51 protein-coding genes and 3 tRNA genes (2 of these 54 only partly in view) are annotated in these 57671 nt (G+C 57.4%); 28 read left to right on the top strand and 26 right to left on the bottom strand.

Translation table 11 applies throughout. The features are described from left to right. The 3 genes from G5306_RS08045 to ald all read right to left on the bottom strand — a co-directional run. Window positions 1-1090 carry the 5' portion of a diguanylate cyclase gene (locus G5306_RS08045; protein WP_257697060.1) on the bottom strand. It extends 158 nt beyond the left edge of the window, so 1090 of the gene's 1248 nt are visible here — the first part of the coding sequence; its start codon is at window positions 1088-1090; its stop codon lies off the left edge, out of view. A 62-nt stretch (window positions 1091-1152) separates the two neighbouring features. Then, window positions 1153-2103 carry a thioredoxin-disulfide reductase gene (gene trxB / locus G5306_RS08040; RefSeq protein ID WP_421312696.1) on the bottom strand — a complete coding sequence of 317 codons (951 nt, stop codon included), beginning with the start codon at window positions 2101-2103 and terminating at the stop codon, window positions 1153-1155. Between the two features lie 196 nt (window positions 2104-2299). Next, window positions 2300-3415, bottom strand: coding sequence for an alanine dehydrogenase (gene ald / locus G5306_RS08035; RefSeq protein WP_421312695.1), 1116 nt, complete (start codon window positions 3413-3415; stop codon window positions 2300-2302). A 150-nt stretch (window positions 3416-3565) separates the two neighbouring features. On the opposite strand from ald, the gene lrp reads away from it, so the two are divergent. From lrp to G5306_RS07965, 14 genes are all read left to right on the top strand, one after another. Next, window positions 3566-4057 (top strand): leucine-responsive transcriptional regulator Lrp, encoded by a 492-nt coding sequence (gene lrp, locus G5306_RS08030; RefSeq protein WP_005300047.1) that lies wholly within the window; start codon window positions 3566-3568, stop codon window positions 4055-4057. Between the two features lie 202 nt (window positions 4058-4259). Next, complete coding sequence (locus G5306_RS08025; protein ID WP_421312694.1) at window positions 4260-6776, top strand: DNA translocase FtsK 4TM domain-containing protein; 2517 nt, start codon at window positions 4260-4262, stop codon at window positions 6774-6776. Window positions 6777-6856: 80 nt separating this feature from the next. Then, window positions 6857-7465 (top strand): outer membrane lipoprotein chaperone LolA, encoded by a 609-nt coding sequence (gene lolA / locus G5306_RS08020; RefSeq protein WP_421209180.1) that lies wholly within the window; start codon window positions 6857-6859, stop codon window positions 7463-7465. Beyond that, window positions 7465-8802, top strand: a complete 1338-nt coding sequence (locus G5306_RS08015) for a replication-associated recombination protein A (protein WP_421249486.1) — start codon at window positions 7465-7467, stop codon at window positions 8800-8802. Before lolA ends, G5306_RS08015 begins: the two co-directional genes overlap by 1 nt. Window positions 8803-9089: 287 nt before the next feature. Further along, the gene (serS, locus tag G5306_RS08010; protein ID WP_421312693.1) at window positions 9090-10385 is read left to right on the top strand and encodes a serine--tRNA ligase; all 1296 of its coding nucleotides are present in this window, start codon (window positions 9090-9092) and stop codon (window positions 10383-10385) included. Between the two features lie 188 nt (window positions 10386-10573). Further along, entirely contained in the window at window positions 10574-11062 is a 489-nt protein-coding gene (locus G5306_RS08005) for a CvpA family protein (RefSeq protein WP_005337086.1), read from the top strand. A 21-nt stretch (window positions 11063-11083) separates the two neighbouring features. Then, window positions 11084-12604 (top strand): amidophosphoribosyltransferase, encoded by a 1521-nt coding sequence (purF, locus tag G5306_RS08000; RefSeq protein ID WP_005351229.1) that lies wholly within the window; start codon window positions 11084-11086, stop codon window positions 12602-12604. A gap of 205 nt (window positions 12605-12809) precedes the next feature. Next, a complete protein-coding gene (miaE, locus tag G5306_RS07995) occupies window positions 12810-13568 on the top strand; it encodes a tRNA isopentenyl-2-thiomethyl-A-37 hydroxylase MiaE (protein ID WP_005346385.1) in 759 nt (252 codons plus the stop codon). Between the two features lie 303 nt (window positions 13569-13871). After that, the gene (gene adk / locus G5306_RS07990; RefSeq protein ID WP_005337083.1) at window positions 13872-14516 is read left to right on the top strand and encodes an adenylate kinase; all 645 of its coding nucleotides are present in this window, start codon (window positions 13872-13874) and stop codon (window positions 14514-14516) included. A 98-nt stretch (window positions 14517-14614) separates the two neighbouring features. Next, window positions 14615-15589 (top strand): ferrochelatase, encoded by a 975-nt coding sequence (gene hemH / locus G5306_RS07985; protein WP_201946924.1) that lies wholly within the window; start codon window positions 14615-14617, stop codon window positions 15587-15589. 34 nt (window positions 15590-15623) lie between these two features. Then, window positions 15624-16016, top strand: coding sequence for an MAPEG family protein (locus G5306_RS07980; protein WP_421312692.1), 393 nt, complete (start codon window positions 15624-15626; stop codon window positions 16014-16016). 186 nt (window positions 16017-16202) lie between these two features. Then, on the top strand, window positions 16203-17507 hold the full coding sequence (locus G5306_RS07975; protein ID WP_216953402.1) for an inosine/guanosine kinase: 1305 nt from the start codon (window positions 16203-16205) through the stop codon (window positions 17505-17507). Between the two features lie 179 nt (window positions 17508-17686). Next, window positions 17687-18049: a DUF2750 domain-containing protein gene (locus tag G5306_RS07970; protein WP_005337077.1), complete on the top strand. Its 363-nt coding sequence runs from the start codon at window positions 17687-17689 to the stop codon at window positions 18047-18049. A 175-nt stretch (window positions 18050-18224) separates the two neighbouring features. Beyond that, window positions 18225-18719 (top strand): hypothetical protein, encoded by a 495-nt coding sequence (locus tag G5306_RS07965; RefSeq protein ID WP_069553886.1) that lies wholly within the window; start codon window positions 18225-18227, stop codon window positions 18717-18719. Here G5306_RS07965 and G5306_RS07960 read toward each other — a convergent pair. Continuing rightward, window positions 18682-20322 carry an EAL domain-containing protein gene (locus tag G5306_RS07960; RefSeq protein WP_421312691.1) on the bottom strand — a complete coding sequence of 547 codons (1641 nt, stop codon included), beginning with the start codon at window positions 20320-20322 and terminating at the stop codon, window positions 18682-18684. The two genes, G5306_RS07965 and G5306_RS07960, sit on opposite strands and share 38 nt — an antisense overlap. 189 nt (window positions 20323-20511) lie before the next feature. Between G5306_RS07960 and glgC the strand changes: the two genes are divergently transcribed. Continuing rightward, on the top strand, window positions 20512-21786 hold the full coding sequence (glgC, locus tag G5306_RS07955; RefSeq protein ID WP_421221576.1) for a glucose-1-phosphate adenylyltransferase: 1275 nt from the start codon (window positions 20512-20514) through the stop codon (window positions 21784-21786). An 84-nt stretch (window positions 21787-21870) separates the two neighbouring features. On the opposite strand, the gene G5306_RS07950 is transcribed toward glgC, so the two are convergent. Together G5306_RS07950 and G5306_RS07945 are read right to left on the bottom strand one after the other, a co-directional pair. Next, a complete protein-coding gene (locus G5306_RS07950; RefSeq protein ID WP_421258177.1) occupies window positions 21871-23868 on the bottom strand; it encodes a hypothetical protein in 1998 nt (665 codons plus the stop codon). Window positions 23869-24067: 199 nt separating this feature from the next. Beyond that, entirely contained in the window at window positions 24068-24619 is a 552-nt protein-coding gene (locus G5306_RS07945) for a lipoprotein (protein ID WP_216953405.1), read from the bottom strand. Window positions 24620-24933: 314 nt separating this feature from the next. On the opposite strand from G5306_RS07945, the gene G5306_RS07940 reads away from it, so the two are divergent. Then, window positions 24934-25653 carry a hypothetical protein gene (locus G5306_RS07940; RefSeq protein WP_421312744.1) on the top strand — a complete coding sequence of 240 codons (720 nt, stop codon included), beginning with the start codon at window positions 24934-24936 and terminating at the stop codon, window positions 25651-25653. Between the two features lie 13 nt (window positions 25654-25666). On the opposite strand, the gene G5306_RS07935 is transcribed toward G5306_RS07940, so the two are convergent. Then, a complete protein-coding gene (locus G5306_RS07935) occupies window positions 25667-26551 on the bottom strand; it encodes a hypothetical protein (protein ID WP_421172588.1) in 885 nt (294 codons plus the stop codon). Between the two features lie 261 nt (window positions 26552-26812). On the opposite strand from G5306_RS07935, the gene G5306_RS07930 reads away from it, so the two are divergent. Both G5306_RS07930 and G5306_RS07925 read left to right on the top strand, forming a co-directional pair. Next, a complete protein-coding gene (locus G5306_RS07930) occupies window positions 26813-27439 on the top strand; it encodes a class I SAM-dependent methyltransferase (protein WP_421172587.1) in 627 nt (208 codons plus the stop codon). Further along, window positions 27423-28496 (top strand): HNH endonuclease, encoded by a 1074-nt coding sequence (locus G5306_RS07925; RefSeq protein ID WP_201936379.1) that lies wholly within the window; start codon window positions 27423-27425, stop codon window positions 28494-28496. The genes G5306_RS07930 and G5306_RS07925 overlap by 17 nt, the downstream gene beginning before the upstream one ends. Before the next feature lie 44 nt (window positions 28497-28540). On the opposite strand, the gene G5306_RS07920 is transcribed toward G5306_RS07925, so the two are convergent. After that, window positions 28541-28616, bottom strand: a tRNA-Asn gene (locus G5306_RS07920). A 4-nt stretch (window positions 28617-28620) separates the two neighbouring features. Next, window positions 28621-28696 (bottom strand) — tRNA-Asn (locus tag G5306_RS07915). Between the two features lie 488 nt (window positions 28697-29184). Here G5306_RS07915 and dauA point away from each other — a divergent pair. Continuing rightward, on the top strand, window positions 29185-30921 hold the full coding sequence (dauA, locus tag G5306_RS07910; protein ID WP_043819667.1) for a C4-dicarboxylic acid transporter DauA: 1737 nt from the start codon (window positions 29185-29187) through the stop codon (window positions 30919-30921). A 183-nt stretch (window positions 30922-31104) separates the two neighbouring features. Continuing rightward, window positions 31105-31192, top strand: a tRNA-Ser gene (locus tag G5306_RS07905). 360 nt (window positions 31193-31552) lie between these two features. Here G5306_RS07905 and G5306_RS07900 read toward each other — a convergent pair. The 9 genes from G5306_RS07900 to G5306_RS07860 all read right to left on the bottom strand — a co-directional run bounded on the left by G5306_RS07900 (window position 31553) and on the right by G5306_RS07860 (window position 41311). Continuing rightward, window positions 31553-32320, bottom strand: coding sequence for an SDR family NAD(P)-dependent oxidoreductase (locus tag G5306_RS07900; protein WP_216953421.1), 768 nt, complete (start codon window positions 32318-32320; stop codon window positions 31553-31555). A gap of 42 nt (window positions 32321-32362) precedes the next feature. Then, window positions 32363-33052, bottom strand: a complete 690-nt coding sequence (ompL, locus tag G5306_RS07895) for a porin OmpL (protein WP_216953422.1) — start codon at window positions 33050-33052, stop codon at window positions 32363-32365. 95 nt (window positions 33053-33147) lie between these two features. Next, complete coding sequence (locus tag G5306_RS07890) at window positions 33148-34014, bottom strand: NAD(P)-dependent oxidoreductase (protein ID WP_069556391.1); 867 nt, start codon at window positions 34012-34014, stop codon at window positions 33148-33150. Beyond that, window positions 34011-34898 carry an SMP-30/gluconolactonase/LRE family protein gene (locus G5306_RS07885; protein WP_421312690.1) on the bottom strand — a complete coding sequence of 296 codons (888 nt, stop codon included), beginning with the start codon at window positions 34896-34898 and terminating at the stop codon, window positions 34011-34013. The genes G5306_RS07890 and G5306_RS07885 overlap by 4 nt, the downstream gene beginning before the upstream one ends. Continuing rightward, on the bottom strand, window positions 34891-35784 hold the full coding sequence (locus tag G5306_RS07880; RefSeq protein WP_421296097.1) for an aldose 1-epimerase: 894 nt from the start codon (window positions 35782-35784) through the stop codon (window positions 34891-34893). The genes G5306_RS07885 and G5306_RS07880 overlap by 8 nt, the downstream gene beginning before the upstream one ends. After that, window positions 35784-36572 (bottom strand): HpcH/HpaI aldolase family protein, encoded by a 789-nt coding sequence (locus G5306_RS07875; protein ID WP_069556388.1) that lies wholly within the window; start codon window positions 36570-36572, stop codon window positions 35784-35786. The genes G5306_RS07880 and G5306_RS07875 overlap by 1 nt, the downstream gene beginning before the upstream one ends. An 11-nt stretch (window positions 36573-36583) precedes the next feature. Then, the gene (araD, locus tag G5306_RS07870; protein ID WP_216978944.1) at window positions 36584-38338 is read right to left on the bottom strand and encodes an L-arabinonate dehydratase; all 1755 of its coding nucleotides are present in this window, start codon (window positions 38336-38338) and stop codon (window positions 36584-36586) included. Between the two features lie 64 nt (window positions 38339-38402). Then, window positions 38403-39860: a glycoside-pentoside-hexuronide (GPH):cation symporter gene (locus G5306_RS07865; protein ID WP_421255451.1), complete on the bottom strand. Its 1458-nt coding sequence runs from the start codon at window positions 39858-39860 to the stop codon at window positions 38403-38405. A 62-nt stretch (window positions 39861-39922) separates the two neighbouring features. After that, window positions 39923-41311 (bottom strand): glycoside-pentoside-hexuronide (GPH):cation symporter, encoded by a 1389-nt coding sequence (locus G5306_RS07860; RefSeq protein WP_421207035.1) that lies wholly within the window; start codon window positions 41309-41311, stop codon window positions 39923-39925. A 289-nt stretch (window positions 41312-41600) separates the two neighbouring features. On the opposite strand from G5306_RS07860, the gene G5306_RS07855 reads away from it, so the two are divergent. Together G5306_RS07855 and G5306_RS07850 are read left to right on the top strand one after the other, a co-directional pair. Next, window positions 41601-43622, top strand: coding sequence for an alpha-glucosidase (locus tag G5306_RS07855; protein ID WP_421312689.1), 2022 nt, complete (start codon window positions 41601-41603; stop codon window positions 43620-43622). A gap of 96 nt (window positions 43623-43718) precedes the next feature. Further along, window positions 43719-44138, top strand: a complete 420-nt coding sequence (locus G5306_RS07850; protein ID WP_421207032.1) for a GNAT family N-acetyltransferase — start codon at window positions 43719-43721, stop codon at window positions 44136-44138. A gap of 145 nt (window positions 44139-44283) precedes the next feature. Here the strand turns inward: G5306_RS07850 and G5306_RS07845 are convergent, their stop codons facing one another. Together G5306_RS07845 and G5306_RS07840 are read right to left on the bottom strand one after the other, a co-directional pair. Then, window positions 44284-45315, bottom strand: coding sequence for a LacI family DNA-binding transcriptional regulator (locus G5306_RS07845; protein ID WP_421255449.1), 1032 nt, complete (start codon window positions 45313-45315; stop codon window positions 44284-44286). Window positions 45316-45783: 468 nt separating this feature from the next. Beyond that, window positions 45784-46353 (bottom strand): DUF2982 domain-containing protein, encoded by a 570-nt coding sequence (locus G5306_RS07840; protein WP_421312688.1) that lies wholly within the window; start codon window positions 46351-46353, stop codon window positions 45784-45786. Window positions 46354-46721: 368 nt separating this feature from the next. Here G5306_RS07840 and recR point away from each other — a divergent pair, with 368 nt between their 5' ends. Then, entirely contained in the window at window positions 46722-47324 is a 603-nt protein-coding gene (gene recR, locus G5306_RS07835; protein ID WP_128835526.1) for a recombination mediator RecR, read from the top strand. A 165-nt stretch (window positions 47325-47489) separates the two neighbouring features. After that, complete coding sequence (htpG, locus tag G5306_RS07830; protein WP_421263231.1) at window positions 47490-49403, top strand: molecular chaperone HtpG; 1914 nt, start codon at window positions 47490-47492, stop codon at window positions 49401-49403. 104 nt (window positions 49404-49507) lie between these two features. Here the strand turns inward: htpG and G5306_RS07825 are convergent, their stop codons facing one another. The 6 genes from G5306_RS07825 to pspF all read right to left on the bottom strand — a co-directional run bounded on the left by G5306_RS07825 (window position 49508) and on the right by pspF (window position 55949). Beyond that, entirely contained in the window at window positions 49508-50293 is a 786-nt protein-coding gene (locus tag G5306_RS07825; protein ID WP_005333681.1) for an ATP-binding cassette domain-containing protein, read from the bottom strand. 34 nt (window positions 50294-50327) lie between these two features. Continuing rightward, window positions 50328-51326: an oligopeptide/dipeptide ABC transporter ATP-binding protein gene (locus G5306_RS07820; protein ID WP_227342654.1), complete on the bottom strand. Its 999-nt coding sequence runs from the start codon at window positions 51324-51326 to the stop codon at window positions 50328-50330. Continuing rightward, a complete protein-coding gene (locus tag G5306_RS07815; RefSeq protein WP_421263232.1) occupies window positions 51326-52219 on the bottom strand; it encodes an ABC transporter permease subunit in 894 nt (297 codons plus the stop codon). Before G5306_RS07815 ends, G5306_RS07820 begins: the two co-directional genes overlap by 1 nt. A 35-nt stretch (window positions 52220-52254) precedes the next feature. Next, window positions 52255-53214: an ABC transporter permease gene (locus tag G5306_RS07810; RefSeq protein ID WP_158113400.1), complete on the bottom strand. Its 960-nt coding sequence runs from the start codon at window positions 53212-53214 to the stop codon at window positions 52255-52257. A gap of 2 nt (window positions 53215-53216) precedes the next feature. Then, window positions 53217-54812 carry an ABC transporter substrate-binding protein SapA gene (gene sapA / locus G5306_RS07805; RefSeq protein ID WP_041202111.1) on the bottom strand — a complete coding sequence of 532 codons (1596 nt, stop codon included), beginning with the start codon at window positions 54810-54812 and terminating at the stop codon, window positions 53217-53219. A 108-nt stretch (window positions 54813-54920) separates the two neighbouring features. Further along, complete coding sequence (pspF, locus tag G5306_RS07800) at window positions 54921-55949, bottom strand: phage shock protein operon transcriptional activator (protein WP_005333674.1); 1029 nt, start codon at window positions 55947-55949, stop codon at window positions 54921-54923. A gap of 196 nt (window positions 55950-56145) precedes the next feature. Between pspF and pspA the strand changes: the two genes are divergently transcribed. From pspA to G5306_RS07780, 4 genes are all read left to right on the top strand, one after another. Next, window positions 56146-56832 carry a phage shock protein PspA gene (gene pspA / locus G5306_RS07795; RefSeq protein ID WP_421312687.1) on the top strand — a complete coding sequence of 229 codons (687 nt, stop codon included), beginning with the start codon at window positions 56146-56148 and terminating at the stop codon, window positions 56830-56832. 3 nt (window positions 56833-56835) lie between these two features. Next, a complete protein-coding gene (gene pspB / locus G5306_RS07790) occupies window positions 56836-57072 on the top strand; it encodes an envelope stress response membrane protein PspB (RefSeq protein WP_005333672.1) in 237 nt (78 codons plus the stop codon). After that, entirely contained in the window at window positions 57069-57473 is a 405-nt protein-coding gene (gene pspC / locus G5306_RS07785; RefSeq protein ID WP_005333670.1) for an envelope stress response membrane protein PspC, read from the top strand. The genes pspB and pspC overlap by 4 nt, the downstream gene beginning before the upstream one ends. 145 nt (window positions 57474-57618) lie before the next feature. Next, window positions 57619-57671, top strand: the start of a protein-coding gene (locus G5306_RS07780) for a YcjX family protein (RefSeq protein ID WP_421312686.1). Its footprint extends 1354 nt past the window's final position; the window shows 53 of its 1407 coding nt (coding positions 1-53); it begins with the start codon at window positions 57619-57621; its stop codon lies off the right edge, out of view.

Genomic DNA, 57671 nt, shown 5'->3' with positions numbered 1-57671 from the left:
AGGGTTGCTGGCGCAGCTGCTGACGCAGCCCTTCAAGACGCTTGATCAACACGGGGACGGTACAGTGAGGCACCATCATGGCAAACTCCTCTCCACCAAACCGGGCGATCATGGCATCGGGGAAGAACTGGGTCAGTAGCCGGGTCAGATGGCAGAGCAGTTGATCGCCGATGGCATGGCCCCAGTGATCGTTGACCTGCTTGAAGTGATCCACATCGAGCACACAGAGTGCGAGAGGCGTCTGCTGGCGCTGATGTTCTTCAAACCATTTTTGCCCTTCGTTGAACCAGTAGCGCCGGTTGTAGAGACCGGTCAGGTAGTCACGATTGGCTGACTCCTGAATGCTGTTGAACTGCTCGAGCGCCTCCAGATTGTGGCTGACCCGACACTGCAGCTCTTCCGGCTCGAACGGCTGGTTGAGAAAGTCGTTGGCGCCTTGCTTGAGGTAGCGAGCAGAAAGACCGCGCTTGTCCGAGACCGAAATCCCGATAATCGCGAGCTGCTGCTTGCTGTAACGCTCTCTCAGCATCCGCACCAGACTGATGCCATCGATATCCGGCATATAGTAGTCGACCAGTGCCAGCCGGATGTCCGGGTGTTGCTCCAGCATCGCCATCGCTTCACGGGCATGGCTGGCCTCATGCACCTGCAACAACTGCTTGCGCAACTGGGCCATGGTGCGGTGACGGGAGGTGCGTGAGTCGTCGACTACCAGCACTTCGATGGACTGGTTGAGATAGAGGCGGTGCACCAGACTGACGGCATATTGCAGCGAGTGGCGCGAATCCTTCATCACATAGTCCAGCACGCCGGTTTCCAGCCAGGCGGCACGTTTATCCTCGCTGATGTCGGCAGTGAGGATCACCACCGGCAAACCCTGAGCCAGCAGCTCGTTGACCGCTTCGCCACGGGGCGCATCCGGCAAGGTCAGATCTACCAGCGCGACCACATACTCCTCTCCCCGACAGTGACGGGCGCCTTCGAGAGTATCAAAGGCATCGATCTCGAGACCAGTCTGCTGGGCAATGGCCTGAGTCAGCATACGGCGGATGGTCAGGCTATCTTCGACAATCAATATCTTCTGTTTCATTAGACTCCTTCAAATAAAAAAGGCATACCAATGGGTATGCCTTATATCACAACTGCGCTTATTTATTGCGCATCGAGGTAGCGTTCTGCATCGAGGGCTGCCATGCAGCCGGTACCGGCAGAGGTGATGGCCTGACGGTAGTTGTGGTCGGCCACATCGCCGGCAGCGAAAACACCTTCAATGCTGGTCTGGGTGGCAAAACCGTCGAGGCCGCCACGTACTTTCAGATAGCCGTTTTGCATCTCCAGCTGGCCATCAAAGATCTGGGTGTTGGGCTGGTGACCGATGGCGATGAAGACGCCCATCAGTGGCAGGTCGGTGGTGGTGTCGTTCTGGGTGTTGCGCAGGCGCACACCGGTAACCCCCATCTGATCGCCCAGTACTTCGTCCAGGGTCTGGTGAGTGTGCAGCACGATGTTGCCGCTCTCGACCTTGTCGTGCAGACGCTTGATCAGGATCTTCTCGGCGCGGAATTCGTCGCGACGGTGAATAAGGTGTACCTTCTTGGCGATGTTGGCCAGATAGAGCGCCTCTTCCACGGCGGTGTTGCCGCCGCCAACTACAGCCACTTCCTGATTGCGATAGAAGAAGCCGTCACAAGTGGCGCAGGCGGAGACGCCGCGGCCCTTGAAGGCTTCTTCGGAAGGGAGGCCCAGATACTTGGCGGAGGCACCGGTGGCGATGATCAGCGCATCACAGGTGTATTCGCCATTGTCACCCTTGAGGCGGAACGGGCGCTGGGTCAATTCGACACTGTTGATGTGATCGAACAGAATGCGGGTATCGAACTTCTCTGCATGGGCTTTCATGCGCTCCATCAGCGCCGGGCCGGTCAGCCCTTCCGGGTCGCCGGGCCAGTTCTCTACCTCTGTGGTGGTGGTCAGCTGGCCACCTTGCTGCATGCCGGTGATGAGCAGGGGATTGAGGTTGGCACGGGCGGCGTAGACGGCGGCAGTGTAACCGGCCGGGCCTGACCCCAGGATCAGCAATTTGCTGTGAGTGACTTGGCTCATGATGTGATTTCCGAGACGTGATGAGTTTGCGCGATTGTAGGTAATTCGTGATCCGGGGTCAAAGGCCAGTGAGTCGATTGTTTCAATCGGCTTCCTGCATCACTGCGCAGTCCGGTCGGGCATGAAAAAGAGATAAAAAAACCGCCCATCGCGGGCGGATTTTCACTTATCGTTGACTGGCTCAGGCCAGCGCAGATCAGTTCAGCAGGGTCAAGGGATCCGTGTAGGCAAGGCTATGAGCCACGGCGACTTCTTTGCAGGTGAGCTTGCCCTCCATCACGTTGAGGCCATGACGCAGGTGCACGTCTGACGACAGGGCGTCGCGGTAACCTTGTTGAGCCAGCTTGATGATAAAGGGGAGGGTAGCGTTGTTGAGTGCCACGGTCGAGGTGCGGGCTACCGCACCCGGCATGTTGGCGACACAGTAGTGCACCACCTCATCGACAATATAGGTCGGATCCTGGTGGGTGGTGGCGTGGGAGGTTTCCACACAGCCGCCCTGATCGATGGCGACATCGACGATAGCAGAACCCGGCTTCATGCGCGCAATGTGGTCACGGCGGACAAGTTTTGGCGCAGTGGCACCCGGCACCAGCACGCCGCCGATGACCAGATCGGCCGCCAGCAGATGACGCTCCAGCGTCTCGCTGTTGGAGTAAACCACCTTGGCCGCTCCCTGGAACTCGTTATCGAGACGGCGCAGGGTATCGACGTTGTTGTCGAGGATGGTCACATCCGCGCGCAGGCCAATGGCCATGCGGGCTGCATTGGAGCCGACCACGCCGCCGCCGATGATCACCACCTTGGCCGGTTCGACACCGGGTACGCCGCCGATCAGCACTCCGCTACCACCGCGCGATTTTTCCAGCGCCTGGGCACCCGCCTGAATAGACATGCGTCCGGCCACTTCTGACATGGGGGCCAGCAGGGGCAGGCCGCCACGGCCGTCGGTGACGGTTTCATAGGCGATACAGATGGCGCCGCTTTTCAGCAGGGCTTCGGTCTGGGGCAAGTCTGGCGCCAGATGCAGATAGGTGAACAGGGTTTGACCCGGACGCAGCATGGCACATTCGACAGGCTGAGGTTCCTTGACCTTGACGATCATCTCGGCTTTGGCGAAAACCTCTGCTGCAGAGGCCAAAATTTCGGCTCCAACAGCGATATAATCTGCATCGCTGAAGCCAATGCCGTTTCCGGCACCGCTTTGGACGAAAACAGTATGGTTTCGTGCTGTCAGTTCACGTACACTGGCCGGAACCATGCCTACGCGGTATTCATGGTTTTTTATCTCTTTAGGTACACCGATAATCATGCTATCCCTCGTCTATAGATTGGTGTTTCATGTTGCCAAAATGTTAACCAACATTTGCGCCTAGTATATTCAGGTATTGACAGGATTTGTGACCATAATTATAAAATGACTGGTGATTCTTACCAAAAAATAGCCAAAGGATGGAATAAAATGATGGAAGCTAAGAGTCGGCTAAAGGATTTGGACAGGATTGACCGCAACATTCTTAATGAACTGCAAAAGGATGGCAGGATTTCGAATGTTGAGTTGTCCAAGCGAGTTGGCCTGAGTCCTACACCGTGTCTGGAACGGGTTCGTCGCCTCGAGCGACAAGGGTATATCGAAGGATATGCTGCGATTCTGAACCCTCATTATCTGGATGCGTCGCTGCTGGTTTTTGTAGAGATAACCCTCAACCGCGGTGCTCCCGATGTGTTTGAACAGTTCAACAAGGCTGTTCAGGTACTCGAAGAGATCCAGGAGTGTCATCTGGTTTCCGGTGACTTCGACTATCTGCTCAAGACCCGAGTCAGCGACATGTCGGCTTACCGCCGTCTGTTGGGGGAAACCCTGCTGCGTCTGCCCGGTGTCAATGACACCCGCACCTACGTGGTGATGGAAGAGGTCAAGCAGAGCAGTCGTCTGGTGATCAGCACACGATAAAGCAGGTTATGCCGTGGTATCTTTTCCATATGAGACACCATGACAGTCAGAAACGAGCGGCCGGTCCGCTCGTTTCTTCTTGTAAAGATAATTGCAAATATGGCCCCGTCCCATCAGGCTCTGGCTGACAATCGATGGGCTTTTCGGGGATACTAGGCCCCCTTATTTCCTGCATTACATGTTTTCAGAAAGGAGCCGGAGTTTGGCCGATAAAAAGCTGTTTACTCCTTTATCAGGTACACAACGGATCTTCGAAGCCGTCTTGATCGCCATCACCCTGATGGCTGCTTATCTTCTGCTTGCCCTGTTGTCCTATCATCCCGCTGATCCCGGCTGGTCCCAGACCTCCTGGCAAGGGGAGGTGAAGAACCTCGCCGGTAGTGCCGGTGCCTGGCTCGCCGATATCACCATGTTTACCTTTGGTGCCTTCTCCTATCTGGTGCCGCCGCTGGTGGTGCTGCTGGGCTGGAGTCTGTTCTGGCGCCCGAGCCGTCTGCTCGATGTGGATTACCTCACCCTGGGGGTGCGGATCATCGGCTTTATCCTGACCGTGCTCGGCATGTCGGCCATTGCCAGCATGAACTTCAACGATCTGCAGAACTTCTCCGCCGGTGGTCTGGTGGGGGATGTGATCGCCTCCGCGGTGGTGCCGCTGTTTGGCGGCGTCGGAGCCAACCTGATGCTGCTCTGCTTCGTGGCAACCGGCATCACCCTGTTTACCGGCTGGTCCTGGCTCACCATCGTCGAGCAGATCGGCGCGGCCTGTACCGGTTCGGTCAGCGCTGTTTACCACTTCCCGACCACCCTTGGCCGCTGGTTGACCGGTGGCTGGCGTCAACCCCGCAACGAGGGGCCGGATCCCTTGCTGGAAGGCGGGGTAGGGGCCATCGCGTTTGATGACGAGGAAGATGAGCCGCATACCAGCTGGACTCGCAAGCCCAAGGCCAAGAATCAGAAGGCTGCCGCCGAAGAGTGGCTGCCGGAACTCGACGACGATACCTTCGAGTTCGATCCCCAGTTTGATGATGAAGATGACGAGCCGGCTCCGGCTGCCAAGCCGAAACGTGCGGTGGCGGCTGCCAATGGGCGCCGTCAGCCGGTACTGGCTGTGGCCGACGACGATGATGAGGAGGATCTGGATCTGCCGTGGGCCGAAGGGGACGATGAGATCGCCGCACCGGTAGCCGTCGCACCGACCAAGCCCAAGCGTCGTCCGCAGTCAACAATGCCGCCGTTGCCGAGTATCGAGCTGCTGGACAGACCGCCAGCCAAGACCCAGATGATGAGCAAGGATGAGCTGGATCGCATGGGCCGTCTGGTGGAGGCCAAGCTTGCCGACTACAACGTGCAGGCCAAGGTGGTCGGTGTCTATCCGGGCCCGGTTATTACCCGTTTCGAGCTGGATCTGGCGCCGGGCATGAAGGCGAGCAAGATCACCAACCTGTCCCGCGATCTGGCCCGCTCTTTGTCTGCCAGCAGCGTGCGGGTGGTTGAGGTGATCCCGGGCAAGACCTATGTGGGGATCGAGTTGCCCAACCGGGTGCGTCAGACCGTTTACCTGCGCGAAACCCTCGACTGCGATGCTTTCCGCGATAGCCGCAACCCGCTCACCATGGGCCTGGGTCAGGACATCGCCGGCGAGCCGGTGGTGGTGAACCTGGCCAAGATGCCGCACCTGCTGGTGGCCGGTACCACAGGTTCCGGTAAGTCGGTGGGGGTCAACACCATGATCATCTCGATGCTCTACAAGTCATCCCCCGATGACCTGCGCTTTATCATGATCGACCCCAAGATGCTGGAACTCTCGGTCTACGAAGGGATCCCGCACCTGCTGACCGAGGTGGTGACCGACATGAAGGACGCCGCCAACGCCCTGCGCTGGTGCGTGGGGGAGATGGAACGCCGTTACAAGCTGATGTCGGCGGTCGGGGTGCGTAACCTCAAGGGCTACAACGACAAGGTACTGGCTGCCATCGAGGAGGGGGAACCCCTGCTGGATCCGTTGTGGCGTCCGGGCGATTCCATGGATCAGATGCCGCCGGAGCTGGAGAAGCTGCCCCACATTGTGGTGGTAGTGGACGAGTTTGCCGACATGATGATGATCGTCGGCAAGAAGGTGGAAGAGCTGATTGCCCGTATCGCCCAGAAGGCGCGGGCGGCCGGTATTCACCTTATCCTTGCGACCCAGCGTCCGTCGGTGGATGTCATTACCGGTCTTATCAAGGCCAACATCCCGACCCGGATTTCGTTCCAGGTGTCGAGCAAGATTGACTCCCGGACCATCATCGATCAGGGCGGCGCCGAATCTCTGCTCGGCATGGGTGACATGCTCTACATGCCGGCCGGTACTTCCAACCCGACCCGGGTGCACGGCGCCTTTGTCGATGACCACGAGGTACACAAGGTGGTGGCGGACTGGAAACTGCGCGGCGAGCCGAACTACATCGATGAGATTCTTTCGGGCGAATCTGGTGGTGAAGGTGGCAGCGGCGAATATGGCGGTAGTGACGACGAAGAGCTCGACCCCCTGTTTGACGAAGCGGTTGCCTTCGTGGTGGAGTCCCGCCGTGGTTCGACCTCCAGCGTGCAGCGCAAGTTCAAGATTGGTTACAACCGGGCTGCTCGTCTCATCGAGCAGATGGAAAATCAGGGCATTGTGAGCGCCCCGGGTGGTAACGGTCAGCGCGATGTGCTCGCTCCGCCGCCGGTGCGGGACTAAGGCCCACCCTTTTACTGTTATCCTGGCCATGCCCCTCACGGGCGTGGCCTTTTATCGAGATGGTCGTTATGAAAAGCATGATGAAAAAACAGCTGTTGATCGGATCCATGCTGCTGGTTGCCAGCAGCCAGGTGTGGGCCGACGCGGCCAGCGATCTCAAGCAGAAGCTGGCCAGTGTCAGCCTCTTCTCCGCCAAGTTCTCCCAGACTGTCTACGACAGCAAGGGCAAGGAGCTGCAGCGCGCCAGCGGCGATCTGCTGGTGCAGCGCCCAAACCATTTCAATTGGCATACCACTGCGCCTGACGAGAGCCTGATCGTGGCTGATGGCAAGGATGTCTGGGTGTATGATCCCTTCGTCGAGCAGGTCACCGCCCTTAAAATGAAGGATGCGGTGCTCAATACCCCCTTCGTGCTTATCACCGGCAATGACGAAAAACTGTGGAAGCAGTACGACGTGACTCAGCAGGGTGATGTCTACACAGTCACCAGCCGTGATCCGAGCGAGCTTATCGCCTCCTTCCGTGTAACCTTCGATCGCGACAACAACATCAGCCGCTTCGATGTGAAAGAGGCGCAGGGGCAGTGGACCGAATTTACCCTCAATAACTTCAACCGCAAGCCGGTGCTCAAGGGTAACGAATTTGTCTTCAAGATCCCGAAGGGGGTCGAGCTGGATGATCAGCGCTGATGAGCAATCTGTCGCTGGATTTCTCCTCGGACTTTCGTCCGCTGGCGGCCCGGATGCGGCCGCAAAACCTCGACCAGTATATCGGTCAGCAGCATATCCTGGGGGCTGACAAGCCCCTGCGCAAAGCGATCCTGGCGGGTCACTGCCACTCCATGATCCTGTGGGGGCCACCCGGTACCGGTAAAACCACGCTGGCGGAGCTGGTGGCTCACTACTGTCAGGCGGAAGTGGAGCGACTCTCGGCAGTGACCTCAGGCATCAAGGAGATCCGCGCCGCCATCGACAAGGCCAAAGAGAACAGCTGGCGCGGGGTGCGCACCATCCTCTTCGTGGATGAAGTGCACCGCTTCAACAAGAGTCAGCAGGATGTGTTCCTGCCTCATATCGAAGATGGCACCATCACCTTTATCGGTGCCACCACCGAAAACCCCTCGTTCGAACTCAACAACGCGCTGCTCTCCCGTGCTCGGGTCTATCTGCTCAAGCGACTTGAGGAGAGCGACATCCTCGCCATGCTCGATCAGGCGATGACCGATCCCCGTGGTCTCAATGATCCGGTGCTCACCTTTGCCCCCGGGGTGAAGGAGGCGCTGGCCAAGGCGGTGGATGGGGACGGGCGTAAATCCCTCAACTATTTGGAGCTGTTGGCCGACATGGCCGAAACCGACAGCACAGGGGCGAGGGTGATCGACAGCGCGCTGCTTGCCGCCGTAGCGGGGGAACATGTGGCCCGCTTCGACAAGGGGGGGGATCACTTCTACGACCTCATCTCGGCGGTGCATAAATCTATCCGCGGCTCGGCACCGGATGCGGCACTCTACTGGTATGCCCGCATGGTGAGTGCCGGCTGCGATCCCCTCTACATTGCCCGCCGCTTGCTGGCCATCGCCTCGGAAGATGTGGGCAATGCCGATCCCCGTGCCATGCAGGTGGCTCTATCTGCCTGGGATTGTTTCCACCGCATCGGGCCGGCGGAAGGGGAGCGGGCTATCGCCCAGGCGATCGTCTATCTCGCCTGTGCCCCCAAGAGCAATGCGGTCTACACCGCCTGGAAGGCAGCGCTCAATGATGCCAAAAACCTCCCTGACTTCGAGGTGCCGGTGCACCTGCGCAATGCGCCGACCCGGCTGATGAGCGATCTGGGCTATGGCGCCGAGTATCGCTATGCCCATGACGAGCCGGGCGCCTATGCTGCGGGGGAGGAGTATTTCCCCCCCGAGCTTGCCGGCAAGCAGTACTATCAGCCTACCGATCGTGGCCTTGAAAAGCAGATCGGCCAGAAGCTCGATTATCTCCACGAGCTGGATCGACAGAGCTCGCAAAAACGGGGCCGATAGCCCCGCTTGTTTGTCAGCAGAATGAAAATTGGTCAAGTACCGGAATAATTGGGGTGTTTGACCGCACAAGTCGGCAAAAACGACCCAAATAGTCCCTGTTCGGGCAGGGGGGCGGTCTGCTACACTGCCCCTCTGACCCCGTTGGTTTCGGCCTGATACCATCTTCTTGATTTCGAAGGCCTGACTCTCAAGGCGACGGGGGCCAACCGATGTTAACTTCCGGATCTGTTTTTTAGCCCGTCATGATGACTCAGGCCCAGATCCCTTATTAAAAAAGTAGGTAACCCATGCTGGATCCCAAATATCTGCGCAGCGACATCGATGAAGCTGCCGCTCGTCTGGCGACACGTGGCTACGTTCTGGACGTAGCGGCTGTCAATGCTCTGGAAGAGAAGCGCAAGGATCTGCAGTCCCGTACCCAGGAGCTGCAGGCCGAGCGCAATGCCCGCTCCAAGTCCATCGGTGAGTCTGCCCGTCGCGGTGAAGATGTTGGCCCGCTCAAGGCCGAGGTGACCAAGATCAATGACGAGCTGGAAACCAGCAAAGTCGAGCTGGATGCGCTGCTGACCGAGCTGAAAACCATTGCCGACGCCATCCCCAACCTGCCGAGCGAAACCACCCCGGTGGGTTGTGACGAGAACGACAACGTGGAAGTGCGCCGTTGGGGTACCCCGCGTCACTTCGACTTCCCGGTACGGGATCACATCGATCTGGGCGAAGCGGCCAAGGGCGTTGATTTCAAGAACGGCGTCAAGCTCTCCGGTTCCCGTTTCGTGGTGATGAAGGGCCAGATTGCCCGTCTGCACCGCGCCCTGGCCCAGTTCATGCTGGATCTGCACACTCTGCAGCACGGTTACACCGAGTGCTACGTGCCCTATCTGGTCAACCCGGACAGCCTGTACGGTACCGGCCAGCTGCCGAAGTTCTCCCAGGATCTGTTCAATACCGGTATTGACGGCGAAGGGGAAGAAGAGGGCAAGGTGCGCAAGTTCTCCCTGATCCCGACTTCCGAAGTGCCGCTTACCAACATGGCGCGCGACGAGATCTTCGATGAGCAGGAGCTGCCGATCAAGATGACCGCTCACAGCCCCTGCTTCCGCTCCGAAGCGGGCTCCTACGGTCGTGATACCCGTGGTCTCATTCGTATGCACCAGTTCGACAAGGTCGAGATGGTACAGCTGGTTCACCCGGAGAAATCCTGGGAAGCGCTGGAAGAGATGGTGGGTCACGCCGAGAAGGTGCTGCAACTGCTGGAGCTGCCGTATCGCGTGATGGCGCTCTCTACCGGTGACATGGGCTTCTGCGCGGCCAAGACCTACGATCTGGAAGTGTGGCTGCCGGCCCAGAACACCTACCGCGAGATCTCCTCTGTCTCCAACTGCACCGACTTCCAGGCGCGCCGCATGCAGGCTCGCGTGCGTGTCGATGGCAAGCCGCAGCTCATTCACACCTTGAATGGCTCAGGTCTGGCTGTGGGTCGTACCTTGGTCGCTGTGCTTGAGAACTACCAGCAGGCAGATGGTCGTATCGCCATTCCGGCCGCGCTGCAATCCTACATGGGTGGCCTGACCCACATCGGGTAAGCTCACGCAGCTGACCACAACGCCATGGCATTGCCATGGCGTTGTGCATTCTGGCGCCGAACAATCGTTTTAGTGCTGAAAAAAATGCAGCTTTTCGGCGCCGCTTTGAACAGTTAACACATTTTTATCAAGCAATGCGCAATCGTTTTTGTTAGACTGCGCCGCAATTTCGCAGGACATCTTTTTCTATGGTCTGGATTGATTACGCCATCATCGGCATCGTCGGTTTCTCTGCTCTCATCAGTCTGGTGCGCGGCTTCGTCAAGGAGGCCATGTCTCTTGTCACCTGGTTCGTCGCCTTCTTTATTGCCAGCCATTTCTATCCTGATCTCGCCGTCTATTTCACCTCCTTCTCCGATGCGCTGGTTCGCAACGGTCTGGCCATCGCAGCCCTGTTTGTGGCGACCCTGATCCTCGGCAGCGTGGTCAACTATGTGGTGGGCCTGTTGGTGGACAAGACGGGTCTCTCCGGTACCGATCGGGTGCTGGGGGTCTGCTTCGGTGCAATTCGCGGGGTGCTGATCGTCAGTGCCCTGCTTTTTTTCATGGATACCTTCACCAGCCTCTCCCAGAGCGACTGGTGGGTGGCGTCCAAGCTGGTGCCGGAGTTCAAGCCGGTGATCCAGTGGTTTTTCGGGTTCATGTTGAACTCATCCAGTTTTCTTAAACAGGTATAGTGACTTCGAGGTAGCAAAGACATGTGTGGTATTGTCGGTATAGTTGGCACCACCCCCGTCAATCAGGCCCTCTACGACGCCTTGACGGTGTTGCAGCACAGGGGACAGGATGCCGCCGGGATCGTGACCATTGATAGTGGAAACTTCCGGCAACGCAAGGCCAATGGCCTGGTGAAGGACGTGTTTGAAGTGCGCCACATGCAGCGTTTGCAAGGGAACATCGGCATAGGTCATGTCAGATATCCCACCGCAGGCAGCTCAAGTGCCGCTGAAGCCCAACCTTTTTATGTGAACTCTCCCTACGGCATGGTGCTGGCCCATAACGGCAACCTCACCAACGCCAAGGAGCTCAAGGAGCAGCAGTTCAAGGTCGCCCGTCGTCACATCAACACCACCTCCGATTCGGAAGTGTTGCTGAACGTGCTGGCCCACGAGCTGGATCGCTGTGACAAGATGGCCCTGCGTCCCGAAGATATCTTCGCTGCGGTGCGCAGAACCCATCAGCAGATCCGCGGTGCTTATGCGGTGGTCTCGCTGGTGATTGGCCATGGTCTCATCGGTTTTCGCGATCCCAACGGCATTCGCCCGCTGATCCTCGGTCGTCGTCAGGACGAGCAGGGCCAGGTGGAGTACATGCTCGCCTCCGAGAGCGTGGCGCTCGACGCCATCGGTTTCGAGACGGTGCGGGATATTGCGCCGGGTGAAGCCATCTACATCACCGAGCAGGGCCAGCTCTTCTCCGAGCAGTGTGCGGAGAACCCGCAGATGAGCTCCTGTATCTTCGAATATGTCTATTTCGCCCGTCCCGATTCGTGCATCGACAAGGTCTCGGTCTACGCCGCCCGCCTCAACATGGGTCGCAAGCTGGGTCAGAAGATTGCCCGCGAGTGGGAAGATCTCGACGTCGATGTGGTTATCCCCATCCCCGAGACCTCCTGTGACGTGGCGCTGGAGATCGCCCACACCCTCGACCTGCCATACCGTCAGGGCTTCGTGAAGAACCGCTACATCGGCCGTACCTTCATCATGCCGGGCCAGACCCAGCGCAAGAAGTCGGTGCGCCGCAAGCTCAACGCCATCAGCTCCGAATTCAAGGGCAAGAAGGTGTTGCTGGTGGACGATTCCATCGTGCGTGGTACCACGTCCGAGCAGATCATCCAGATGGCCCGTGAAGCGGGGGCAGCCAAGGTCTACTTCGCCTCGGCGGCGCCGGAAATTCGCTTCCCCAACGTCTATGGCATCGATATGCCCACCGCCAACGAGCTGATCGCCCACGGCCGTGAAGTGGAAGAGGTGTGCAAGCTGATTGGCGCTGACGGTCTGATTTTCCAGGATTTGGAAGATCTGGAAGCTGCCGTACGGGAGATCAACCCGGATCTGCGTCACTTCGAGACCTCGGTGTTCAATGGCCACTACGTCACCTCCGACGTGGACCAGTCCTATCTGGATCACCTCAATGCCCTGCGCAACGATGACACCAAAGCGGTGCGTGAGTGGCAGGAAGGCACCAGCAATCTGGAAATTTTTAACGAAGGAAGTTAAACGTTTGCGGTTTTGCCGGATGGGATAGCGAGATGGGGGCCTGTTGCCCCCATTGTCGTTTTTGCCTCACACAGGCAGAAGGGGGAGGAGATATCTGTTTGAAAAACATCCGCTTATCTTGCCGGATATGGGCATGGCCAGCAGGATCCGCTAGCATAGGCGGCAACATATATGACCGATACGCTTTTAAGAGACGAGAGTTCAGATGGATGATCTGCTAGCCCCAGTGCGCCAGTTTTTGCAGTGCGAGACCCCGGATGAGTGGGTGGAGATGGCGCGAGATCCGGCCCGTTTGCCGACCCTGCTCATCGATCACGCCAACTGCGAGACCAAGGCCGCACTCACTGCCCACAGTCTGGTGCGCCGCTACTGCCTGCCCAAGGGCAAGCGCCATCTGCTGCCCAAGCTGGAGTTCTATCGCGAGCTGGATGCCATTCCGGAGAAGGCCGAGATCCTGGGCAAACGCAGCATGGGGGAGTCTGATCGCACCGTCTTTGCCGAGCTGGAGCGCAATCCACTGCTGTTTCCCATGGTGCGACTCATTCAGGAGGAGCTGCACCACTTCGAGCAGGTGCTGGAGATCATGCAGGCCCGCGGCATCGAATACGGGCCGGTGACGGCCTCCCGCTATGCCCGTCAGTTGATGCAGCATGTGCGCACCCATGAACCGGCCACCATAGTCGACAAGATGATCATCGGTGCCTATATCGAGGCCCGCTCCTGCGAGCGGTTTGCCAAGCTGGCGCCCCATCTGGACGAAGAGCTGAGCCGCTTCTATGTCTCTTTGCTGCGCTCCGAAGCGCGTCACTATCAGGATTACCTGAGCCTGGCCGAACAGTACGCAGGGGAGGATATCAGCGAGCGGGTGGCCTTCTTTGGCAAGCTGGAAGCCGAGCTAATCTGCTCGCCGGATCCCCAGTTCCGGTTTCATAGCGGCCTGCCTGTCACATCTGACAGTTGTTGACGCACAGGGGGCAAACTACTATTGCCCTGTTCCTACTACGAGCGACAAGTAGTTACTTTTGAGCGCAATTCCCGGCCCTGAGCCGGGATCTTTTTTTCTGTCGTACCTCCTTCCTGCTTTTGGCGCTCTATGCTGAATCCCTGGCTATTTTTGCGTCTTCCCCTTGCGATGAAATCCTGTTCGAACAGCCGGTTATTGTGGTGATAAAGTGCTCATTCAGGTGGCTCACCCTTGTAGAAACGGGCGAAACCGTGTACTTTTTTGCCTTCGCAAGATTTGAATAACCAATCAATAGGAGCGTGTATGCGCATTGTTCTGTTGGGGGCTCCGGGCGCCGGCAAAGGTACCCAGGCTCAGTTCATCATGGAAAAACACGGTATTCCCCAGATCTCCACCGGCGACATGCTGCGTGCGGCGATCAAAGCGGGCACCGAGCTCGGTCTGAAAGCCAAAGCTGTGATGGACGCAGGTCAGCTGGTCTCTGACGACATCATCATCGGTCTGGTCAAAGAGCGCATCGCTCAGCCGGACTGCGCCAAAGGCTTCCTGTTGGACGGTTTCCCGCGCACCATTCCCCAGGCGCAAGCCATGAAGGACGCCGGTGTCGTGGTTGATTTCGTGCTGGAGTTCGATGTGCCGGACGAAGAGATCGTCAAGCGCATGAGCGGCCGTCGCGTTCACTCCGGCTCCGGCCGTACCTACCACGTGGTGTTCAATCCGCCGAAAGTGGAAGGCAAGGATGACGTGACCGGTGAAGATCTGGTGATCCGCGCCGACGACGAAGAGACCACAGTACGCAAGCGTCTGGATGTATATCATCAGCAGACCGCGCCGCTGATCGGTTTCTACGGCAAAGAGGCGGAAGCGGGCCACACCCGTTACGTCAAGATCGACGGCACCCAGCCGGTTGATCTGGTCAGCAAGCAGCTTGCCACCATTCTGGGCTGATCTTTGCTGCCGGCACTGTTTCCCGTGCCATCAGATAAATAAAGAGAAGGGCCCTGTCGGGCCCTTTTTGCATAATGACAGATAGACAGGAAGCCAACGTGACCACGAAAACCGGAATATTGCTGGTCAATCTGGGTACCCCAGCCGCACCGACCACCGCTGCCGTCAAAGCGTTCCTCAGCCAGTTCCTGCACGATCCCCGTGTGGTGGACCTGCCCCGTTACCTCTGGTGTCCGCTGCTCCACTTCATCATCTTGCCGACGCGCTCGCCCAAAGTGGCCAAGCTCTATCAGCAGGTCTGGACCGAGCAGGGCTCGCCGCTGATGGTGATAAGCAAGCAGCAGCGCGCTGCGCTGGAGCAGGAGCTCAAGCGGGAGGGGGTCGATGTGCCGGTGGAGCTGGCGATGACCTATGGTTCCCCGTCAGTGAATGATGGCTGGCAGGCGCTCAAGGCCAAAGGGGTCAACCGGGTGATCCTGTTGCCGCTCTATCCGCAATATTCGGTCAGTACCACCGCCTCGGTCTTCGATGCCTGGAGCAAGGCGATGAAGAGAGAACGCAATCTGCCGGTGGTACGGCTCATTCGTGATTATCACGCCCATCCCGAATATATACAGGCGCTAGCCATGAGCGTGCGCCGTCACTGGGAGCAGCACGGTCAGGGTGATCACCTGCTGATGTCGTTCCACGGCATTCCCGAGCGCTACGAGAACGAAGGGGACCCCTATGGTCACCAGTGTCGCCACACCGCCACTCTGCTGGCCGAGGCGCTCGGGCTGGAGGCCGGGCAGTGGACGGCCAGTTTCCAGTCCCGCTTTGGCAAGGAGGAGTGGCTCAAGCCCTACACAGACGTGACCATTGGCGGTATGCCTGCTGCGGGCATCAAGCGGCTCGATGTGATTTGCCCTGCCTTTGCCGCCGACTGCCTCGAAACCCTTGAGGAAATTCAGGTACAGAATCGGGAGATCTTCATGGAGGCCGGTGGCGAGCGGTTTGAATATATTCCGGCCCTCAACAGCGATCAGGCCCACATCAGGATGATGGTCTCGCTCATCTGCCGCGAATTGGCATGAGTGACCGGCAGTCAGTCAAACAAGGAGTCGAGTCATGGTACATATCACGCTGATCTACGCAGGCCTGCTTGGGCTGCTGTTTCTAGGGCTCTCCTTCTGGGTGGTCAAACGCCGCGCCCAGTTCGGGGTGATGATAGGACAGGGGGAGGCCCCCGAGCTGCTGGCGGCGATCCGGGCCCACGGTAATTTTGCCGAGTATGTGCCGCTGACCCTGCTGCTGATGGCGCTGTGCGAGCTCTCCGGTGCCGGTGCGCTCTGGCTGCATGCCGGTGGCGCCATGCTACTGGTTGGCCGCCTCCTGCATGCCATCGGCATCCAGATCCCCAAAGCCCCCAATGTGCCCCGTTTTCTGGGCACCTTGCTGTTCTGGCTCGCCCTCGGCCTCTTCTCGCTGCTGGCTCTGTTGCAGGGCATGGCGGCCACCTGAAAACCGACGCTTTTGCATGCTATGGAACCACCCCGGGCAGGGTGGTTTTTTTATGGTGAAAAGGCAAACGTTTTTCCTTGCAAGCCTTGTCTATACTGACTCCATTATTTAAACAGGGCGACTTTTCGGGGCGGCGGATTGTGTTAAAATCCCGCCCCTCTTTCCCCCAGAGCACAGAACATTGCCATGAAATTTCCCGGTCAGCGCAAGTCCAAACACTACTTCCCTGTCGACAGACGCGATCCCCTGGTGCCGCAAAATCCCCTGTTAACCGAACTGGGCAAAGCCTACGTGGTCGGGATTGATCAGACCCTGGTTGATATTGAAGCCCATGTGGATGAAGACTTTCTGACCCGTTATGGTCTGAGCAAGGGGCACTCCGTTGTCATCAATGACGATGTAGCCGAACGGATTTATGACGAGCTCAAGGCCAACAACATGGTAGTGAGCGAGTTTGCCGGTGGCACCATTGGCAACACGGTACACAACTACTCGGTACTGGCCGACTCCCACTCCATCCTGCTGGGTGTGATGAGTCAGGATATTCGCATCGGCTGCTACGCCTACCGTTATCTGTGCAACACCTCTTCCCGCGTCAATCTGGACTATCTGCAGCCGGTGGATGGCCCCATCGGTCGTTGCTTCACCTTCATCACCGAGTGCGGCGAGCGCAGCTTCGGCATCAACGCCGGCAAGATGAACCAGCTGGATGTGCAGCACATCCCGGAGGATGTGATCAAAGGGGCATCTGCCCTGGTGATCACCGCCTATCTGGTGCGTGGTGACGATGGTGATCCGATGAAAGAGGCGGCCATGACCGCGGTGCGTTATGCCCGCGAGGCCGGTATTCCCGTGGTGCTGACCCTGGGCACCCGTTTCGTCATCGACGAAAACCCCCAGTGGTGGCGCGACTTCATTGCCGAGAACGTGACTGTGCTGGCGATGAACGAAGACGAAGGTGAAGCCCTGACCGGCATCGCAGATCCGCTCGGTGCGGCCGACAAGGCGCTCGATTGGGCCGACATGGTGCTCTGTACCGCAGGCCCCATCGGTCTTTACATGGCGAGCTACACCGACGAGGACTACAAGCGCGAGACCACTCATACCCTGTTGCCGGGCGTCATCCCCGAGTTCAACATGTATGAGTTCAGCCGTCCGATGGCCCGCGCCAAGTGCCGCAAACCGACCCGGATCTACTCCCACATCTCCCCGTACATGGGTGGCCCGGAGAAGATCAAGAACACCAACGGGGCAGGGGATGGCGCGCTTTCCGCCGTGCTGCACGACATGGTGGCCAACTCCTATCACCGGATGAATGTGCCCAACTCCGCCAAACACATCTCCGAGTTCCTGACTTACTCCTCACTGGCCCAGGTGTGCAAATACGCCAACCGCGTCAGCTACGAGGTGTTGGCCCAGAGCAGTCCCCGTCTCTCCCGCGGTTTGCCGGAGAAAGAGGACAGCCTGGAAGAGGTTTACTGGGAGCGTTGATCTCCTAATCTGCAAGGCGCCTCCATCGGGAGGCGTTTTTGCAGGCTAATGGGGGTTATCCCGGCTTTTTTGCCGGAATAACCCCAATATGCTTGAGTCCATGTCACTTTTGCGACACCATTTGGCCATCGTATTGTCGCCCGACAATGCCGCAGCACCCGAAAGAAAGAGAGAACCCCATGAGCATGCTTAACGACAATCTTGACGCCAATTTCCAACTGTTTATCGAACAAGTCCGCGAGTCGGGTCAGGTGTGGGGACTGCGCTATGGGGAAGACTGGGTTGTCTGCCGCTCAGCCGAATTTGAAGATGCCGACGTGATGCCGCTCTGGTCTGCCGAAGAGGACGCTCGTCTGCACTGTGTTGACGAGTGGGCCGATTACGAGCCGGAAGTGATCGATCTGGAAGAGTTTCTCGATATCTGGATCAACGATCTGGATGAAGATGATGTACTGGTTGGCCCGAACTGGAACGCCGACCTGGAAGGTCAGGAGCTCGAACCCATCGAGCTGGCCAAGGCACTGGTTGAACTGGACGCCTGAAAGCGCCTCCATTGATGGCATGAACGCACAGGCCATCGGGACAAAGACCGGCATCCGCGAAGGTGCCGGTCTTTTTTATGGTCGAATGGCCCGATTGATGAGTTAAAAGCCGATTTGCCTTTGCACCTGTCAGGGGGATGGTCCATCATCAACCTTTTGCCAAGGGAGGAGCGCCATGTTTGTATTCGACGTAACGGGAGCTGCGGGTGAGAAGGCCAGCATTCGGGTGCAGGCGCTGGATTGGGCGCAAGCCGGACCAGTGACCTTCCAGTGCGATGATGATCAGCTGGCGGTCGTGCTCCTGAGCGGTTGTCGTTGCGATGCGGTGGGCTTTTTCAACCTGTTGGCGGGGTGCAAACCGCTCTATATCGAGCAGTGGCTCAGCTATCTGCAGGAGAGTGGTCGCATTGGCAAGTGGAGCCACCAGACCGAGAGTCCCGCCGATGGGGACTATCTGGCCAGAGCCGGTCTGGAGCACGATGAGCTCAATAGCCTGCTTGGCCAGGTCTATCAGGTGGCGGGGTTCAACCGGTTGCAGATCAACCGTTACCTCAAAAACCGCCACAATCCTACTACACTGGCGACCCGTTACGATCAGAAGGAGTTGGAGCGTTACCGCCAGCTCAATGACATCATTCTGACCCTGTTGAAGCTGAAGCATCCTCAGTAAAGAGCCCCAGCTGGCTGATATCCGGTCGCAGCGGTTGCGGCCGGGCGATCAGATAGCCCTGCAAGCCATCCACGTACATCCCCTGCAGCAGCTGTTTCTGGCCAAGCTGTTCTACCCCCTCAGCAATCACCTGACATCCCATCCGATGTGATACATCGACGATCATCCGCACAAACTGCTGGTTGGTCTGATCCTGCTCCAGCCCGGTAATAAGGGCAGGGTCCAGCTTGATGTAGTCGGGCTTGAGCTCGCGAAACAGGGTAAAGGAGCCGATCCCCTTGCCGAAATTGGCGATCGCCGAGCGGCTGCCGTTGCGGCGCAGCAGTTCAAATACCCGCTTGGCACCGGTCAGATTGCGTTCCAGATGCTCTTCATCCAGCTCGAACACCAGATTGGCGCTGGTATTGGGATCTTTGAGCAACTGGCGGTCAAGCCAGATCAGGAAGGCGCTGTTTTGCAGCAGGTTGGGGGAGAGATTGACTCCCCAGCGACTCTGATTGGCACCAAAAGCCCGGTATTGACGCATTATATGAACAATCACCAGTTGCTCCAGCCGCATCACCATATCGAGCCGCTGGGCCATGGCAAACAGGGTGTCGGTGGGCAGGGCGGTACCATCGCTGCCGCTGAAACGGGTGTAGATTTCGTTGTAGGCCAGCATGCTGCGGTGCAGGGGCTGGATTGGCTGATAGGTGAAGCTGAGTCGCTCCTGTGCCAGCACTTCAGTCAGCACCTCGCGCCAGTGATGCTGTCCCTGCAGATCGGAGACGTTGTCATCCTGCTGGATGGCCCAGCCATTGATGGTTTCGGTCTGGGCGCGTGCCAGCGCCAAATCCGCCCTGGCCAGCACGGCTTCGATTTTCTGGCCGCTGCTGAGCTTGGTCAACCCCGAGTAACCTGTGCTCTCCAGCTCGTGTTGAGCCTGATAGTGATCGAAAGCCACTTTCAAATCCTGTCCCAGCAGATGGGGGGGAATATTGGCCACCGGTTGCACCAGCACGGCGAAATCAGCCCCCGAAATGCGATAGACCTGATTGCCCGGGAAGCGGCTCACCACCCGCTTGATAAGGGCCGCCATGTCCTTGATGTAGGCATCACCAGACTGGAAGCCGCGCTGGGCGTTGATCTTGCCAAGCTCGGTGGCGCGGATCAGCACCAGACTTGCGGTCTGGGTGTCCTGATCCCGCTGCAGCAACTCGGTCATGTCGCGGCGAAAGGCGTGGCGGTTGAGTAGTTGAGTCAGCTCGTCGGTGGTGGCCAGATTGCTCAGTTCGGTCAGCTGACGATGGGCACTCTGTTCGGCACTCTCGAACTGCTCCAGCAGCTGTTGCAGCACTTCCCGGGAGGCGGGCTCATTAAGCAGTGAGGGATCCCGGCTCCTGATGGCCTTGACCCAGGTGAGCTCCTGATGCTGGACCATGCCGTCCATGGTGCGCATGGCCAGCATTAACAACAGGATCATGCCGAGCAGTGTGGTGGCCAGAATAACTGTCAGAGTGAGCGGTGTGCTCTGAAGGGCCAACCAAACTGCTTGCAGGAGCAGCAGGGGTATGGTCACTATGGTGGCGATCATGAAGAGGGGGCGTCCAAGCTTGTGAACCATCTTTTTATCCTTGAAGTGGCTGCTTTATGAGGGAATTTTAACCAAGCTTGCGGTGCAAAGCATGCTATTCCTCGCAACTCGGTGAAAAGGGTCAATTGAAATCGGTTAAATGTGAGTGAAACCACTTTCACAGGTACCGAAACAGGCGAAGATGAGTTGAAAACAGATCAAACAAGGCAGAGGTAAATCATGTTGTTAGAGCCAGAAAATAGTGCCAAAGCACGACAATTGTTGAACCAGAGTATGGCACTGGTGCTGGCAGGTGGACGTGGCAGTCGCCTAAAGCAGTTGACTGACAACCGAGCCAAGCCTGCCGTCCATTTCGGTGGCAAATTCCGGATCATCGACTTTGTGCTCTCCAACTGTATCAACTCGGGGATCCGCCGGGTTGGTGTAGTCACCCAATACAAATCTCACAGCCTGCTGCGTCACCTGCAATCGGGCTGGTCCTTCCTGCGTTACCAGATGAACGAATTCATCGACCTGCTCCCTGCCCAGCAACGGGTGGACGAGGTGCACTGGTATCGTGGTACCGCCGATGCCATCTATCAGAACGTCGATATCATCCGTGACTATGGCCCCAAATACCTGGTGGTGCTGGCAGGGGATCACATCTACAAGATGGATTACGCCGCCATGCTGCTCGACCATGTGCGCCTTGGCGCCAAGGTGACGGTAGCCTGCATCGAAGTGCCGCGGGCCGAGGCCTCTGCTTTCGGCATCATGGATATTGACGAGCAGCGCAAGATCCGCGCCTTCGTCGAAAAACCGGCCAATCCGCCCGCCATGCCGGGTTGCGAAGATCGCTCGCTGGCCTCCATGGGGATCTATATCTTCGAGGCGGAGTACCTCTACCAACTGCTGGAGGAGGACATTCACAATCAGGACTCCAAACACGACTTCGGGATGGATGTGATTCCCCGCATCGTGGAGGAGGGGCTGGCATTTGCTCACCCCTTCAACATGTCCTGTGTCGGCGCGCGCGAGGGGCAAAAGCCCTACTGGCGTGACGTGGGTACGCTGGACTCGTTCTGGGAAGCGAACATGGATCTCGCTTCCGTGGTGCCCGAGCTCGATATCTACGATCAGAACTGGCCTATCTGGACCAGCCAGACCCTGACGCCTCCGGCCAAGTTTGTGCAGGACCGCAATGGCCAGCACGGCATGACCATCAACTCCATGTTTGCGGGCGGGACCATTGTCAGCGGGTCGTTCGTGCTCAACTCGGTGCTCTTTACCAATGTGCGGGTGCACTCTTTCTGTACCCTGGATCAGGCCATCATCTTCCCCGGGGTCGAGATCGGCGCCGGTTGCCGTCTGCGCCGGGTGGTGGTGGACAAGGGATGTGTGCTGCCAGATGGGTTGGTGGTGGGTGAAAACGCCGATGAGGATAGCCGCCGCTTCTACCGCTCCGAACAGGGAATTGTGCTGGTGACCAAAGAGATGCTGGACAAGCTGGTTTGAGGAAAGCCCTTGAAATTGTATCAGACGCTGTAATGCAAAGGGAGCCAATTTGGCTCCCTTTTTCATGCTGGTGAATGGCGAAGATTATTCGCTAACCACCGCTTTGGCGGCCATCACCATGGCGGTGCCGTGCTTGCCACCGGCGGCGGTCACTTGCGGTACGCCATCTTCATCGGTATCGCTGCCGGCACCTTCGATGATGTTCTCGCCGGAGTCGCCGATCCACTCGGCCATCTGCATGCCACCATTGACGGTGCCACGGAACCAGCTGACGTACTGACCGGTCAGTTTGGCCAGCTCCAGCTCGGGCGCCTTCTCGGCACCTTCGTTGCGCAGGTTCAGCATGGCAGAGCGCAGGGCGCCAGAGATGGCCGCCTGGGTCCAGGGAGTGTATTCACCCTGTTTACCCGCCAGCCAGGTGCCCGCCTTGGCATTGAAGTAGGCCTTGTCGGCAGCGACAAACAGCTCGCGGGCGGCGGTGCGGTACTTGGCATCGGAGGTAGCGAGGAAGGCGGCCGTCAGACCGCGGATAGCGGCGAACTGCGCATCGATGGAGTAGCCGGCATCGAGCTTGCCACCCAGGGTTATGCCGTCATGCACCAGACCATTTTTGCCCTTGAGGTTGGCAAGGATGAAATCGGCCTGCTTGCGGATCAAGTCGAGCGCCTCTTGACCCTGCTTGGTCTTGAGGTTCAGCTCGCCATTGTCACCGGCGGCGTAACCGACCGGCAGCGCGTCCTGAGCGCGCTGGAAGATCTGCAGGGCGACCAGTGCGTAAGCGGCGTCAAAGGTGGTGACGTGCTTGCCCTGTTTGCCTGCCTGCCAGCTGTCGACCAGGGTGCCAGCCTTGGCATCAAAGTGCAGGGCCGCCAGGTTCTTGAAGGTGAGGTTTGAGAGATTGATCGCCAGCGAGAAGGCATCGCTGCCCGCAACGGCTTTGCCCAGGTCATTGGCCTTGTTGGCAGCCGGTGCGGCGGCAAACGGTGCGCCGTCAAACACGGCGTGGAAGGCTGGGTTCTGGTTGGTGTTGGCGCTGCGCTGATCGCTGAAAGCATAGAACTCGGAGAGCGGCCACAGCATCATCCAGGCATCGCGCAGCTGGGCGGAGCCATCCACCACCTCCAGCTTGCCGATGGCCCCGGCATCGTTGTTGCTGGTTTCGGTCACTTTCACCTGATGGGGGAAGTAGACAACGCCCTTGGCCGGATCGTACTGCGGGGTGATCCTGGCGCCCAGTTGCTTGCCATCGAAGCCAAGCTGGTTCTGCATGATGGCCAGCTTGTCGATGGACTGCTCGGTCAGCATCATGCCATTGAAGCCATCGGCGGCAGAGACGCCCAGCTTGTGCTTGCCATCCTGATCCATGGTGGCGGAGGCGGCTTCTACCTCTTCATCGGTTTCGGCTACGTGCATGCCGCCGAGGAAGTCCTGGGACCACATCACCTCTTTGAGCAGGATGCCGCCCACCGCTGCGGGCACCAGCAGGTTGTCGCTGCCGCTCCAGCGCAGGGTGCTGTAGTCGCGGAAGTAGGCGGGCACCTGGGTCTTGACGGTTTTCTCGGTCCCTTTGGCGGTCTTGATGGTGATCTGATCGCCATTGACCGGAGTGGCGTTGACGGCCTGGGCAAACTCTGGATTGGCGGAGGCGTAGGGCAGGGAGAGGGGATACATGCCTTGCGGCACTTCATCGGCCGGGAAGCCGACCGCATCGGCCATGGCCAGCACCCGTTGCCCCAGAGAGGCCATGGTGCCACCACGGGCCAGGTTTTGCGGCCCGTTCACCAGATGTGGGCCCATGCCGGATTGGTAGTTGAGGGCGTACATCGCCTCTTCGGAGTATTCGTAGGATTCGATGCCGGCAGCGAAGTCGAACGGAGTTGGTTCATCGGCACGGTTGGCATCCAGCACATCCAGATCCAGCCCCAGTGCTTCGGCTAGCGGCTCGCCAGAGAGCTCGAATTCGGTATAGGCCAGCATGTTGGCGGCGGTATTGAATGTCTTGTCTTCGACCTTGACGGCAGCGTGTGCGGCGCCGCTGATCAGTGCGCAGGCGATCGCCTGAACCAGTACGGTTTTTCTCATGTCCCTTCTCACCATTGGTTGGTTTTATTATTGACGCTTCTCATGACGAATCTAAATGAGAATGGTCTGCATTATGCTGTGTTGGAGGGGACTTGAGAAGTAAAAAACCGCCCCATTCGGCTGCACGTTAAACCGGATGTGCGTTGTCGAAGAGGGCGGTTATCTGTTTATTGCGATGAAAGTGCCAGTGCGGCGGTGATCAGAGCAGCTTGAACGGGATGACCAGACGGCCCGGCTCTACCTTGAGGGCTTCAACCTTGTCCTTGATCCTGGCTTCGTTCTTGCGGCTGCTGTCGAGGCGGTAGACCGGGGTCTGCGACAGGAACAGGGAGAGCGACTGATTGAAGGTGGGCAGCAGTGGGGTGAGGGCGGCCCCGATATCGGCCGGCTCGGTCTTGACCGAGATCAGTTCAAGGTCGCGCAGATAGATGGCGCCCTGATCGGCCACATAGTCGGGGCGGGCACTCAGGGCAAAGCGGATCTTCATCTGCTGGCTGCCAAGGGGGCTGCTCACCTGCAGGTCGCCAGCGGCATCCAGCTCGATGCGATCCGCTTGTTTGCGGCCGATACGGCTCTGCATCTCATCCAGACGGATCTTGCTCGACATGATGCCGGGGATCCCCAGCTGTTTTTCAAAAGAGACCTGATCTTTGAGGTACTGGTTGATTTCGGCCTCGCTGACATTGTACTGGGTCAGGGAGCAGGCCCCCAGCAGCAGGGCGAGGGGGAGTAACAACAACTGTTTCAACATGATGGATTCCGCTTGGGCAACTATGATGGCGCTATCTTACGCGATAACGGGCGTGGAATGAGAGCCTCATACCGTGGGAAATCACGGAGTTGCTGCATTCCCGATTGTTTTTTGGCAACCGCCGGGTTCATCATCGACGAGTGAGCGGAATAGGGCTGAGCTGTTGGCTGCGGGCGTAGGTCTACGCCTTAAGCAGAGAGAAGAGCACAGAGAGCGAGAAGAGCAAAGAGAGCGAGAAGAGCAAAGAGAACGAGGAGAGCGTAATGGTTCGGATGGGCAAGGTTGGCTGCAGGGCGCTGCTGTGGCTTGGCTGCATGATGGGACTCTGGAGCCCATCGCTGTGGGCCGAGGTGAAAGTGATCCCGGTATTCGAGGCGCAGGCCGCGGTGCAGACCCTCAAGGAGATCTATCCCCAGCTTGGGGTGAGTGCCATGGGTAATCAGCTGGTGCTGAGCGGGACGCCAGCCCAGCTGCAGGAGGCCGAAGCCACGCTGGCGCAGATCAACCAGCCACCGCAAAGCCTGCTTATCGAGTGGCGGGTCGATGGTGCCGCCAGCGGTCAGCAACTGGGAGGCTCAATCAGTCGCGACGAGGTCAAGCGGCAGTGGTTGCTCGATGGCAACTCCCAGCAGTACCAGCGCAGCCAAAACGACAGCTGGCAGGTGCGCGGGCTTTCGGGCCGTCCCGTGCTGCTGCAGATGGGCTCCTATCAGCCGGTGACTTTCTACCAATGGAACGGGGGCGCCGTGGTGGGGATGATGCCGTTGGTGAACGGCCTCTATGCCACGGCCACCTTGATTGGCGATCGGGTGCAGATTGCGCTGAGCAGCGAACAGGCGAGGCTGGATCAGGGCACCATCAATCGTGGGCAGAGTGCCACCGAGGTGAGCGGGGCCCCAGGCCAGTGGCTGACGGTGGGGGAGCTCTCGACCAGCTCGGCAGATCAGGGGAGCAGGCTCGGCACCCAACTACAGGGAGGGCGAGGCAGCCAGAGCGAGCGCCAGACCCTGCAGATCCGGGTCACCCGCCAATAAGCAATGTAGTGGTCTAATCATCCCGGACACCATGAAAGTTGTCGAGCTCGAAGATTCGCTGCAGATGGCGGCGTGCATCGTGGTTCTCCTGACAATAGCTGCAGTCAGCATGACCGCAGTGACGTTCACGAATTGTGTGAATGATTTCTGCGGTCTGGGGGAAGCGGCGCCAAATCCAGGGGGGCAACACGGAGTTCCCGCCGGACACGGGCAACCAGGCGCAGGCATAAGCCAATGGTAACAACAGCATGGGTTGACGCAGGGCATCACCAATCACCCGGTTGAGCTGTTTGGGGCACGCTTTCTCATGGGCAATGCTCTTGATGAGAGTGGGTAGCTCCGAGACCCGCACTGGCGGGCGGCCTGTCAGTCTGGCAAACACCAGTGACAGACCCTGAGTGTTAAATTGCGCCATGACTCCCTGGTCGAACAGATATTGATAAAGCTGCAATTGGGACAGGGGTAAGGCTTGCAGGGCTATCAACTGTTCCGAGAAGATCTGCAATGCGAGCCTTGCATCCGCGACCGGATCATTGAGGGTATCCCGAACCAGTTTGTAATCCTTGACCAAGCGGTGATAGGGGTTTTTGGGAAAGGCAAGGGGAGATAGATAGAGGGTATCTATTACCGGCTTTTCGAGAAGCAACTGGGGACGTACAGCCTGTTTGGCCAACCAGGGGAGATCAAAATCGAGAATATTATGGCCAAGGATTACCTCAGCCCCCTGTGCCAGAGCATTTAACGCCTTGATGGAAAGATCCTGCGGGCCTTTGAGATTGAGCTCACGATCAGCCAGGAGTGCACCCAGATGGCGCAGCTTTTCATCCCTGGTCAGCTCAAGGTCAAAAGAAAGAATCTTGTCATCCCCAAACAGGGCCACGACATCAGCTGGGTTCATCAATAGCCATCTCCATCTGGCGTTGACCTATCATGGCGATAATAAGTGCTAACAGATCAGTGAGTTGGACGAATATTACCCGAAATGTTGAGCGGTGGCATCATTCAGAGCCCTCTGGCCGCGCTTCTTTTGGCTGGCATCCCGTTTTTGTAAATGCCTCTGCTCCCTTAATCGTTCATGTCTGTAAAGTGTCGTCCTTGTCATAGTCAACCCACTGATCTTGTGAGACTATTTCCCTTTATTTTCCGATTGGAACGCACTGTGTCCCTCGACTACTACCAGCGCCACGCCACCGAATTGGCGGCCCGTTACCAACAGGTATCTTCGCGCACTGTTCATTGCGACTGGCTCACTCTGCTGGAGCCTTGGCTCGTGGCGGCGCCGCGCCGGTTGCTCGATGTAGGGGCTGGCAGTGGTCGGGATGCCGCGTTTTTGGCCGGGCTCCATCAGGGCCACAGTGTGGTCGCTGTCGAACCCAGTCAGGCACTCGCTTCGCTGGGACAGTGCCATACCCGGGATGTTGCAGTGGATTGGGTCAATGACGCTATGCCGGCTCTCTCTCGCGTGACCGGTACTTTTGATCTGATTTTGCTCAGTGCTGTCTGGATGCATCTACCCCCGGAGTCTCGTCCCTTGGCGCTGGCACGTCTTCATGAGCTGCTCTCACCAGATGGTTATCTGGTACTGAGTCTTCGTCTGGTTATCTCGGAGCAGGAGATGCGGGAGCGAGCCATGTATCCGGTAGCTGTCGATGAGGTGGAGCGGCTTGCATTGGAGGAGGGGATGACACTGCTCCATGTGTCAGGACCACAGGAGGATGTCTTGGCGCGTAGCGGCTTGAGTTGGCAGAGTCTGATCCTTGGGGGTGAACATGCACGCCTCCCCTGAGCAACAACTCGCTTTTATTGCCTATCTGCAACGCATCTTTACCGAAGGCGATTTTGTGGCCACTTACAAGTGCGCCTTGCTCCACGGGATTGCAGATATCGCGATTGAGCGCAGTACCGAGACCCATGATCTGACCGCGGCGCGCACTATTACGCTGGACGAACTGGCCACCAAGTTTGTGGAGCTTTATTGGCAGCACAGTCTGCCCTACTCGGCGACGGGAGAAACGGCTACCTTGCTCAAACAGAGCAGCGGTCGTCAGGCCATCATGCTGACGGAGTTGTCCCGGCTGCGTGCAGAGGGGGTCCGCTCGGTAACTGCACTGCGTCGGCACGACGCCTGGCGGCCTCTTCTTGCCCGAGTTCGGCGCATCCTTGTTGAGGGACCCTTGTGGCGTCTGCAGATCCTGGGTGGGCGAGAGGAGTGCCACCTTTATCCGCACCAAAGGGGCGCGGATCATATCTGCCTTAATCCCGGCATTCTCTACTGTCTCCACCGCTTTTACGATCTGGTGGTCTCCCTCTCCCGACAGCATTGGTTACAGCTTATCTGCGACATCAAGGGTAATCAGCCACTGATTGGCCCCAGTGTGGGGTTGGAGAATTTTCTATTTGGTTCAAGCCGTCAGGCGCTGGGGCGAGTAGGAGAGGTATTGAGGGACTTGCAGGGGGGAACCTGTTTTTACTGTAACAAGGCGATACACGGGAGTGGTGAGGTAGACCATTTCATCCCCTGGCGTCGTTATCCAATCGATTTGGGCCACAACTTCGTACTGGCACACGCCAACTGTAACCGGAGCAAACGGGATTTTCTTGCCGCTCCCGAGCACAGGGATGCTTGGTACGAGCAGAATATCCTGACCCATGGGGCGTACCTCACGGACGAGCTGGCCCCTCTGGTCAGCGTCGATGCCGAGCGTTCTACTGCCATCGCTACTTGGGCCTATCAGCAAGCACTCCGTGAGCATGCTCGGTTGTGGCGTGGTATTGACCTGTTTGTGGACGTGACAGCCCTCAGTATGGGGATGAGTAATCCAGGCTTCTCTAGACTCTTCTGAGGCAGATACGAAAAAGCCCAGCCAAAAGGCTGGGCTTTAGAATTTGGCTCCCTCGACAGGACTTGAACCTGTGACATACGGATTAACAGTCCGCCGTTCTACCGACTGAACTACGAGGGAAAAGTGGCTCCTCCTACTGGACTTGAACCAGTGACATACGGATTAACAGTCCGCCGTTCTACCGACTGAACTAAGGAGGAATTGCCTGTCTCGTTAAGACGGGGCGAATATTAATGACCAGGGCGGCGGGTGTCAACCCGCGAATTTCCCGAAAACCGGATTTTCGGATTGTTTGCCCAAAAGTTGTGCTTTGCGGTTTATTTTCAGCACAATCAGTCTCTTGCCATCACTGCCCCCAACCGGCCCAAGGGGTTATTGGCTCGGTTCGCATCAACCTGATGATGCCAGTATGATGTCGCGAACGTGCTGGTAACACAGTGAGGCTCAAATGGTGATCTTTGTGGCAAAAAGGGGGAGAGCAGGAGCCAAGATCGGCGATTTGGCGGCAAATAGGCCAAATAATGGGTGAGTGCGCGTTTCATTGATCCTGCCCATCGAAAAAATGGCCCGTCTGGAGTAAGGTTACGCAGGATACCATCGCCGCGTCGACAGCCCTGCCGGCCCTTGATGATGATCGGGCGCCGGATCTCTCCGGCCTTTATCTCCCTCTTCTGGTATTACGATATACATGCACAAGCAAGCCTCTTTAAATAGCGTGAAGCTCGCCATAGCCTTACGCCAGTCCTGTATTGATGAACCCTATAGCATGGCCCGCTTCGGCCGTGATCTTATCGCCGGTGTGACGGTGGGCATCATCGCCATCCCGCTCGCCATGGCGCTGGCCATCGCCAGCGGTGTACCGCCGCAACACGGTCTCTATACCGCCATCATTGCCGGTATCGTGATCGCCGTGACCGGTGGTTCCCGTTACTCCATCTCAGGCCCGACCGCTGCCTTTGTAGTGATCCTCTACCCGGTCGCCCAGCAGTTCGGGGTTGGCGGTCTGTTGATGGCGACGCTCATCTCCGGCCTCTTTCTGGTGGCGATGGGGATGGCCCGTCTTGGCCGCCTTATCGAGTACATTCCCCCGTCAGTGACGCTGGGCTTTACCGGTGGTATCGCCATCGTGATCGCCACCTTGCAGATCAAGGACTTCTTTGGCCTAAGCGTGCCTGAGATGCCGGAAACCTATCTGGGCAAGGTCGAAGCGCTGGCCGCCGCCCTGCCAAGCTGGCAGTGGGGCGATACCCTGGTGGGGGTCGCAACACTGGCCGTGCTGCTGCTCTGGCCACGCCTGCGTCTGCCGGTGCCCGGCCACTTGCCCGCGGTGCTGGTCGGGGTAGGTCTGGGTTTTGGCCTCCATTACTTTGGGGTGGATGTGGCCACTATCGGCAGCAAGTTCAGCTATACCCTGGCCGATGGCACCCAGGGGATGGGGATCCCGCCCATCGCGCCGACCCTGGTGATGCCCTGGGCCTTGCCCGGACCTGATGGCTTGCCAGTTGAATGGAACCTGGCGGCTGTTGAGCGGCTGCTGCCTGCCGCCTTCTCCATGGCGATGCTGGGGGCGATCGAATCGCTGCTCTGCGCCGTGGTGCTTGATGGGATGACAGGTCGCAAGCACAGCTCCAACGCCGAGCTGGTGGGGCAGGGGCTTGGCAACATCTTCGCCCCCTTCTTTGGCGGCATTACCGCTACCGCCGCCATCGCTCGCTCTGCCGCCAACGTGCGTGCAGGCGCTACGTCCCCCGTCTCGGGGATCGTCCATGCGCTGGTGGTGCTGGCCGCCATTCTGGTGCTGGCCCCCTGGCTCTCTTGGTTGCCGCTCTCGGCCATGGCTGCCTTGCTGCTCATCGTGGCCTGGAACATGAGTGAAGCGCACAAGGTGGTGGAGCTGATCCGTCGCGCGCCCAAATCCGATGTGCTGGTGCTGCTGGTCTGCCTGTCACTCACCGTCATTTTCGACATGGTCATCGCCATCACCTTCGGGGTGATCCTGGCATCCCTGCTCTTTATGCGCGAAATCGCCAAGATGACCAAACTGCACGATTTGGCCGAGCACAAGCGCTATGCCCATGAGGTGCCGGACAACGGCCTGCTCTACAAGATCAACGGTCCGCTCTTCTTCGCCGCTGCCGAAAGGGTCTTTGCCGAGCTGGAAGCGCAAGTGAAAGGGCACCAGGTGCTGGTGTTGCAGATGGAGGCGGTCTCCATCCTCGATGCGGGCGGCTTGTCAGCCTTCCTCCACTTTGGCAAGCAGATGGCCAAAGCCGGGGTCGAGTTGCGGGTGGCCGAGTTGCAGTTCCAACCGCTCAAGACTCTTGCACGCGCCAAGGTGCGGCCGCAGCCCGGCAAGCTGGAATTTTACGGCTCGCTGGAAGAGGCGCTCAAAGGTGAACATTTGCACGAAGCGGCAGTAAATTGATTGAAAGGGATACGAAACGACATGTTTTTGGTCACTTGGTTCGGATATTGAGCAAACGAACGCAAAAAGTAAAAAATTGCATTGACCAAAAGCCATCGTATCCCTTACATTACGCCCCGTCGCCGCGGCATGGTCCGCCAGCGAATGTGCAGCTCAAGCACATAAAACAGTGAGCAAAAATTTGGTGAGGTGTCCGAGTGGCTGAAGGAGCACGCCTGGAAAGTGTGTATACGGCAACGTATCGAGGGTTCGAATCCCTCCCTCACCGCCAAACAGTAAACCCCTGCTTTAGAGCAGGGGTTTTTCTTTATGCATGATTTATTATGCGCCCCGACTATCTCAACTGTTGGTGGTTTGCATATCAGTTGATCGCATCATTCTGAAGATGGTGGGATCTTCTTCCGGTACCCTCAGATGTAAGAGAGGGTCATGGAGACCACTCTTGCTCGGATTAATGGCGTTTTCCCCATTTGCATCGAGACCTGTCCCATCTAGCCAAGCGCGTATCTATAAAAACAAGCAATATCTGCAGCATTTGCCTCTTCTGGATTGCCCGGCATGGTTGAATGCCATGCCAGCCAGATATTGCTCAAACCTCATCATTTCAAGCAGACAGCCTTGGGACAGAGCCTTAGTTCAGAGTAAGCCCCGCATCAACAATGAAATCTTGGCCGGTACAGCCATTGGATTCGTCAGAACCCAGGAAGAGGGCCATGCGAGCACAATGTGAGCCATCGAGACGGAATTTGAGTGCTTGCAGTTCGACAAACTGGTTCACCGCGGCAGGGTCGAGTTGCGCCCACATCGCATCCTGTTTGGGGGTACGGATTGCGCCTGGGACCAGGCTGTTAACCCGAATGCCTCTTGCGCCCAACTCCTGCGCCAGGGTACGGGTAAAACCATGGATAGCGGCTTTTGACAGGGAGTAGCAGACTCTCCCGGGGCGGCCCCGCATCCAGTTGATGGATCCCATATTGATGATGCTGCCGCTCCCTTTTTGCTCCATGCCTGGCAACACGGCTTGGATCGCAAACAACTGGTGACGCAGATTGATATTGATGCGGTTTTCGAAATACTCCTCGGTCAGATCCTCAATTTTATGGTGATCATCGCTGCCCGCGTTGTTGATCAGGATATCGACACTGCCCAGCTGTTGTTCAATGGTCGTAAAACACGCTTTGAGCAGAGTCAGGTCGGTGACATCGCAAAACAGAAACAGGCAGTCGAGCTCATGCGCGAGTGCTTCGCCTGCAGATTTATCAAAATCGAGGAAGGCGACTTTGGCACCTTGGCTGACAAAGGCGCGCACCAACTCTTCGCCAATGCCACTGGCGCCACCTGTGATAACGGCGACCTTGCCGGCAATAGAGTGATATTGTACTTGCTGGGAATAGTTCATAACTGCTCTCCGTGAGTCATAGATTGAATTCATCTGGCAACATTAGAAAAAGTATTTAACACCAATACGGATCCGGTATGCCTCTGCATCATAGGCAATATTTCTATCGTACCACTGTAATTCCAGATAAGGCATCCATTGTGGATTGATTCGATAGCGGGTTTGACTGGTTAGCTCCCAGTGATGATCTTTCCCATTAGCACTGTTGAAATTATTGACGCGAGAAAAATAGTGCGATTCAAAAGTATGGGTCAAAGCTGGTGTTATTTTATTGACAATATACAGTGCGTATTCATTGGTATCGTTATTATCGCCATAACCATCAAGATCCGTAGTTAGATAATTTTGATGATTGTAACGGTATCGTGCAATAACGGAAAAGTTATCGGTAAAGTTGTACTTTCCATCCAGATACGCAGAGCCACCAGAGCCAGAGCTAGAGGAGTTAACCAAACCACCGGCATTGACCGAGAGTTTGGTGGTTAAATTTAATAGCGGATACCACCCTTCAATTTCGTTATAACTGTGCTTTAGCTTGTCTAGTTTATCGGTATTATACGCATTGCTGGCCATAATGCCGGCACCAGATTCCCAGTTATAGCCGAGTCGCAACAATAACTCATGTTGGTCGGTAGCAAAGTTAAATGCCTCACGGCTTTCAAAATAACCGCCTGCGAAAGCTGCGTTGCAGCATATAAGAGGGATTAAGCATATTTTGGGGTGGATACGCATAGTGATTGACTCGCCAATGGTAAGTTGATATTAAATCGTACAGCGATTGGCATGAGGTAAATTAATTACCTCATGCGATGGTTTTTATCAGCCAGCTATTGAATGTTTTGCTTTACCAACTTATAAGTGGCACAGAAATCCTCACGGCCCAAACCGTTATTCAGGCCTTGCTGGTAAATGTTATTCACCAATTCGACTCCGGGCAGGGTCAGCGCTTCTTCGCCCATGAGGTTCTTCATAATGCCGATATCTTTGGCCATGTTCTCCAGCGAGAAGACAGTGTTGTAGTTCTCGGCGATCAGGGCACCTATCTTGCTGGTCAGATAGAAGTTGCTGCCGCCACCGTAAGAGACGGCGGTGTTGAAGCTCTCTTTATCGATGCCGAAATGATCGGCGGTGGCCAGCATTTCGTTGACACTGTTCTGAATTTGGGCGACCAAGGTGTTGTGCAGCACCTTCATGATCAAACCACGGCCGTTGCCCCCCAGGTGGATCTGGTTGCTGCCCATCATGGCTAGCAATGGCTTGACCTTTTTGTAGGCGGACAGGTCGCCACCTATGTAGATCCCGAGCTCGGCAGCCACGGCGGCAGGGACCGATTTGACCACGGGCGCATCGAGCATCACGGCACCGGTTTCTGCTACCTGGCGGGATAAGGCGATTGACACTGCCGGGTCAATGGTGGACATGTCGATGGTGATCTTGCCGGGGCCAAGGTGTGGCAGCAGTTCGGTATAGACCGCTTTGACGTGTTCGGAGCGCGGTACCATGGAGATGATCACATCCGCATCGGCTGCCAACCTGGCAATGGAAGGGGAGGCGATGGCGCCTGCATCGACCACCCGGGCGACAGCCTCCTGATTGATATCGAATACCAACACATTGCCATCAAATTTTTTGACGATGTTCTTTGACATCGCTTCGCCCATCAGACCAAGACCGATAAAGCCAATAGTTTTCATCTGTTGTTTTCCTTAAATGTGGGTTTAGCAAGACCGGCGATGTCAACACGCATGCTGAACAGCGCACCTGAGAGCGGACGTGCTGCCAGTTCGGCGGCGTCCATATTTTCGCGAGTGGTGGTGATGAAGAGGGTCTTCATGTCTTCACCACCAAAACAGACCATGGTGGGGCAACGTACCGGCAAGGGATATTCGGCCAGCAATACCCCCTCTGCAGAGAAGCGGGCGATACGATGGCCATCAAACAGGGCGCTCCAGTAGCATCCTTCGACATCGATTGCAGCCCCATCCGGGCGCCCTTCGCCGGCGCGGGCTGCAAACTCGCGCAGCAGTTGCCGTTGACCGAGTGAACCGTCGCGGGCCAACGGAGTGCGATAAAGGCGGCGGTTGGGGGTATCAGTGGTGTACATCCAGCGCATGTCCGGGCTGAATGCCAAGCCATTGGCTCCCAGAATGTCGCACTGGATCACCGACATCTGCAGCTCGGCATCAACCCGGCATAGCAGGGCGCCGTTGTAATCTCGTGGGCTCCAGTAAGTGCCTGCATAGAAACGACCCGCCTGATCGGTACCGCCATCATTAAAACGGGCCAGCGCTGGGTTATTGGGGTTATCGGCGACTTTTCGCTCGATCTGGCCGTGATGATCGCACAGATAGATCCCGGTGCGCATCGCTGCGATAAAGCCACCCTGTTCGCGCAGGGCAAAACAACCCACTTCTTCGGGGAAGGGGATTGTCGTCATGACGCTGCTTTCGGGGTGATAGCGGTGCAGGCAACGCTCGAGAATATCGGTCCAGTAGAGCGCCTGTTCAGCAGTGCTCCAGGTCGGGCACTCGGGCAGATGGCCGCGGTAGTCGGCCAGTAGCAGAGCAGGATTAGGCATAGTGAGAAACCTCAAGCAGCATGGCGATCTGCAACTGCCCATTGGCTGGCACAGTGGCCATGGCCAGCACAGGGTCACCAAAGCCACCGTTGTTGATGGCATCATTGATATGAGAAACCGGCTCGATGGCGATGAAGTCACGATCGGCGGGCGGCAGAAACAGGATGGCGTGAGGCGCATCGGGTGAGCTCAGGGTCACCATCAGCTTCTCATCTGGCCAGCGCACCCGTGCACAGCCACTCCAGTGATGGAAGCAGTTATCGACACTGGCGGGTTCAGGTTTGCGCCAAGTGCGATAGTTCCATTGGGTCGGTACTGGCGCGAGACCAGTGGGCAGGAACTTGTGGTCGTTGAGTACCACACCGCCTGCGTCGAACTGGATCTCGGCGTGCGCCGCACGGGGAAAATAGGGGTGAAAGCCCAGCCCAGCCGGGACAGCGTGATCGGCCAGATTGTGGTAAGTGAGTATGATATGCAGCGCATTCTCTTGCAGGGTGAAGCGCTGAGTTGCCCGATAAGGCCAGGGCCATTGCGCCGCGGATGCTCCCTGTGCGTCATGGTGCAGGGTCAGCACGACAGAGTCATCATCTGCATCCCCTTCTTGCCATGGCTGCTGCCAGCCGTTGCCATGAATTGAGTGGGGATGATCGCCAAAGTTACGCAGCAGGGCGTAATCACATCCGGCGAAGTGAAACCGTCCATGAGCGATACGGTTGGAGTAAGGTACCAGGGGAAAACAGCCCCCCTGGTTGACCGTGACGTTCTGACCATCGGGCAGGGAGCGCAAGATCTCCCTGCCATGCCAGGTCAGTTTGCTGATAGCGCCACCGAGCTCGGGGATGAGCTCCAGATCAAGCGGGCCGCTTTGGCGGTGAAGCCTCTTCATCAGTAAACCTCGCCACCGGATATGCTCAGACGTTCCCCCCGGATCGCGGCGAGCTGTTCACGGGCGCGAGCCAGCAGGTAACTCATGTCGGAGCCGAGCGCCACGAAGCTAAAACCCATCTCTTGATATTTGTTCACCAGCTCGGGGTTGCCACCGACGATCCCGCAAGGCAATCCCAAGCGCTGGCACTTCTCCAGCCCTTCACGGATCTTGGCTTGCACCTCGGGGTGAGAGGGATTGCCAATATGGCCCATGGCTGCGCTCATATCGCCGGGGCCGATAAAGAAGCCGGTCACTCCTTCAATGGCCATCTCTTCCATGGCATCAATGGCGTCAGGGGTCTCAATTTGCAGGATCAGGCAGAGCTCTTCCCGGGCTTTACGCACGAATTCGGGGTCGGCACCGTAACCGGACGCACGATGCACCGCGGCAAAGCCGCGTTTGCCTAGGGGAGGGTAGTAGGCCGCCTCTACCGCTTTGCGGGCTTCTGCTGCACTGTTGACAAACGGCACCATCAGCGACGTTGCACCGCCATCAAGCGCCCGTTTGATCAACACAGTGTCGTTCCAGGCCAGGCGGTAGAGTGGGGTGGTGGCCGGGTTGCTGGCACGAATGGCGCGATCGATACGGATCGCATCCAGGCTATCGACCGGCACATGTTCCTGGTCCAGCACCAAGAAATCGAAACCGACAGTCGCCATGGCTTCCGCCACCGTATCGCTGCCAGTCATCATCCAGGTGCCCAGTGGGCGTGGACCTTGAGTAATCGCAAGTTTGAACGGATTCATTGTTTGCTCCTTTAGAAAATCGGGGGCTCGGGCACTTTGCTGCCAGCCTGGAGGAAATCGAAGTCACAGCCCTGATCGGCCTGGGTCACATGTTGTTGATAGAGTGCGGCATAAGAGCGTTCATAAACTTTGTGTACCGGTTTGAGCGTGCGGCGGCGCTCGGCCAGCTCTTCATCACTGACCAGCATGTTGAGGCGGCCATTGGCGATATCGAGCTCGATGAGGTCACCGGTACGTACCAGTGCCAGTGGGCCACCAATGGCCGCTTCAGGGGCAACGTGCAGGATACAGGTGCCATAGTGAGTACCGGACATGCGGGCATCGCTAATCCGCACCATGTCAGTGACGCCTTGTTGCAGCAGCTTTTTCGGGATCGGCAGGTTGCCCCACTCCGGCATGCCCGGCGCGCCGACCGGGCCGGCATTGCGCAGGATAATCACTGATTCCTTGGTTACCTCCAGGGCGGGGTCATCGATGCGATCCGAGAGCTCTTGATGGCTGTCGAAGACGATGGCAGGGCCCTTGTGGTGGCGCAGTTCGGGTTTGGCGGCAGATGATTTCATCACAGCCCCGTTGGGACACAGATTGCCGCGCAATACTGTCAATGCACATCCACGGGAGAGCGGTACCACAGGGTTATCTAGCGAGCGGATCACGTTGTCGTCATAACAGGTCGCGTTGGCAATCCACTGTGCAACGGGACGATTGGTGACCCCGATCGCATCGAGGTGGAGGAATGACTCCACCTTTTTCAGCTGGGCCATCAGACCGCCGGCGAAGAAGAACTCCTCCATCAACTGATCACCAGAGGGAAACAGATTGGCCAGCACAGGGACTTCCCGTGCCACCGACTCCATGTCTTCCAGAGTGAGGTTGATGCCCGCCCGGTTGGCCATCGCAATCATGTGGATCGCGGCATTGGTGGAGCCGCCGAGCGCCATGTAGGCCACTACGCCATTGAGGAAGTTGGCTCGGGTCAGCCAGCGGGAAGGTTTGTGATCATGCCACACCATGTCGACGATGATTTGGCCGCATTGGGCTGCCATCTGGACGTGTCGCGAGTCAGCGGCGGGGATGGAGCTGGCCCCCGGCAACATAAAGCCCATGGCATCGGCGATGGAGGTCATGGTGGATGCTGTGCCCATGGTATTGCAGGTGCCGATGGAGCGAGTCATCGCCCCCTCCAGCTCGATCCAGTCATGCTGGGTAATGGCCCCCAAGCGCAATTGATCCCAGAACTTCTTGGTATGGGTACCGGCACCGGTGACATGACCGCGCCATTTGCCGCTCGACATGGGGCCGGCGGGGCAGAAGATCACAGGCAAGTCCATCGAAATGGCGCCCATCAGCAGGGCTGGCGTGGATTTGTCGCAACCGCCGAGCAGCACAGCCCCATCGATCGGATGCTGGCGCAGCAGCTCTTCTGCCTCCATCGCAAGAAAGTTGCGATAGAGCATGGTGGTCGGCTTGACCAATACTTCCCCGACCGACAGCGCGGGCAATTCAACGGGGTAGCCTCCCGCGGCCCAGACGGCTCGCTTGACGGCCTCGGCGCGCTCACGCAGGTGGCTATGGCAGGGGCTCATTTCACTCCAGGTATTGATGATCCCGATCACTGGCTTGCCCATGAATTCGTCGCGGTTCAAGCCACTTTGCTGACTGCGTTGACGATGGGCAAAGGCTCGGATGGTGTCGGGGGCATACCAGCGTTGGCTACGCAGCGCCGAGATATCGAGCTTGGCCAGGTTTTCACTGTTGAATGACATAGGAATAGCGCTCTCTTTGTCTGATTTGGTTAAGGATTAATTCAATAAAAACAGCATGTTAAATTCAGCCATTCTGACCCGCACGAAGAGGGGGGGGGTCAGGCGATGGAGTAGATTGTTCACTCATTCGGTGATGGGGTTTCCGGGGAGAAGCAAGGGCATGGCGTTGTGCCAGCTCCCGGACGATCTGTTGATAGCGAGCATCAGTGAGCGGGTAGAACAGCAACATCAAGGCAGCAGCGCAAATCAGGGCACAGATCGGGTAGAGAAACATCAGATTGGCGATGCTGCTTTGGGTCTCGGTGCTTTGCGTCGCGTTGGGAACATAGTCTGACCATGCCAGCACCAGCCCGGGAATGAGGCCCGCAAGCGCGGCCGAACATTTGCGGCAGAAGGTCAGACTGCAGTAGACCAGCCCTTCTGTGCGGATGCCGGTTTTCCATTCCCCATACTCGACGGTGTCAGAGATGAACGCCCAGTTGAGACTGTTGACGAAAGCGGATCCCCACAGGGCCAGGGAGGTGAAGAGGATGTAATCGAGAGCACTCTCGCTGTAGAGGTAGTTGAGCAGGTCACCGCATATCCACACGCCAATGCCAGCCAGATAGACAGGCAGTTTGCCAAAACGGTGCACGGCAAAGGGGACCAGCAATACACCCAGGTAGATACACCCTATGCTGATGAAGCTCATGTAGGCGATCATCGATACGTCGCCAATCACATATTGGGCGTAAAAAACCTGAACAATCAGCTTGGTGTTGAACGCTGCCAGCGTCAGCAGATTGGCCAGCGCCAGGATGCCCAGCGGACGGTTTGCCAGCACGGCCCGTGCGTTGGTTTGTACTGCCGAAAACCCCGATTCGTTGACAACCGATGGCAGCACATGGCGTTCACGAACTCTGCTGTAGCAAAAGAGTACTGCTGCAGCCCCCATGACCGAATAAATCAGTACCGCAACGCTATAGCCGACCTGTGGTTTGTCAAACAGCAATACCAGCGGCATGAACCCCACCGAGCAGAGCAGTAATCCGGTATTGGCTCCCCCCTGGCGCCAGGCGGCGAGCTCGGCTCGGTCCTGGAGTCGCTTGGTGAGGGCCGGGACCATGGCGCCATAGGAGGCATTGCCAAAACTGTAAAAGGCACCAAACATCATGAACAGCAGGGTAAACAGCACTGTTTTAGCGATGACCGGGAGCTCAACGCTGGTAAACAGGGCGGTGTTGATAAGAGCCAGTGGCACTATGGTCCAGAGCAGGAAGGGGCGAAATTTACCTCTGGGGCCGAGCTCGGAACGATTATCCAGCACGCTGCCGGTCACCAGATCGGTGCAGGCGGTAAAGAACTTCGAAACCAGAAAGATTGCTCCGGCCCATGCTGCCGGAATGGCTGCCACATCGGTCAGGAAGATCAGCAAATAGAGAGTTGTGCAGTTGAGCAGGAAGTTATAGCCGAGATCACCCACTCCGTAGGCCATCTTTTCCTGCCATGCCAGACGGTCACTTGCCACATTGCGATATGTCATGGGATCACATCCTTGAAGAGAGCAACAGCGTGGCCAGCACGCCGCTGCCAGTTGCATGAGAGTCAGCTTTGGGTGGTCGCCACACGGCGGGCACCAAGGCTGGCGATGATCTCTTGATAGCGCTGCTCGTTGAGGGTGTAGAAGAGGGCCATCACCAGTGCCGTTACGATGGCCAGGCTTGCCGGGTAGATGAAAATCAGTCCGGTGATCCCGGCTTTGGCGGCATCGGTTTGCTCCACATTGGGCATGTAGCCAACCAGTGCCAGAGCAAACCCGGGGACGAACCCTGCGATAGCTTGCGAACACTTTCTAAAGAAGGTCATGCCGCAGTAGACCAAGCCTTCGGTACGGGTACCGGTTTTCCACTCACCGTACTCAACGGTATCTGAGACAAACGCCCAGTTAAGGCTGTTGACGAAAGAGGTGCCAAAGAACGCCAGCGAGGTGAACAGCACGTAACTCATGACGGTGCCACCGAACAGGTAGTTGGCAATGTCGCCGGAGATCCACAGGCACAATCCGGCCAGATAGACAGGTTTTTTGCCAAAGCGGCGTACCAGCGCAGGCACAGACAACACCCCGAGGTAGATGCACCCCATGCTGACAAAGCTCATGTAAGAGACCATGGAGACATCACCCAGAATGTACTGGGCGTAGAAGACCTGCACGGTGAGTTTGACGTTGAATGCGGAGAGGGTCAGCAGGTTGGCTACTGCCAGCACCAGCAACTGGTTGTTCTTGAGTACCGCCTTGAGCCCCTCCTTGATGGTGGGCTTCTCGACTATCTGGTCAGGGTCATTACCTATGATGGTGTGGTGTTCTTTGACGTTGAGGTAGCAAAAGAGCACCGCCGCCAAGCCGACCGAGGTGTAGGCCAGGGCTGCCACCATGTAGCCGGTCTCCTGGGATTCAAACAACATGGCGATGGGCATGAAACCGACGGTGGCTAACAACAGGCCGGTGTTGGCTCCGCCCTGACGCCATGCTGCCAGCTCTGCGCGATCCTGAACATTTTTGGTCATAGAGGGCACCATGGCGCCATAGCTGGCATTGCCCAAGCTAAAGAACAGGCCAAAGGCCATAAAGCAGACGATGAACAGGGTGGTCTTGGTCTCGCTGTTGAGCTCAAAATTGCAAAACAGCAACATATTGCAGACAAACAGGGGCACTATGGTCCAGAGCAGCATCGGACGAAACTTGCCGCGAGGTCCGAAGCTCTTGCGTGTGTCGAGGAAAATGCCGGTGCCCAGGTCGGTGAAGCCGGTGAACACTTTCGCCACCAAAAAGATGACGCCTGCCCACGCCGCATTGATACCTGCTACATCGGTCAGAAATTTAAGCAGGTAGAGGGTGGTGATATTCAATACAAAGTTGTAACCAAAATCGCCGACGCCATAGGCAAGTTTTTCCCTAAAAGGCAGTCTGCTTTCGATATGCGCCTGAACAACCATTTTATTCTCCATAGTGTGGAACCCATCCGGCACGACAATAATCGTAGCGATGCGATTGCGGGCGCAAGGGTGATTGTTAAAAAGTGGGATCCAGATCGAGAGATTGCGCTGGTGGTTAAGGATTCTCTTACAAATGGTGTTTGCAAACGAGCCAAACGTTTTCGTGTGGCGAGTGTTGATTGGTGATCGAGATCGCTGTTTGGGTTTTACGCGATTGAAATGAAATCGTAGCGCTATTATTGTGTTTGCGAGCAAGCGGGGATGGCCCGACTAAACAGGAGCTTATGCAATGCAACTCGAATTTTCGTCACAGGCGTTAACGATTCAGCACCAGCAGCAGTTGTTATTTTCTCATCAAGCGGATGCCCCGGCGTTTTATATAGGTAAGGGCCGGGAAAAAATGGAAATTTATCGCGGCAATTTTGATATCGAAGACTATATCGAGTCTCGCGTCGCATTGACTCATATCGAACAGGTTGACAACAACCTGTTCGTTTTTGCCCCGAATGCCTTGACCCCGGCTTTGCTACAGGTGGCTGTGGTGTGTGATGGCGATGATGTGATGCTTTATCCGACCATACTGGACGAGGCATATAACCGCTTTTGGGTCAGATTGCCGGCCGAACGTAAAGAGCATGTCTGGGGTTGTGGCGAGCAGATGTCCTATTTTGATTTGCGTGGCCGTCACTTTCCGTTGTGGACCTCAGAGCCCGGTGTTGGTCGCCATCCCCACAGCGAGATCAAATGGAAAGCCGATGTGATGGGCAAAGCCGGTGGGGATTACTACCACACCAACTATCCGCAACCCACGTTTGTCTCCTCTCGCAAATACAGCTGCCATATCGACACCACCGCTTATGCCGATTTCGATTTTCGTCACGAAGGGTTTCATGAGCTGCAAGTGTGGGCGATCCCGCAGGCCATCGAGTTGCGCACCGCAGAGAGCTATCTGGGCATTATCGAAAAACTGTCTGCCCGGTTTGGCCGCCAGCCCAGGTTGCCGGAGTGGGTTTACAAGGGGGCGATCCTTGGTCTGAAGGGGGGGGAGGTCAATACCTTCAGTCGTCTGGAAAACGCCCTTGACCATGGTATCAAGGTTTCGGGTCTGTGGAGTGAAGACTGGTGCGGCTTGCGGGTCACCTCGTTTGGCAAGCGCCTGTTCTGGGACTGGGATTGGCAGCACCATCAGGATCGCTACCCCAATCTGCCCGCCAGGATCAAGGCGCTCAATGACCAGGGCATCGAGTTCATGGCCTACGTCAACCCCTACCTGTGTGAAGATGGCAAGCTGTTTCCAATCGCCAAAGAGTTCGGCTATATGGCGCTGGACAAGGATGGTCAAGTTGCGCTGGTCGACTTTGGCGAATTCTATTGCGGCTGTGTCGACTTTACCAATCCAGACGCCATGGCCTGGTTCCGTGATACCGTGCTGCGTAAAAACATGCTGGACATGGGGATCAAGGGGTGGATGGCTGACTTTGGCGAGTACCTGCCGACCGATAACATCTACCTGCACAACGGTGTCGATGCCAAGCTGATGCACAATGCCTGGCCGACTCTGTGGGCCCAGTGCAACGCAGAAGCGATCGCGATGAACGGCCAAACCGGTGATGCCCTTTTCTTTATGCGAGCCGGTTACACCGGGGTGCAGCAATACTGCCCGCTACTGTGGGCAGGCGATCAATGTGTCGATTTCAGCCGTCACGACGGTCTGGTCACGGTGATCTCGGGGGCGCTCTCCTCCGGTATGTTGGGGAACGCGTATCACCACTCGGATATCGGTGGCTACACCTCACTGTTTGGCAACCGTCGAACCAAGGAGCTGTTTGACCGCTGGGTTGAAATGGCTGCCTTTACCCCAGTCATGCGTACCCACGAAGGTAACCGCCCTGATGAGAATTTCCAGTTTGACCAGGATGGCAGCACGTTGGCGCATTTTGCCCGGATGACCCGAGTTTATTGCCACCTGACTCCTTACTTGCGTAGCCTGGTGGATGAAGCGGCCGAGAAAGGGTATCCGGTTCAACGTGCCCTGATGCTGCATTTTGAACATGATCCCGAGATCTACGTCATACAGGATCAATACCTCTATGGGTCAGAGTTGCTGGTGGCACCGGTTCACCAAGGGGATGTGCGTGAGTGGACAACTTACCTGCCTGCAGGTGAGCAGTGGACGCATGTCTGGAGCGGCCAACGCTTTACAGGGGGCCAGCGGGTCACTCTGCCTGCACCGATTGGCCAGCCCCCGGTGTTCTATCGTGCCAAAAGTCCCTGGGCTTCGCTGTTTGCCGAGCTAAAGGATCTGGCGTAAATCGCACCGGCGTTCGCCATAGAGGATGCGACCCAGATAACCCATGGCCGTGACAATGTTCACGGCCATTATGTTTCACCAGAGGAGCAGAGCAGCATGATTGACACTCTTGACGTTGTGCAAAACCCCAGCCAGGACGACATCGATTTTTTACGAGACAACCTGATCAAAACCAATCGTGAGTTTGTCGGTGAACAGATACGTCGCCCACTTGCCATCTTCTATCAGGATGAGCAGATGCGTCGTGCCGGAGGATGCAGTGGCCATACCTACGGTAACTGGCTCTATATCGAGTATCTGTGGGTGGCCAGTAGCCTGCGGGGGCGCGGTGTAGGAGGCCGGTTATTAGCAGCAATGGAGCAGGCTGCCCTAGAGCGCGGCTGCCGTTTTTCACAGCTCGATACTTTTAGTTTTCAAGCAAAGCCTTTTTACCAAGCGAGGGGTTATTCCGTCGTGATGACGTTGGAAAAGTGCCCGGTGTTTCATCAGCGATATTACTTAACCAAAATCTTGTAGCGCTGGCAGTGACTGGTGCCCTGCTTAAAAATATCTGACGCAATGGATAGTGTTCTGGTAGATACATGGGGGGCATTTATCTTTATGGGCTATTTATCAAGGCCATGGTTTTGTGATGGTTCATGGTGTGACTATATTGGCTTGGTCACAAAACAAACCGGGTACTCTGTCTGGGGATCAAGTCAAATCCGGCATCAATGATCTCGCCTTTATAATCGGGATCGCGAGCCATCCGCAACATCATAGATGCAGCCTGGCTGGCAACAGAGTGAATATTGATATTGATACTGGACAAGGTCACGGGGGCCAGATAACCGCTGCTAGGAAAATCGCCAAACCCGATGATAGATAGTTGCTCTGGTACCGGGATATTGCGTGCAATCGCCTCCATCAGCAATGCAGTACCAATGGTATCGTTTGATGCAAAAATGCCGTCGAGTTTGCGCTCTTTGAGCAGTGTCTTGATGAGTAGTTCGCGTGCGGCGGGGTAAATATTGTCGCTGTAAGGGATTTCGACCAACAAGGGATCCATACCCGCCGTCTCAAGTGCCTGGCAAAAGCCGCTGTAGCGGCTCTGCGCACGCACGTCATCGTTAAAACGGGTCGTGAAATAGGCAATTTTATGGCAGCCGGAGCGTATCAGGTAAGATGCGGCATCGTAACCCACCTGAAAATGATCTATACCGACCTGCGCGACAAACGGACTGGCTTCACCGATTTGCCATGCTTGAACCACAGGCACCGCACTGTGCTCCAGCATACGAATCGTAGTATCACTGTGCTTCGCGCCAGTGAGGGTTATGGCAGCAGGAGACCATTGTAAAATGGAGCGGATCTGCTGTTCCTCTTTTTCCATTGAGTGATCATGAGATGCAATATAGAGCTGAAAACCTGCATCACTCACGATATGTTCAATCTGTTGGACAAAGGTACTAAAGGTAATATTGGAAATGGAAGGAACGATAATTGCCATTGCCGAGCTTCGCCCGGCAGTAAACTGACTGGCAATTTTGTTGTGCACATAACCCAATTCATCAATGGCACGCTGAATTTTATGGCCGGTATTGGCTCTTACCTTGTCTGGATGACGTACATAAAGTGAGACTGTCGAGGGGGACACCTTGGCCAGGGCCGCGACATCATCAAGCTTGACGGTTTGTTTGCTTCTCGAGGACACGTGTTCTGCTTCCTGATTGGTTTTACTCGGCTCGACATCCTTCGTTATCTGAGGGAAAAGCCATCCAATAATCTCCCGACATGTATTTAAGTGTATAAAAAATAAGGCTTAAATAAAAGTGATGATTCGCTGTAGGAGGTGCGTCGGCAATTCGGTTTACTTGTATGGTAATTAGATTTTGGTTAGCCATTACAAATAAAAACGTGTTGCCAAGAGCGCTTGAGCGTTTTGGCATCCAATGTCGAAAAATGAGCCTCTTTAACTGCCATGACCCATGGCAGTTAACTGTTCAAATAAACACCGCACCACATGGTGAAGGGTGGTTACTTCAGGGTATGAGTATTTAGTGTTATGGGAATCGGTAGTTCTCATCAGCACTCTCTGCAATCGTCTAATGGGTGTTACAACCGCGTTGGATAGCTCACCGTTCAGTGCCTGGGACGTAGCGACAACCACTTGGCATGGGGGTTATTGAGCATGTGGCTCTGATGAAGGTAGTGGAGAGACGATCGCCTCCTGCCTGTATTGGCGCAGCAGTTTGAGGAAATCATCCGGTTCCCGATCCAGGCTGCCTACCGGGATCAACAGGTCATAACCGAGCAAGTGGCGCATGCGAATCATCCGTTGAGCCAGCATGGCCAATGCTCCATCGTAGTGCAGCCCTTGCGGGGAGCAAAAGTGACTCTCTTCCAGCCAGTCGATGCCTTGTAAGGGGTCATTGGTATGCACTGGCTGCCCATGGAGCTGCTCATTATGCAGGGCATGCAGCAACACAGGGCGCTGCTCTGTCAACAGATGCACTGCCAGTCTGGGAGTGATCAGTGTCAGAAACTCGTCATACTGTTTTATCTTGAAACCGATATAGGGCAGGGGCTGGAGATCCCAACCAACATGGATTCTGGGTTGATCGATACGCTGGATGTTGTGCCACTTCAGTGCCCAGCCGCCATATTTGTGGTGATAGTGGAGGGAGTGCTGGCATAGGGATAGGCTGATCGGGGGCTCATTGAGCTTGAACCAGCCTATCAAGGTTATCATTATGCCACTCAGTAGCAATATATAGGCCGGGAGCACCGGGCCTTCCACAAGCAACCAGAGTAGTAATAGCATCAGGCTGGTGATGAGCCCCCCCGGCCCAGATCAGGGTTAGCCCGTTTCGGCGGACCAGAGGCTTTATATGTTGTGTCTCCATTTAACCTCCTTGTCCTGATGAGGGGAGCGATCTTTTATTACACCACCCGTTTGTCTTTGACCAAATATAAGCGCCGAGTTTTTGCGCTGGCCAGCAAAGCAAATGGCAGTCATGGGCCGGCTCGGGTATAGTCCTGCGCCAATGGCGTTATCCTGTTTTGCTGACCCGTCGTGGCCCTGGTGGTGGCGAGGGGCTGGCCTGTGTAAGGAGTGTTATGAAGTTCAGTCCCCTGCTCGATGAGATGATGAGAGCCCTGCAGGTATTGCCGGGGGTGGGGCCCAAGTCTGCCCAGCGGATGGCCTTTACCCTGCTCGAGCGTGAGCGCAGCGGCGGTTTGCGGTTGGCCCAGCTGCTCTCCCGCGCCCTGACCGAGATCGGTCACTGCAGCCACTGCCGCACCTTTACCGAGAACGATCGCTGCGATATCTGCGCCAATCCCAAGCGGGAAGAGAATGGCCTGCTCTGTGTGGTGGAGAGCCCGGCGGACGTGGCCGCCATCGAGCAGACCGGCCAGTTTTCCGGTCGTTACTTTGTGCTGATGGGCCATCTGTCGCCGCTGGACGGCATAGGCCCGGAGGAGCTGGGGCTCGATATTCTCGAGCGCCGTCTGAAGGAAGAGCACATCAGCGAGCTGATCCTCGCCACCAATCCCACTATCGAGGGGGATGCTACCGCCTGGTATATCGCCGACATGGCCCGTGCCGCCGGGGTGGAGGTGAGTCGCATCGCCCATGGGGTGCCGGTGGGGGGCGAGCTGGAGCTGGTGGATGGCACCACGCTCTCCCACTCCCTGATGGGGCGCCAGCGCCTCAAATAAGGGGCTGGAGAGGATTGTGCCATTACGGCCTGATCAGAAAATCGGCAGTTGAATGGAAAAAGGGGGCGAATGAGCAGGATTGCACATTCGCCCCCTTGATATTTGGAGCGCTGTCCCCATCTAGGTTGGGCATATGTTCAACCCGATGTTTCTGAGGATTGGTCCATGACCCAAAGTGTTCATGCCGAAACCCACGGCTTTCAGACTGAAGTCAAACAACTGCTGAGCCTGATGGCTCACAGCCTCTACTCCAACAAAGAAGTATTCCTGCGCGAGCTGATCTCCAACGCATCCGATGCGGCGGACAAGCTGCGCTTCAAGGCGCTTTCCGATGCCTCTTTGTTCGAAAACGACGGCCAGTTGCGTGTGCGTCTGGTGGTGGACAAAGAGAAGCGTACCCTGACCATCTCCGATAACGGGATCGGTATGACCCGTGATCAGGTGATTGAGCACCTGGGTACCATCGCCAAGTCCGGCACCGCAGAATTCTTCAAAAACCTCTCCGGCGATCAGGGTAAGGATTCCCAACTGATCGGTCAGTTCGGGGTCGGTTTCTACTCCGCCTTTATCGTGGCCGACAAGGTGACCGTGGTCTCCCGTGCCGCCGGTACTGCTCCGGAGCAGGGCGTACAGTGGGAATCGGAAGGCGAAGGCTCCTTCACCGTCGCTGATGTGACCAAAGAGGGTCGCGGTACCGATGTCATCCTGCACCTGCGTGCCGAAGAGGACGAGTTCCTCGATGACTGGCGTCTGCGCTCCGTGGTGGGCAAATATTCCGATCACATCAGCGTGCCTGTAGAGATGTACAAAGAGGGCACCCCGGATCGCGAAGAGGATGGTGAGACCATCGTCGGCACCCCGGGCGAGTGGGAGCAGGTCAACCGCGCCACGGCACTGTGGACCCGCAACCCGAAAGATATCAAGGACGAGGAGTATCAGGAGTTCTACAAGCACGTCGCCCACGACTTTGAAGACCCGCTTCTGTGGGGTCACAACCGGGTGGAAGGGGCGCAGGAGTATACCAGCCTGCTCTACGTACCGGCCCGCGCACCGTTTGACCTCTATAACCGCGAGCAGAAGCACGGTCTGAAGCTCTACGTACAGCGCGTCTTTATCATGGACGACGCCGAGCAGTTTATGCCGACCTACCTGCGCTTTGTCAAAGGGGTGCTGGACTCCAACGATCTGCCGCTCAACGTTAGCCGCGAGATCCTGCAGGACAACAAGGTGACCGCCTCCCTGCGCAAAGCTTGCTCCAAGCGCGTCCTGACCATGCTCTCCAAGCTGGCGAAAGACGATGCCGAGAAGTACGCCAAGTTCTGGAAAGAGTTCGGTAACGTGCTCAAAGAGGGCCCGGCCGAGGATTACGCCAACCGCGAAGAGATCGCCAAACTGCTGCGCTTTGCCAGCACCGCTGGAGAGGGCGAAGCCCAGACAGTCTCTCTCGAGGATTACGTTGGTCGCATGAAGGAAGGCCAGCAGAAGATCTACTACATCACTGCTGACTCCTATGCCGCTGCCAAGAACAGCCCGCACCTCGAGATCTTCCGCAAGAAGGGTGTCGAAGTGCTGCTGATGTGGGAGCGAGTGGACGAGTGGCTGATGAGCCACTTGACCGAGTTCGACGGCAAGCAGCTCATCTCCGTCACCCGTGGCGAACTGGATCTCGGCGATCTGGAAGATGAAGCCTCCAAGCAGGCGCAGGAAGAGGCCGAAAAAGCTAACGCCGGTCTGGTGGAGCGGGTCAAGAAGAGCCTGGGCGATGTAGTGAAAGAGGTGCGTGTCACTCACCGTCTGACCGATTCACCCTCTTGCATCGTCACTGACGCCTACGGTATGAGCACCCAGATGATCAAGCTCATGCGTGCGGCCGGCCAGCCGGTACCGGAGCAGAAGTACATTCTGGAGCTCAACCCTGACCATGCGCTGGTGAAGAAACTCGACACCATTGAAGACGAGGCTCTGTTCGGTGAGTGGGTCACCCTGCTGCACGAACAGGCCCAGCTGGCCGAGCAGGGCGGGCTGAACGATCCGGCGAGCTTCGTCTCCCGTATCAACCGTCTGCTGCTGCAAGCCTAAGCAGCAACGCCGGTAACAGAAAGCCCACTGCATGCAGTGGGCTTTTTTGATCTCGCCGAGTGAGCTCGGCGAAACACAGCGGCAAGGGAGCGGCCAGCGCCTCTCTATTTGCGGTATTCGTTGTTGTAGTTCTGGATGAGACGGCGAGTCACCTCATGCTGGGGATCGGCAAACACCTTGAGAGTCTTGCCGCGCTCCACCACCCGACCTTCGTGCATTACCAGCACCTCGTCGCTGATATGGCTGACGATGCCCAGATCGTTGGCTACCAGCACATAACTCAGTCCCATGGTCTCCTGCATCTCCAGCAGCAGATTGATGATCTGGGAGCGTACCGAGATATCCAGGGTGGAGAGCGCCTCATCGGCCACCACTATCTTGGGGTTGAGGATCAGCGCGCGTGCCAGCGCCACCCGCTGTTGCTGACCGGAGGAGAGCATCTGCGGATAAAACAGGGCGTGGTCCGGCAGCATCCCCACCATGCGCAGGGTTTGCACCACCTTCTCACGGCGCTCCTCCTCGGTCATCTCGGTGTTGAGACGCAGCGGGGTTTCCAGGATCTGGCCGACCCGGATCTTGCGGTTCAGCGAGGTGTTGGGATCCTGAAAAATCATCCGCAGCAGTTTGCAGCGAGTCTGGTAATCGCCATGCACCATCAGTTGGCCGTCGATGGCGATGTCGCCGCTGGTGGGTTCGATCATGCCGGCCAGAATGCGGGCGAGGGTACTCTTGCCGGAGCCAGCTTCGCCGACGATGGCGAGGGTCTGGCCCACTTCGAGATCGAACGAGAGGGGCTTGATCGCCTCTACTGCCTGACGACGAAACAGACCGGTACGGTTCTGGTAGGTTTTGCTAAGGCCTCTGACCTGCAACAGGGATGGCTCGATCACAAGCGGGGCTCCTTCATGGGGGCATTAACGGTCATCATTTTTTGGGCTCCTCCATGTTCAGCGGGAAGTGACAGCTGAACTGATGGCCCTTGATCTTGTTCATCAAAGGAGTCTGCACGCACTGCTTCTGGGCGTAGGGGCAGCGCGGCCCCAGACGGCAGCCGATGGGCAGGTGTTGCAGTGGCGGGATGACGCCGGGCAGGGTCTCGAGGCGCGACTTGTGGCGCACCAGCTTGTCAAAGTCGGGGATCGATTTGAGCAGGGCATCGGTATAGGGGTGATGCGGGGTCTCAAGGATCTGCTCCCGGGTGCCCACTTCCACCATCTGGCCGCAGTACATCACGTTGATGGTATCGGTCAGGTTGGCGATGGCGGCGATGTCGTTACTGATGATCAGGATGGTGGTATTGCCCAGCTTGTTCATCTTGTCCAGGAGTCGCAGGATCTGGGAGTGGGTGGTGGACTCCATGGCGCTGGTGGGCTCGTCGGCTACCAGCAGACGCGGCTGGTTGGCAATGGCCATGGCGATCATCACCTTCTGGCACATGCCATCCGACAGCTCATGGGGATAGGCGCGCATCACCTTGCGGTGATCCTTGACGCCGACCCGGTGCAGCAGGGCGATGGCCTTCTTCTTGCGCCACTGGAAGCGTTGCCAGAATTGCCCCTCGAACGAATCGGTCGGGATTGCCTCTTCCAGCTGGGTGCCGATCTCCTCGGAGGGGTCGAGACAGCTGATGGGGTCCTGGAAGATCATGGCGATCTCGCGACCCATGATGCGACGGCGCTCCTTGGGAGGCATGCTCAGCAGATCCATGTCGTTGAAGCGCATCCGGTCGGCACGTACCGTCCAGTTGTCCTTCTCGATGCCGACGATCACCTTGGCGATCAGACTTTTACCTGAGCCGGATTCACCCACCAGACCGCGGATCTCCCCCTCGGTCAGGGTCAGGCTCACCTTGTCCACCGCCTTGACCTTGCCTTGCGGTGTGTCGATCTCGATGGTGAGATTGCGAATATCGAGCAGCGGCATCAGTCATTCCCCTCTTTGAGTGCTTCGCGGATGCCTTCACCAACCAGGTTGGTGGCCAGCACGCTGAACAGGATAGCCATGCCCGGCAAAGTGACGGTCCAGGGGGCGAGATAGATGAGGTCACTCGAATCGGCCAGCATGGTGCCCCACTCCGGTTGAGGGGATTGTGCGCCGAGGCCGAGAAAACCGACTGCCGAGATATCGAGAATGGCCGCAGACAAGGTGCGGGTGGTCTGGGCCACCAGGGTCTCGACGATATTGGGCAAAATAGCCAGCCGCATGATCCTGAAGGGGGGCGAGCCATCGAGCCGACTGGCAATGATGTACTCCTTCTGCATCTCGGCATGCACCGCGTTGTAAGTGGCCCGGATAAAGGGGGGGATCAATGCCAGGGTAATGGCGATCAGGGTATTGCCAAGGCCCGGCCCCAGAATGGCAACCATGATGATGGCCATCAGCAGGGAGGGGATGGAGAGCAGGGTATCGAGCAGGTGGTGCAGCACGCTCGATTTCAGCCCCTTGCTCATGCCGCCGAGTATGCCGATGGCGGAGCCCACCACCATGGCGATCACCACCACGACAAGGGCACAGCCGAAGGTGAGACGTGCCCCCACCACCAGCCGGGAGAGCATGTCGCGCCCCAAATCATCGGTGCCAAGGAAGTAGTCGATATTGCCGGTCGCCGCCCAGGAGGGGGCGAGCAGCAGCCTGTCGGTGTGCTGTTCATCAATACCGTAGGGAACGACCAGCGGCCCCACCAGCGTGATAAGCAGCAACAGCAAAAAACACCAGAGCCCCGCCATGGCGAGCGGATTGCGGCGATAGGATGCCCACGTCTGCTCAAGGGGCGAGAGGATCTTGAGTTCGGGATAGATGTTCGATTTATCTTGCATAGAGTACCTGGCTCCTGGTCACGCCATGAGCGCGTTCAATCCTGTTTGGCATAGAGCTCTTTGCGCCGTGCCGGATAGATAAGGGTGGTCAGCAACTCTGTGCTGACGCTGATCAGAATCACGAAACTGGCCACCACCAGAGTGGCGCCGCGGATGGCCGCGTAATCCTGCAGGGCGATGCTGCTGATGAGCCAGCGGCCGATCCCGTGCCACTCGAACACCACCTCGGTGATCATGGCGGAGGTGAGCACACTGCCCAGTTGCAAACCCAGCAGCGGCAGCACCGGCGGCAGGGCGTTCTTCAGACCATGGCGCCAGACGATCTGTGCCTTGGACAGGCCCCGGCTCGCCGCCGCCTTGATGTAGTTCTGCTTCATTACGTCGATGAGCGAGCTGCGCACATGACGGATCACCTCGGTGGTGGGCACCACCGCCAGCACCAGTGACGGGAGGATAAGGTGGCGCAGGGCATCGTGCAGTGCCGCTTGCCGCCAGGGTTCGTGGCTCAACAACACATCGATCAGGGCAATACCGGTAATGTGTGGTACGTCGTAGAGCAGGCTGATCTGTCCTGATGATGGTAGCCACCCAAGATCCAGCGAAAAGAGCATTACCACCAGCAGTGCCAGCCAGAATACCGGCACCGCATAGCCGATAAGACCGGCGGTCATGATGGAGAGATCCAGCGTCTTGCCTTGTGACAGGGCCGCCAGGGTGCCGAGGGGAATACCCACCAGCAGCGAGATGGCAAATGCCGCTAGGCAGAGGATCAGGGTGGCGGGAAAATAGTGGCGGATCTCGTCCAGCACCGGCAGCCCGGAGACGCTGGAGAGCCCCAGGTCGCCTGCGAAAATGCGGCGCAGGAAGTCGGGATAGCCGCTCCAGAAGCTGAGCTGATTGCCGATCAGCCGATAGTCCAGCAGGTAGGCGACAAAGGTCAGCGCCAGTAGAGTGATAAGCAGCAGGTTGATGCGGCGCAAGGTGTATAGAAGCATGCTTACTCCCTGTGAGCCTGGTTGAAGGAGGTGCCGCCAAAGGGCATCAGCGTCAGCCCCTCGATGTCGCTGCGGCTGACCTGGGTACGCAAGGCGTGCGCCAGCGGGATCAGCGGCAGCTGTTCGTTAAGCAGGGTCTGGGCATAGTAGTAGTTACGCAGCCGGAACGAGAGCTGGGGCGTGGTGACCGCATCATCCAGCAACTGATCGAAGGCCGGGCTACACCAGCGGCTGTAGTTGTTGCCGCGCTCCACTGCCGAGCAGCTCAGCAGCTGGCGGAAGAAGTTGTCCGGATCGGCGTTATCGGCAATCCAGCCGGAGAGCAGGCTGTCGTACTGCCCCTTGGTGAGACGGCCTTCGATCACCGGCCACTCCCGTTGCACGATCTTGAGCTTGATCCCGACCTTGGCCAGATCGCTGCGGATCAGCTGGGCGGTCTTGACCGCATCCGGGTTGTAGGGGCGGGCGTCTGGCTGTACCAGCACCTGCATCTCGAACCCTTTCTCCAGTCCCGCCTCCTTGAGCAGCTGGCGCGCCCGTTTCAGGTCGGGTTTGCGCTCGGGCAGGCTGGGGTTGTACCCCCACGAGAGGGTCGGCAACAGGCTGTTGGCGGGCAGGCCGGTATCGAAATAGACCGCCTGCAACAGGTTGTCGATGTTGATGGCGCTGGCAATGGCCTGACGCACCTTGACGTTGTTGAACGGCGGCTTGCGGGTATTGAGGGCCAAAAAGGCGACGTTCATCCCCGACTGGACCGAGAGGCTCAGCGCCGGATTTTGCTTGATCACCGAGAGCTGGCTGGCGGAAGGGGTGCTCATCACGTCGCACTCGCCGGTCAGCAGCTTGGCCAGCCGTTTGGCGGATTTGGGGGTGATGTCGTAGACCAGCTGTTCAATCTTGGCATCGCCGCCCCAATAGCCGGGATGGCGCAGATAGCGAATGAACTCGTTGTGGCGATACTCCTTGAAGCTGAACGGCCCGGTGCCGATGGGGCGGCTATCCAGCAGGGCTGGTGTGCCCGCCTGCAACATCTGCTCGGCGTATTCGGCGGAGAGGATCACCGCATAGTCGCTCGCCAGGGTGGCGAGGAAGGAGGCGTTCGGCTGGTTCAGCTCGAATACTACCGTCTGTGGCCCTTTCTTGCTCACCCGCTTGATCAGCAGATCTTGCCCCAGGCTGTAGAAGTAGGGGTAATCGCCGCCGGAGACATTGTGATAGGGGTGCTGCTCGTCAAGCTGGCGGGCATAGGTAAAGACCACATCATCGGCATTGAAAGTGCGGGTGGGCTTGAACCAGGGGGTATGGTGAAACGTCACCCCCTTGCGCAGGGTCAGGGTATAGGTGAGGCCATCCTCGCTGACATGCCAGTTGGTGGCGAGCGCCGGCTCCAGCGCCAGGGTGTTGGGGTTCACCTCCAGCAGGCGGTCGTAGAGCGGACGGGCACTTGCATCCAGTGTCACCCCGGAGTTGGAAACATGGGGATTGAAGGAGAGGGGGGATCCCTCAGCACAATAGATTAGTCCGGTTTTGGAGGCCTCGGGTTGCTTCTGGCAGCCGGTGACCAGCACCAGCAGACCCAGCAGCAAGGGTGTGAGCATTCTCATTGTTGAACCATGTTCTTATAGGGGTTTTGTACGCACGTTTTGATACAAATGTGCCAGCGCGAAGGCTGGCGTGTTGCTGGAGTCGGCATCAACCGCGCTCCTTCACTCTTGTTCTGCATCGTTATCGCCATCCAGCAGCTGATATTTGCGTAGCATGCCACGGAACTGGTGATAGCTTAAGGCCAGCAGTTGAGCGGCTTTGCGCTGATTATACTGGGATTGCTGCATCGCTTGCTTGAGTAAATTAATCTCGTACTCCGCCACCGCCTGCTTGAGATCGAGCGGCAAGGCGAGGGGGGATGCAGATTGTACCTCGCTTCGGGCCTCTTGCGCAGGTTGCGTGACCTGTGGTCGCCAGGGGGAATCAAACGGGTTGAGCACCAGGGTCGAGAGCGGCAACTGGGGATTGCCCTGACGGTAGATGCTGCGCTCCACCACGTTCTTCAGCTCCCGCACGTTGCCCGGCCAGTGGTAATCCAGCAGCAGCTGGGTTGCCTTGCGCGAGAAACCGGCAAACAGCGGATAGCCCAGTTCCCGGGTCATGCTGTGGGCGAAGTGCTCCGCCAGCATCAGGATATCTTCCCGCCGCTCCCGCAAGGGGGGGAGGGTGATCACATCAAACGCGAGCCGGTCGAGCAGATCGTGGCGAAACTGCCCCTTGTCGGCCAGCGCAGGGAGATCCTCGTTGGTGGCGCAGACCAGTCGCACATCCACCTTGAGGGGCTTGGCCCCACCCACCCGCTCAAACTCGCCATACTCGATGACCCGCAGCAACTTCTCCTGCACCCGGGCGCTGGTGGTGGCCAGCTCGTCGAGGAAGAGGGTGCCGCCATCGGCCCGCTCGAAGCGGCCCTGATGGCGTTTGGCGGCGCCAGTAAACGACCCCGCTTCGTGACCGAACAGCTCGGTTTCCAGCAGGCTCTCGCTCAGGGTGGCGCAGTTGATGGTGACAAAGCTTTGATCCCAGCGCGCCGAGAGATAATGTAGGCGGTGGGCGATCAGCTCCTTGCCCGTCCCCCGCTCACCGATGATCAGCACGGGTTTGCGCAGCGGGGCGAGCCGTGAGGCCTGCTCAATGATCTCGAGAAATGCGTTGGATTCCCCCAGCAGGCTTTCCGTGGCCGTGGTCATAGTGATCCCTGTCAGTTGTAAAAGCTGGTCAATCTTACCAAAAGTTGGTGATTTTAATCATCACTTGCGCGAGGCATCTTGCAATCCGGCTATTCTGCCCCATATAAATCAACAAGTTAAATTTTGTTCCAGATTGGCACACAAGTTGCCATTGTCAATGGAGAAACAACGCCATGCCAATAACAGGAGTGCAATCATGAGTATTTTTTCCCGTCTGGCCGACATCATCAATTCCAACCTGACGGCCCTGCTCGACAAGGCAGAAGATCCCCAGAAGATGGTGCGCCTGATCATCCAGGAGATGGAGGACGAGCTGGTCAAGGAGCGTTCCAATCTGGCCCGCTTCCTCGCCAGCCAGAAAGAGATTGGTCGTCAGATCGCCCGTCATCAGGAGCGGGTCGACGAGTGGCAAGCCAAGGCCGAGCTGGCCCTGACCAAAGGGCGTGAAGATCTGGCCCGCGCGGCCCTTATCGAGAAGAAGAAACAGACCGAGTTGTCAGAGACCCTCTACCGCGAGCAGCAGGCGGTCGACAGCGGCATCGAGAAGCTGGGTGAGGAGATCCGCCAGCTCGAAGCCAAGCTGGAAGATGCCCGCGCCCGTCAAAAGGCGATGGCCATTCGCACCGAAGCGGCCAGCAGCCGTCTCAATGTGCAGAGCCAGGTAGCCCGTGGCGAGAGCCAGGCGGTGGTGAGCAAGTTTGAGCGGATGGAGCGTCGCATCGACGAAATGGAAGCGCGCGCCGATCTGGGACAGTCCGACAAGGCGCTGGCGCAGCAGTTTGCCGAGCTGGAAGTGGACGATCAGATAAGCCGCGAGTTGGAAGCCATGCGCCAGAAGCTGGGTCAGGGCGACAGCAAAAGCGAAAGCAAACAGGGGGAGTAACAGATGGAAGATCTGCTGGGTGTATTGATGGTTCCCATGGTGGTCTTCATGGTGGTGGTAGCCCCCATCTGGCTGGTGCTGCACTATCGTGCCAAGGGGCGCATTGGCGCCGGTCTTGCCGATAGCGAGCGGGAACAGCTGCAAGGGCTGCTGGCTCGCACCGAGAAGATGCAGGAGCGCGTGGGCGCGCTGGAATCAATTCTGGATGCAGAAGTACCCGGTTGGAGGAACAAGGTATGAGCAGTGTCAGTCGTGAAGGGCGTAACCTCTATCGCGATCCCCAGCGTGGCAAGATAGCCGGGATCTGTGCCGGTTTGGCTGAGTATTTCGGGGTGGAGACCTGGATCGTGCGGTTGCTCGCCATCAGTGGCCTTATCTTCGCCGGTTTCATTACCTTCACCGCCTATATCGCCGCCTGGTTCTTGCTCGACAAAAAGCCGGTCACCCTCTATTCGCAAGAGGATGCCGACTTTGCTGAGGTGCGGATGAAAGCGCGCAGCTGGCAGGCGGGGATCACCCCTCATCAGGCGCTGGGCCGCATCGCGCAGGAACTTGACGCGCTGGAGCCCAGAGTTCAGCGGATCGAGAAACTGGTGACCTCCAGGGAGTTCACCCTGCAGCGGGAATTTCGCAAGCTGTAGTGCTTGCTAAAGCACTCAATGTCGATGGTGGAATCTTCTGTGATGATCCACTATCGACGACAACTATCCAGATGTGGATAAGCGGTCGACCTCTCGCACGGCTGAGCACGCCGGATGCAACCACCAAGGGAGAACGGATCAAGCCTTGATACTCAACAAACTGGAACAGAAGTTGACTCGCCTGCAACACAAGGCGAA

The organism is Aeromonas sp. 603404 (assembly GCF_049171775.1).
Taxonomy (GTDB): Bacteria; Pseudomonadota; Gammaproteobacteria; order Enterobacterales; family Aeromonadaceae; genus Aeromonas; species Aeromonas veronii_A.
The sequence above is the reverse complement of the archived record's forward strand: the minus strand, read 5'-3'. Positions and strand labels throughout refer to the sequence as shown.

What these genes read in the sequence shown, in the direction of transcription:
- G5306_RS07810 (WP_158113400.1), bottom strand. Translation starts at nt 53,214, where the DNA reads ATGCTTCTATACACCTTGCGCCGCATCAACCTGCTGCTTATCACTCTA.
- G5306_RS07940 (WP_421312744.1), top strand. Translation starts at nt 24,934, where the DNA reads ATGATGGGACTCTGGAGCCCATCGCTGTGGGCCGAGGTGAAAGTGATC.
- serS (WP_421312693.1), top strand. Translation starts at nt 9,090, where the DNA reads ATGCTGGATCCCAAATATCTGCGCAGCGACATCGATGAAGCTGCCGCT.
- G5306_RS07935 (WP_421172588.1), bottom strand. Translation starts at nt 26,551, where the DNA reads ATGAACCCAGCTGATGTCGTGGCCCTGTTTGGGGATGACAAGATTCTT.
- miaE (WP_005346385.1), top strand. Translation starts at nt 12,810, where the DNA reads ATGGATGATCTGCTAGCCCCAGTGCGCCAGTTTTTGCAGTGCGAGACC.
- G5306_RS07900 (WP_216953421.1), bottom strand. Translation starts at nt 32,320, where the DNA reads ATGAACTATTCCCAGCAAGTACAATATCACTCTATTGCCGGCAAGGTC.
- ompL (WP_216953422.1), bottom strand. Translation starts at nt 33,052, where the DNA reads ATGCGTATCCACCCCAAAATATGCTTAATCCCTCTTATATGCTGCAAC.
- dauA (WP_043819667.1), top strand. Translation starts at nt 29,185, where the DNA reads ATGCACAAGCAAGCCTCTTTAAATAGCGTGAAGCTCGCCATAGCCTTA.
- G5306_RS07880 (WP_421296097.1), bottom strand. Translation starts at nt 35,784, where the DNA reads ATGAAGAGGCTTCACCGCCAAAGCGGCCCGCTTGATCTGGAGCTCATC.
- G5306_RS07970 (WP_005337077.1), top strand. Translation starts at nt 17,687, where the DNA reads ATGAGCATGCTTAACGACAATCTTGACGCCAATTTCCAACTGTTTATC.
- G5306_RS08015 (WP_421249486.1), top strand. Translation starts at nt 7,465, where the DNA reads ATGAGCAATCTGTCGCTGGATTTCTCCTCGGACTTTCGTCCGCTGGCG.
- pspB (WP_005333672.1), top strand. Translation starts at nt 56,836, where the DNA reads ATGGAAGATCTGCTGGGTGTATTGATGGTTCCCATGGTGGTCTTCATG.
- trxB (WP_421312696.1), bottom strand. Translation starts at nt 2,103, where the DNA reads ATGAGCCAAGTCACTCACAGCAAATTGCTGATCCTGGGGTCAGGCCCG.
- sapA (WP_041202111.1), bottom strand. Translation starts at nt 54,812, where the DNA reads ATGCTCACACCCTTGCTGCTGGGTCTGCTGGTGCTGGTCACCGGCTGC.
- G5306_RS07850 (WP_421207032.1), top strand. Translation starts at nt 43,719, where the DNA reads ATGATTGACACTCTTGACGTTGTGCAAAACCCCAGCCAGGACGACATC.
- G5306_RS07890 (WP_069556391.1), bottom strand. Translation starts at nt 34,014, where the DNA reads ATGAAAACTATTGGCTTTATCGGTCTTGGTCTGATGGGCGAAGCGATG.
- G5306_RS07820 (WP_227342654.1), bottom strand. Translation starts at nt 51,326, where the DNA reads ATGCCGCTGCTCGATATTCGCAATCTCACCATCGAGATCGACACACCG.
- purF (WP_005351229.1), top strand. Translation starts at nt 11,084, where the DNA reads ATGTGTGGTATTGTCGGTATAGTTGGCACCACCCCCGTCAATCAGGCC.
- G5306_RS07960 (WP_421312691.1), bottom strand. Translation starts at nt 20,322, where the DNA reads ATGGTTCACAAGCTTGGACGCCCCCTCTTCATGATCGCCACCATAGTG.
- G5306_RS07865 (WP_421255451.1), bottom strand. Translation starts at nt 39,860, where the DNA reads ATGACATATCGCAATGTGGCAAGTGACCGTCTGGCATGGCAGGAAAAG.
- G5306_RS08005 (WP_005337086.1), top strand. Translation starts at nt 10,574, where the DNA reads ATGGTCTGGATTGATTACGCCATCATCGGCATCGTCGGTTTCTCTGCT.
- G5306_RS07815 (WP_421263232.1), bottom strand. Translation starts at nt 52,219, where the DNA reads ATGCAAGATAAATCGAACATCTATCCCGAACTCAAGATCCTCTCGCCC.
- araD (WP_216978944.1), bottom strand. Translation starts at nt 38,338, where the DNA reads ATGTCATTCAACAGTGAAAACCTGGCCAAGCTCGATATCTCGGCGCTG.
- G5306_RS07945 (WP_216953405.1), bottom strand. Translation starts at nt 24,619, where the DNA reads ATGTTGAAACAGTTGTTGTTACTCCCCCTCGCCCTGCTGCTGGGGGCC.
- pspF (WP_005333674.1), bottom strand. Translation starts at nt 55,949, where the DNA reads ATGACCACGGCCACGGAAAGCCTGCTGGGGGAATCCAACGCATTTCTC.
- G5306_RS07925 (WP_201936379.1), top strand. Translation starts at nt 27,423, where the DNA reads ATGCACGCCTCCCCTGAGCAACAACTCGCTTTTATTGCCTATCTGCAA.
- glgC (WP_421221576.1), top strand. Translation starts at nt 20,512, where the DNA reads ATGTTGTTAGAGCCAGAAAATAGTGCCAAAGCACGACAATTGTTGAAC.
- ald (WP_421312695.1), bottom strand. Translation starts at nt 3,415, where the DNA reads ATGATTATCGGTGTACCTAAAGAGATAAAAAACCATGAATACCGCGTA.
- G5306_RS07885 (WP_421312690.1), bottom strand. Translation starts at nt 34,898, where the DNA reads ATGCCTAATCCTGCTCTGCTACTGGCCGACTACCGCGGCCATCTGCCC.
- lrp (WP_005300047.1), top strand. Translation starts at nt 3,566, where the DNA reads ATGATGGAAGCTAAGAGTCGGCTAAAGGATTTGGACAGGATTGACCGC.
- pspC (WP_005333670.1), top strand. Translation starts at nt 57,069, where the DNA reads ATGAGCAGTGTCAGTCGTGAAGGGCGTAACCTCTATCGCGATCCCCAG.
- adk (WP_005337083.1), top strand. Translation starts at nt 13,872, where the DNA reads ATGCGCATTGTTCTGTTGGGGGCTCCGGGCGCCGGCAAAGGTACCCAG.
- lolA (WP_421209180.1), top strand. Translation starts at nt 6,857, where the DNA reads ATGAAAAAACAGCTGTTGATCGGATCCATGCTGCTGGTTGCCAGCAGC.
- pspA (WP_421312687.1), top strand. Translation starts at nt 56,146, where the DNA reads ATGAGTATTTTTTCCCGTCTGGCCGACATCATCAATTCCAACCTGACG.
- G5306_RS07855 (WP_421312689.1), top strand. Translation starts at nt 41,601, where the DNA reads ATGCAACTCGAATTTTCGTCACAGGCGTTAACGATTCAGCACCAGCAG.
- G5306_RS07975 (WP_216953402.1), top strand. Translation starts at nt 16,203, where the DNA reads ATGAAATTTCCCGGTCAGCGCAAGTCCAAACACTACTTCCCTGTCGAC.
- G5306_RS07840 (WP_421312688.1), bottom strand. Translation starts at nt 46,353, where the DNA reads ATGATAACCTTGATAGGCTGGTTCAAGCTCAATGAGCCCCCGATCAGC.
- G5306_RS07860 (WP_421207035.1), bottom strand. Translation starts at nt 41,311, where the DNA reads ATGGTTGTTCAGGCGCATATCGAAAGCAGACTGCCTTTTAGGGAAAAA.
- G5306_RS07950 (WP_421258177.1), bottom strand. Translation starts at nt 23,868, where the DNA reads ATGAGAAAAACCGTACTGGTTCAGGCGATCGCCTGCGCACTGATCAGC.
- G5306_RS07875 (WP_069556388.1), bottom strand. Translation starts at nt 36,572, where the DNA reads ATGAATCCGTTCAAACTTGCGATTACTCAAGGTCCACGCCCACTGGGC.
- recR (WP_128835526.1), top strand. Translation starts at nt 46,722, where the DNA reads ATGAAGTTCAGTCCCCTGCTCGATGAGATGATGAGAGCCCTGCAGGTA.
- G5306_RS07980 (WP_421312692.1), top strand. Translation starts at nt 15,624, where the DNA reads ATGGTACATATCACGCTGATCTACGCAGGCCTGCTTGGGCTGCTGTTT.
- G5306_RS07965 (WP_069553886.1), top strand. Translation starts at nt 18,225, where the DNA reads ATGTTTGTATTCGACGTAACGGGAGCTGCGGGTGAGAAGGCCAGCATT.
- htpG (WP_421263231.1), top strand. Translation starts at nt 47,490, where the DNA reads ATGACCCAAAGTGTTCATGCCGAAACCCACGGCTTTCAGACTGAAGTC.